The organism is Kocuria massiliensis, assembly GCF_900169715.1.
GTDB lineage: Bacteria > Actinomycetota > Actinomycetes > Actinomycetales > Micrococcaceae > Rothia > Rothia massiliensis.
In genome coordinates this window covers 172,830-229,909 of the sequence record NZ_LT835160.1, presented here as the reverse complement: position 1 = coordinate 229,909, position 57,080 = coordinate 172,830, and the positions used below count along the sequence as shown (strand labels likewise).

General features: G+C 61.7%; 55 protein-coding genes and 2 tRNA genes (2 of these 57 cut by a window edge). 37 read left to right on the top strand and 20 right to left on the bottom strand.

Annotation, left to right across the window (positions count from 1 at the left end; translation table 11 throughout):
- The 13 genes from B9Y51_RS02575 to ilvA all read left to right on the top strand — a co-directional run.
- A protein-coding gene (locus B9Y51_RS02575; protein ID WP_085528685.1) for a hypothetical protein crosses the window boundary here: on the top strand, nt 1-856 show its 3' portion. 782 nt of this gene lie to the left of the window's left edge; the window shows 856 of its 1,638 coding nt (coding positions 783-1,638); the start codon falls outside the window, past its left edge; its stop codon occupies nt 854-856.
- Nucleotides 857-895: 39 nt separating this feature from the next.
- Nucleotides 896-2,140 carry an adenosine deaminase gene (locus tag B9Y51_RS02570; protein ID WP_048679602.1) on the top strand — a complete coding sequence of 415 codons (1,245 nt, stop codon included), beginning with the start codon at nt 896-898 and terminating at the stop codon, nt 2,138-2,140.
- Nucleotides 2,140-2,982 (top strand): MazG nucleotide pyrophosphohydrolase domain-containing protein, encoded by an 843-nt coding sequence (locus tag B9Y51_RS02565; RefSeq protein WP_245826031.1) that lies wholly within the window; start codon nt 2,140-2,142, stop codon nt 2,980-2,982. The genes B9Y51_RS02570 and B9Y51_RS02565 overlap by 1 nt, the downstream gene beginning before the upstream one ends.
- A gap of 147 nt (nt 2,983-3,129) precedes the next feature.
- Nucleotides 3,130-4,419 (top strand): phosphopyruvate hydratase, encoded by a 1,290-nt coding sequence (eno, locus tag B9Y51_RS02560; protein ID WP_085528684.1) that lies wholly within the window; start codon nt 3,130-3,132, stop codon nt 4,417-4,419.
- A 114-nt stretch (nt 4,420-4,533) separates the two neighbouring features.
- Nucleotides 4,534-5,181, top strand: a complete 648-nt coding sequence (locus tag B9Y51_RS02555; protein WP_048679594.1) for an FtsB family cell division protein — start codon at nt 4,534-4,536, stop codon at nt 5,179-5,181.
- 37 nt (nt 5,182-5,218) lie between these two features.
- Nucleotides 5,219-5,821: a DUF501 domain-containing protein gene (locus B9Y51_RS02550; protein WP_048679592.1), complete on the top strand. Its 603-nt coding sequence runs from the start codon at nt 5,219-5,221 to the stop codon at nt 5,819-5,821.
- Between the two features lie 15 nt (nt 5,822-5,836).
- Nucleotides 5,837-6,805, top strand: coding sequence for a Ppx/GppA phosphatase family protein (locus B9Y51_RS02545; protein ID WP_085528683.1), 969 nt, complete (start codon nt 5,837-5,839; stop codon nt 6,803-6,805).
- Between the two features lie 6 nt (nt 6,806-6,811).
- Nucleotides 6,812-8,254, top strand: coding sequence for a S8 family serine peptidase (locus B9Y51_RS02540; RefSeq protein WP_085528682.1), 1,443 nt, complete (start codon nt 6,812-6,814; stop codon nt 8,252-8,254).
- 101 nt (nt 8,255-8,355) lie between these two features.
- Nucleotides 8,356-9,741, top strand: a complete 1,386-nt coding sequence (locus tag B9Y51_RS02535) for an NAD(P)/FAD-dependent oxidoreductase (protein ID WP_048679586.1) — start codon at nt 8,356-8,358, stop codon at nt 9,739-9,741.
- 84 nt (nt 9,742-9,825) lie between these two features.
- A tRNA-Leu gene (locus B9Y51_RS02530) sits at nt 9,826-9,899 on the top strand.
- 160 nt (nt 9,900-10,059) lie between these two features.
- The gene (locus B9Y51_RS02525) at nt 10,060-10,953 is read left to right on the top strand and encodes a Bax inhibitor-1/YccA family protein (RefSeq protein ID WP_085528681.1); all 894 of its coding nucleotides are present in this window, start codon (nt 10,060-10,062) and stop codon (nt 10,951-10,953) included.
- A gap of 100 nt (nt 10,954-11,053) precedes the next feature.
- Entirely contained in the window at nt 11,054-12,355 is a 1,302-nt protein-coding gene (locus B9Y51_RS02520; protein ID WP_082156682.1) for an AI-2E family transporter, read from the top strand.
- 93 nt (nt 12,356-12,448) lie between these two features.
- Nucleotides 12,449-13,699 carry a threonine ammonia-lyase gene (ilvA, locus tag B9Y51_RS02515; RefSeq protein WP_048679580.1) on the top strand — a complete coding sequence of 417 codons (1,251 nt, stop codon included), beginning with the start codon at nt 12,449-12,451 and terminating at the stop codon, nt 13,697-13,699.
- Nucleotides 13,700-13,791: 92 nt separating this feature from the next.
- Here ilvA and greA read toward each other — a convergent pair whose 3' ends face one another.
- Both greA and B9Y51_RS02505 read right to left on the bottom strand, forming a co-directional pair.
- Nucleotides 13,792-14,292, bottom strand: a complete 501-nt coding sequence (gene greA / locus B9Y51_RS02510) for a transcription elongation factor GreA (protein ID WP_048679578.1) — start codon at nt 14,290-14,292, stop codon at nt 13,792-13,794.
- Nucleotides 14,293-14,467: 175 nt separating this feature from the next.
- Complete coding sequence (locus tag B9Y51_RS02505) at nt 14,468-14,920, bottom strand: DUF4307 domain-containing protein (protein ID WP_082156681.1); 453 nt, start codon at nt 14,918-14,920, stop codon at nt 14,468-14,470.
- Between the two features lie 160 nt (nt 14,921-15,080).
- On the opposite strand from B9Y51_RS02505, the gene mca reads away from it, so the two are divergent.
- Together mca and B9Y51_RS02495 are read left to right on the top strand one after the other, a co-directional pair.
- The gene (mca, locus tag B9Y51_RS02500) at nt 15,081-15,998 is read left to right on the top strand and encodes a mycothiol conjugate amidase Mca (RefSeq protein ID WP_245826054.1); all 918 of its coding nucleotides are present in this window, start codon (nt 15,081-15,083) and stop codon (nt 15,996-15,998) included.
- Complete coding sequence (locus B9Y51_RS02495; RefSeq protein WP_085528679.1) at nt 15,995-16,333, top strand: hypothetical protein; 339 nt, start codon at nt 15,995-15,997, stop codon at nt 16,331-16,333. Before mca ends, B9Y51_RS02495 begins: the two co-directional genes overlap by 4 nt.
- 3 nt (nt 16,334-16,336) lie before the next feature.
- On the opposite strand, the gene trhA is transcribed toward B9Y51_RS02495, so the two are convergent.
- Entirely contained in the window at nt 16,337-17,152 is an 816-nt protein-coding gene (gene trhA / locus B9Y51_RS02490; RefSeq protein WP_085528678.1) for a PAQR family membrane homeostasis protein TrhA, read from the bottom strand.
- A gap of 182 nt (nt 17,153-17,334) precedes the next feature.
- Here trhA and B9Y51_RS02485 point away from each other — a divergent pair, with 182 nt between their 5' ends.
- The 3 genes from B9Y51_RS02485 (at nt 17,335) to B9Y51_RS02475 (ending at nt 19,172) form a co-directional block, all read left to right on the top strand.
- A complete protein-coding gene (locus B9Y51_RS02485; RefSeq protein ID WP_085528677.1) occupies nt 17,335-18,096 on the top strand; it encodes an isoprenyl transferase in 762 nt (253 codons plus the stop codon).
- Between the two features lie 9 nt (nt 18,097-18,105).
- Nucleotides 18,106-18,624 (top strand): prepilin peptidase, encoded by a 519-nt coding sequence (locus tag B9Y51_RS02480; protein WP_143467963.1) that lies wholly within the window; start codon nt 18,106-18,108, stop codon nt 18,622-18,624.
- A gap of 62 nt (nt 18,625-18,686) precedes the next feature.
- The gene (locus B9Y51_RS02475) at nt 18,687-19,172 is read left to right on the top strand and encodes an NUDIX hydrolase (RefSeq protein WP_085528675.1); all 486 of its coding nucleotides are present in this window, start codon (nt 18,687-18,689) and stop codon (nt 19,170-19,172) included.
- Here the strand turns inward: B9Y51_RS02475 and B9Y51_RS02470 are convergent.
- The gene (locus B9Y51_RS02470; RefSeq protein ID WP_177345058.1) at nt 19,103-19,762 is read right to left on the bottom strand and encodes a hypothetical protein; all 660 of its coding nucleotides are present in this window, start codon (nt 19,760-19,762) and stop codon (nt 19,103-19,105) included. The two genes, B9Y51_RS02475 and B9Y51_RS02470, sit on opposite strands and share 70 nt — an antisense overlap.
- Before the next feature lie 66 nt (nt 19,763-19,828).
- On the opposite strand from B9Y51_RS02470, the gene B9Y51_RS02465 reads away from it, so the two are divergent.
- A complete protein-coding gene (locus B9Y51_RS02465; protein WP_085528674.1) occupies nt 19,829-20,431 on the top strand; it encodes a TetR/AcrR family transcriptional regulator in 603 nt (200 codons plus the stop codon).
- A gap of 98 nt (nt 20,432-20,529) precedes the next feature.
- On the opposite strand, the gene B9Y51_RS02460 is transcribed toward B9Y51_RS02465, so the two are convergent.
- The 7 genes from B9Y51_RS02460 to B9Y51_RS02435 form a co-directional block, all read right to left on the bottom strand.
- Complete coding sequence (locus B9Y51_RS02460; protein WP_048679568.1) at nt 20,530-22,275, bottom strand: pyruvate dehydrogenase; 1,746 nt, start codon at nt 22,273-22,275, stop codon at nt 20,530-20,532.
- Between the two features lie 179 nt (nt 22,276-22,454).
- Nucleotides 22,455-24,296 carry an MDR family MFS transporter gene (locus tag B9Y51_RS02455; RefSeq protein ID WP_245826053.1) on the bottom strand — a complete coding sequence of 614 codons (1,842 nt, stop codon included), beginning with the start codon at nt 24,294-24,296 and terminating at the stop codon, nt 22,455-22,457.
- A 56-nt stretch (nt 24,297-24,352) separates the two neighbouring features.
- Entirely contained in the window at nt 24,353-25,030 is a 678-nt protein-coding gene (locus B9Y51_RS02450) for a TetR/AcrR family transcriptional regulator (RefSeq protein WP_238651154.1), read from the bottom strand.
- 122 nt (nt 25,031-25,152) lie between these two features.
- Nucleotides 25,153-25,317, bottom strand: a complete 165-nt coding sequence (locus B9Y51_RS11145) for a hypothetical protein (RefSeq protein ID WP_153245885.1) — start codon at nt 25,315-25,317, stop codon at nt 25,153-25,155.
- A gap of 233 nt (nt 25,318-25,550) precedes the next feature.
- Complete coding sequence (locus B9Y51_RS02445) at nt 25,551-26,957, bottom strand: class II fumarate hydratase (protein ID WP_048679561.1); 1,407 nt, start codon at nt 26,955-26,957, stop codon at nt 25,551-25,553.
- A 37-nt stretch (nt 26,958-26,994) separates the two neighbouring features.
- Nucleotides 26,995-27,633, bottom strand: coding sequence for a carbonic anhydrase (locus tag B9Y51_RS02440; protein WP_085528672.1), 639 nt, complete (start codon nt 27,631-27,633; stop codon nt 26,995-26,997).
- 71 nt (nt 27,634-27,704) lie between these two features.
- On the bottom strand, nt 27,705-28,409 hold the full coding sequence (locus B9Y51_RS02435; RefSeq protein ID WP_158088238.1) for a DUF4245 domain-containing protein: 705 nt from the start codon (nt 28,407-28,409) through the stop codon (nt 27,705-27,707).
- Nucleotides 28,410-28,639: 230 nt separating this feature from the next.
- On the opposite strand from B9Y51_RS02435, the gene glpX reads away from it, so the two are divergent.
- Nucleotides 28,640-29,659, top strand: coding sequence for a class II fructose-bisphosphatase (gene glpX, locus B9Y51_RS02430; protein WP_048680042.1), 1,020 nt, complete (start codon nt 28,640-28,642; stop codon nt 29,657-29,659).
- Nucleotides 29,660-29,884: 225 nt separating this feature from the next.
- Nucleotides 29,885-31,639 (top strand): ABC transporter ATP-binding protein, encoded by a 1,755-nt coding sequence (locus tag B9Y51_RS02425; RefSeq protein WP_085528670.1) that lies wholly within the window; start codon nt 29,885-29,887, stop codon nt 31,637-31,639.
- Nucleotides 31,640-31,652: 13 nt separating this feature from the next.
- Here B9Y51_RS02425 and B9Y51_RS02420 read toward each other — a convergent pair whose 3' ends face one another.
- The 4 genes from B9Y51_RS02420 to B9Y51_RS02405 form a co-directional block, all read right to left on the bottom strand.
- Nucleotides 31,653-32,657, bottom strand: coding sequence for a lipid II:glycine glycyltransferase FemX (locus B9Y51_RS02420; RefSeq protein WP_085528669.1), 1,005 nt, complete (start codon nt 32,655-32,657; stop codon nt 31,653-31,655).
- A 17-nt stretch (nt 32,658-32,674) separates the two neighbouring features.
- A complete protein-coding gene (locus B9Y51_RS02415) occupies nt 32,675-34,303 on the bottom strand; it encodes an LCP family protein (RefSeq protein WP_085528668.1) in 1,629 nt (542 codons plus the stop codon).
- 83 nt (nt 34,304-34,386) lie between these two features.
- Complete coding sequence (gene purE / locus B9Y51_RS02410; RefSeq protein ID WP_085528667.1) at nt 34,387-34,998, bottom strand: 5-(carboxyamino)imidazole ribonucleotide mutase; 612 nt, start codon at nt 34,996-34,998, stop codon at nt 34,387-34,389.
- A gap of 62 nt (nt 34,999-35,060) precedes the next feature.
- A complete protein-coding gene (locus B9Y51_RS02405; RefSeq protein ID WP_245826052.1) occupies nt 35,061-36,203 on the bottom strand; it encodes a 5-(carboxyamino)imidazole ribonucleotide synthase in 1,143 nt (380 codons plus the stop codon).
- Nucleotides 36,204-36,468: 265 nt separating this feature from the next.
- On the opposite strand from B9Y51_RS02405, the gene B9Y51_RS02400 reads away from it, so the two are divergent.
- Nucleotides 36,469-37,110, top strand: coding sequence for a GtrA family protein (locus tag B9Y51_RS02400; RefSeq protein WP_065424226.1), 642 nt, complete (start codon nt 36,469-36,471; stop codon nt 37,108-37,110).
- A 65-nt stretch (nt 37,111-37,175) separates the two neighbouring features.
- Here the strand turns inward: B9Y51_RS02400 and B9Y51_RS02395 are convergent, their stop codons facing one another.
- Nucleotides 37,176-37,955: a TIGR03089 family protein gene (locus B9Y51_RS02395; protein WP_085528664.1), complete on the bottom strand. Its 780-nt coding sequence runs from the start codon at nt 37,953-37,955 to the stop codon at nt 37,176-37,178.
- 180 nt (nt 37,956-38,135) lie between these two features.
- On the opposite strand from B9Y51_RS02395, the gene B9Y51_RS11390 reads away from it, so the two are divergent.
- From B9Y51_RS11390 to B9Y51_RS02375, 4 genes are all read left to right on the top strand, one after another.
- The gene (locus tag B9Y51_RS11390; RefSeq protein ID WP_048679541.1) at nt 38,136-38,663 is read left to right on the top strand and encodes a WhiB family transcriptional regulator; all 528 of its coding nucleotides are present in this window, start codon (nt 38,136-38,138) and stop codon (nt 38,661-38,663) included.
- Nucleotides 38,664-38,711: 48 nt separating this feature from the next.
- Entirely contained in the window at nt 38,712-39,047 is a 336-nt protein-coding gene (locus B9Y51_RS02385) for a DUF3499 family protein (RefSeq protein WP_085528663.1), read from the top strand.
- A gap of 85 nt (nt 39,048-39,132) precedes the next feature.
- Nucleotides 39,133-40,422 carry a L,D-transpeptidase gene (locus B9Y51_RS02380; protein ID WP_082156676.1) on the top strand — a complete coding sequence of 430 codons (1,290 nt, stop codon included), beginning with the start codon at nt 39,133-39,135 and terminating at the stop codon, nt 40,420-40,422.
- Between the two features lie 89 nt (nt 40,423-40,511).
- Complete coding sequence (locus B9Y51_RS02375) at nt 40,512-41,525, top strand: TIGR01906 family membrane protein (protein WP_143467961.1); 1,014 nt, start codon at nt 40,512-40,514, stop codon at nt 41,523-41,525.
- A gap of 52 nt (nt 41,526-41,577) precedes the next feature.
- Here the strand turns inward: B9Y51_RS02375 and B9Y51_RS02370 are convergent, their stop codons facing one another.
- Both B9Y51_RS02370 and B9Y51_RS02365 read right to left on the bottom strand, forming a co-directional pair.
- Nucleotides 41,578-42,174, bottom strand: a complete 597-nt coding sequence (locus B9Y51_RS02370) for an arsenate reductase/protein-tyrosine-phosphatase family protein (RefSeq protein WP_085528662.1) — start codon at nt 42,172-42,174, stop codon at nt 41,578-41,580.
- Nucleotides 42,175-42,220: 46 nt separating this feature from the next.
- Complete coding sequence (locus B9Y51_RS02365) at nt 42,221-43,882, bottom strand: dolichyl-phosphate-mannose--protein mannosyltransferase (protein ID WP_085528661.1); 1,662 nt, start codon at nt 43,880-43,882, stop codon at nt 42,221-42,223.
- Between the two features lie 215 nt (nt 43,883-44,097).
- Between B9Y51_RS02365 and B9Y51_RS02360 the strand changes: the two genes are divergently transcribed.
- Genes B9Y51_RS02360 through rsmA form a run of 4 tightly spaced genes read left to right on the top strand, consistent with a single transcriptional unit; the run spans nt 44,098 to nt 48,098 of the window.
- Nucleotides 44,098-45,108, top strand: coding sequence for a CgeB family protein (locus tag B9Y51_RS02360; RefSeq protein WP_085528660.1), 1,011 nt, complete (start codon nt 44,098-44,100; stop codon nt 45,106-45,108).
- 41 nt (nt 45,109-45,149) lie between these two features.
- Nucleotides 45,150-46,067 (top strand): 16S rRNA (cytidine(1402)-2'-O)-methyltransferase, encoded by a 918-nt coding sequence (rsmI, locus tag B9Y51_RS02355; protein ID WP_085528659.1) that lies wholly within the window; start codon nt 45,150-45,152, stop codon nt 46,065-46,067.
- Complete coding sequence (locus B9Y51_RS02350; protein ID WP_085528658.1) at nt 46,067-47,164, top strand: TatD family hydrolase; 1,098 nt, start codon at nt 46,067-46,069, stop codon at nt 47,162-47,164. Before rsmI ends, B9Y51_RS02350 begins: the two co-directional genes overlap by 1 nt.
- Nucleotides 47,165-47,177: 13 nt before the next feature.
- Entirely contained in the window at nt 47,178-48,098 is a 921-nt protein-coding gene (rsmA, locus tag B9Y51_RS02345; protein WP_245826051.1) for a 16S rRNA (adenine(1518)-N(6)/adenine(1519)-N(6))-dimethyltransferase RsmA, read from the top strand.
- Here rsmA and B9Y51_RS02340 read toward each other — a convergent pair.
- Both B9Y51_RS02340 and B9Y51_RS02335 read right to left on the bottom strand, forming a co-directional pair.
- Nucleotides 48,095-48,736 (bottom strand): hypothetical protein, encoded by a 642-nt coding sequence (locus B9Y51_RS02340; RefSeq protein WP_085528656.1) that lies wholly within the window; start codon nt 48,734-48,736, stop codon nt 48,095-48,097. The two genes, rsmA and B9Y51_RS02340, sit on opposite strands and share 4 nt — an antisense overlap.
- Nucleotides 48,737-48,934: 198 nt before the next feature.
- The gene (locus B9Y51_RS02335) at nt 48,935-50,749 is read right to left on the bottom strand and encodes an ABC-F family ATP-binding cassette domain-containing protein (RefSeq protein WP_245826029.1); all 1,815 of its coding nucleotides are present in this window, start codon (nt 50,747-50,749) and stop codon (nt 48,935-48,937) included.
- Nucleotides 50,750-50,837: 88 nt separating this feature from the next.
- Here B9Y51_RS02335 and B9Y51_RS02330 point away from each other — a divergent pair.
- From B9Y51_RS02330 to B9Y51_RS02300, 7 genes are all read left to right on the top strand, one after another.
- Nucleotides 50,838-50,908 (top strand) — tRNA-Gln (locus B9Y51_RS02330).
- Between the two features lie 8 nt (nt 50,909-50,916).
- Complete coding sequence (glmU, locus tag B9Y51_RS02325) at nt 50,917-52,440, top strand: bifunctional UDP-N-acetylglucosamine diphosphorylase/glucosamine-1-phosphate N-acetyltransferase GlmU (RefSeq protein WP_085528655.1); 1,524 nt, start codon at nt 50,917-50,919, stop codon at nt 52,438-52,440.
- Nucleotides 52,441-52,443: 3 nt separating this feature from the next.
- Nucleotides 52,444-53,430 (top strand): ribose-phosphate diphosphokinase, encoded by a 987-nt coding sequence (locus B9Y51_RS02320; RefSeq protein ID WP_085528654.1) that lies wholly within the window; start codon nt 52,444-52,446, stop codon nt 53,428-53,430.
- Between the two features lie 118 nt (nt 53,431-53,548).
- Nucleotides 53,549-54,511 carry a glycosyltransferase gene (locus B9Y51_RS11505; protein ID WP_085528653.1) on the top strand — a complete coding sequence of 321 codons (963 nt, stop codon included), beginning with the start codon at nt 53,549-53,551 and terminating at the stop codon, nt 54,509-54,511.
- Nucleotides 54,508-55,578 (top strand): hypothetical protein, encoded by a 1,071-nt coding sequence (locus tag B9Y51_RS02310; protein WP_085528652.1) that lies wholly within the window; start codon nt 54,508-54,510, stop codon nt 55,576-55,578. The genes B9Y51_RS11505 and B9Y51_RS02310 overlap by 4 nt, the downstream gene beginning before the upstream one ends.
- A gap of 6 nt (nt 55,579-55,584) precedes the next feature.
- Nucleotides 55,585-56,325 carry an acylneuraminate cytidylyltransferase family protein gene (locus tag B9Y51_RS02305; RefSeq protein ID WP_085528651.1) on the top strand — a complete coding sequence of 247 codons (741 nt, stop codon included), beginning with the start codon at nt 55,585-55,587 and terminating at the stop codon, nt 56,323-56,325.
- Nucleotides 56,322-57,080 carry the 5' portion of an N-acetylneuraminate synthase family protein gene (locus B9Y51_RS02300; RefSeq protein WP_085528650.1) on the top strand. The gene runs 1,485 nt beyond the window's last position, so only the first 759 of its 2,244 coding nucleotides appear in the window; it begins with the start codon at nt 56,322-56,324; its stop codon lies beyond the right edge, outside the window. Before B9Y51_RS02305 ends, B9Y51_RS02300 begins: the two co-directional genes overlap by 4 nt.

The window sequence follows — 57,080 nt, the reverse complement described above, 5'->3', positions numbered from 1 at the left end:
CGATGCCAAGGCCCCAGTAACGGAGAAGCCTGCCGTTCAGGGCACCCCGGACGCCGCAAACGATTCCTCAAAGGGCGGCTCCAAAGCTGCCGCTACCGGCGCCGTCGTCGGCGGGGCAACGGGTGCCGCTGCGGGTGTAGCCGCCGGAGCAGCCGCGAAGGGCACGAAAGAAACCGACGCCACATCCTCGAAGGGTTCGCAGGAGGTTCCCTCGGTCGTCGACGACGGTCAGTGGGATGGCGAGTCAGATCGCCCCGAGACGGCCTCCGCGTCGTCGGTTGCCGCAGACCTACCGGACTCCGTTCCTTCGACGGCGGACCAGACCGACGTTTCGCCGTCGTACTCGAGCTCGGCTCAGCCTGCGCCGCAGAAGCCCTCGACCACTCAGCTTGCACCCGGCAACCTGGTGTTGACCGAAGCGGATGTTCTGCAGCGCATGCGTGAGGCCCAGAAGAAGCTCTTCGGGCCGGAGGGTTCGTCTCGCGACGTCTCGACGGTTCTGATCCGCGTCCGTGCTCTGGGCTCCTATTACGATGCCCTGACCCACGTGCGCCGGAACGGTTTCTGGGATCAGCGGAAGACCTTCGACATCGTCCCGGAGGAAGCCCTCCACATCTTGGAGCTCAAGTCCGATTCGTATCAGGAAGGCTTCGGCTCACCCATCGCGATGATGTTCCGTTTCACCCCTGGTGTGCCTCCGCAGGTGTCCTTCTCCTACGAGGACGAGGAAAGCTTCGTCAAGTACAAGGACCGGTTGCCGGCCCAGCAGTACATCGAGGAGCTTCGGATGTTCCCGCGTACGGGCGCCAACATTCCCGAACACATGACGGACGCTCTGACCCAGTGGAGCCTCTAGTCAGGTCATGCCAGCAATGAGTCGAAGGAACGCTTCGCGATGAGTGCGCAGGTGGTCACGCCGCTGTTCGATATCTCCTACGACGTCGGCTGGATTGCGGCCTTGCCAAAGGTTTGCCTGCACGACCATCTCGACGGCGCATTGCGCCCTCAAACCATTGTTGAGCTCGCGGCGGAGGCGGGGCACGAGTTGCCCGCCACCGACCCCGCGGCCCTCGAGCGGTGGTTTGTGGAGTCGGCGAATTCCCGATCTCTCGAGCGGTATCTGGCCACCTTCGAACACACCGTGGCCGTACTCCAGAGCGCCTCAGCACTCACTCGGGTGGCTCGGGAATATGTGCTCGACGCCGCCGCAGACGGAATCGTTTATGGCGAGGTTCGTTGGGCTCCTGAGCAGCATCTCGGCGACGGCCTGGACATCGATTCCGCCATCGCTGCGGTGGCCCGAGGGCTTGCCCTGGGTGAGGAGGCAGCGGCCGAACGCGGTGCGACGATCACCGTGCGGCAGATATTGTGCGCGATGCGGCATACCGACCGCTCCCTCGAGATTGCTCAGGCGGCCGTGCGGAATCGTCGTCGCGGGGTCGTAGGATTCGACCTCGCTGGACCGGAGCTGGGCTTTCCGCCGAGCAAGCATCGGGAAGCCCTCGAGTACTGCGCACAGCATTTCCTGCCGGTCACCCTGCACGCGGGAGAGGCCGACGGCGTCGAATCGATCCGCCAGGCCGTGGTCGAGGGACGGGCCCTCCGGATTGGCCATGGCGTACGCATTCTGGAAGACGTCGTTCGGCGTCAGCGGGACGGTGAACTTGCGGATAACGTCTCCCGCCTTCCGACAAGTCACGACATTTCTCTGGTGCCTGCTTCGTCCTTGTACCGGATGGGTGAGGTCGCCGCCTGGGTTCGCGACCGACACATCGCGTTGGAAATGTGCCCCTGTTCGAATCTGCAGACGGACGCCGCGCCGCGGGTCGGAGAGGTGGGGAAACCTCAGCCGACCGAGCCAACGGCCGACCACTGGGCGAGAACCTACCGAGAACATCCGATTGAACTGCTCCGAAGCCTGGAATTTGCGGTCACCGTGAACCCGGATAACCGGTTGATGTCACGAACCTCAATGACCCACGAATTCCTCAAGCTCGCCGAAGAATTCGGGTACGAGCGCGAAGACTTCCTCGAAATCACTCTCAATGCGGCCAACGCAACGTTCCTTCCGCTCGAGGAACAAGATGAGATCGTCGAACGTGTGATGGCAGGATACTCGGACGCGCCGGTGGTGGGCTAGTGAATCAGCCAGCAACCGCAGTGGCGGCGGAGGAGTTTTCCCGCCTGATAGACATCATGGATCGCCTCCGTGCGCCCGGAGGGTGTCCCTGGGACAGGGAACAGACGCACGAATCTCTGGTTCGCTACCTCATCGAAGAGTCTTATGAGGTCGTGGAAGCCATCGAGTCCACCGATGGCGTGGACTTCTCGTTGCTGCGAGAAGAACTCGGTGACGTATTGCTTCAGGTCGTGTTCCACGCGCGTGTGGCTCAAGAGGCCGAGCGCGGTGGGTTCGGGATCGCCGACGTGGTGCGTGGACTCAACGAAAAACTCCTTCGGCGCCACCCTCACGTCTTCACCGGCCAAGCCTCTCCTGAGGGTGAGCCGGGAGCAGCCGAGTTGCCCGGTCGACGGGAAGGCTCGGGTGAATCGGGGGATACCGCTCCTCTCGGCAACGCTGAATTAGAGGATCTCACCCGTCGCTGGGACGAGATCAAGCGGGCGGAAAAGCCCGAGCGCCGCGATCCCTTTGATGGCATCCCGCCGGCGTTGCCGGCTCTGGCTCTCGCCGAAAAGACACTTAACAAGGCGGCCAAGGCGAGCCTCCCTCTCCCGGACGAACGTGGGCACTGGAGTGGATCAGAACGTGCCGACGGATCGTCGTCGGCCTCGGAAACCACCGCAGGCTCGCAGGTTTCCCCAGAATCCGTAGCGCCTGGCTCGAGCGAGGCCGAGGAAGAACTCCTTGGCCACGAATTATTGGGCCTGGTGGCCGCGGCACGACGTCGTGGTGTAGATCCGGAAAAGGCTCTGCGCCGCGCCGTCCGCGAATTTACCGATTCTTCACGTGGGATCACCTGAGTTTATGTGTGAACATGTGGGAAATCGGTATCATGGAATCCGAGATCAAGCCGATATCGTGGGAGTCATGGACGATTTCCCTCGACATTGTTGAAGCTCGATCAGGAACAGCCCATCCATCATTCACGATGCAAAAGGAGCATTCAGATGGCGATCATCATCGACGTTCACGCCCGTCAAATTCTTGATTCACGAGGCAATCCCACCGTCGAGGTTGAGGTTTTGCTTGAAGACGGCGGCTTTGGCCGCGCGGCCGTTCCCTCGGGAGCTTCCACCGGCGAATTCGAAGCTGTGGAGCGCCGCGATGGCGACTCTTCCGTTTACCTCGGCAAAGGCGTGCTCGATGCCGTCCGCGCCGTGATTGACGAGATCTCCGAGGTCGTCATCGGCCTCGACGCGACCGATCAGCGCATCATCGACGAGGCGATGCTTGAACTCGACGGCACCGACAATAAGGGCAAGCTCGGCGCCAACGCGATCCTGGGTGTTTCCCTGGCCGTTGCCCGCGCCGCCGCTGAGTCTGCGGAATTGCCCCTGTACAAGTACTTGGGCGGGCCGAATGCCCACGTACTGCCCGTCCCGATGATGAACATCCTCAACGGTGGTTCGCACGCGGACTCGAATGTGGACATCCAGGAGTTCATGATCGCTCCGATCGGCGCGCCGACCTTCTCTGAAGCCCTGCGCTACGGTGCCGAGGTTTACCACAGCCTGAAGTCGGTCTTGAAGGATCGTGGCCTGGCCACCGGCCTGGGTGACGAGGGCGGATTCGCCCCGAACCTGGATTCCAACCGTGCCGCCTTGGACCTGATTCTCGACGCGATCAAGAAGGCCGGATACACCCCCGGCAAGGACATCGCCCTGGCCCTCGATGTCGCGTCCTCCGAGTTCTTCAACAAGGATGACAACACCTACAGCTTCGAGGGAACTCGCAAGACGGCACAGGAAATGTCCGCCTACTACGGTGAGCTTGTGGAGGCCTACCCGCTCGTTTCGATCGAGGATCCGCTCGACGAGGACGACTGGGAGGGTTACAAGACCATTACCGCCGAACTGGGCGACAAAGTTCAGATCGTGGGCGACGACCTCTTCGTGACCAACCCCGAGCGTCTCGGCAAGGGTATCGAGCTGGGCGCCGCCAACGCGTTGCTGGTCAAGGTCAACCAGATCGGTTCGCTGACCGAAACCTTTGACGCAATCACGATGGCTCAGACCAACGAGTTCCGTTGCATGGTCTCGCACCGTTCCGGAGAGACCGAGGACACCACGATTGCCGACATCGCCGTGGCGACCAACGCCGGCCAGATCAAGACCGGTGCCCCGGCTCGTTCCGAGCGTGTGGCGAAGTACAACCAGTTGCTCCGCATCGAGGAGGAACTCGGTCGCGCGGCAACGTACGCGGGCGCCGCTGCCTTCCCGCGGTTCACCGCGAAGTAATTTCTCGTCACTGGTAGACGACGCGACGCCCCGTCCCGGGTTCTCCGGGGCGGGGCGTCTTTCGGTAGAGTGAACTCACGTCCTTCAGCTTCCCCACCCGAGAGGTCATACGCCATGAAGAATCCCTTCTCCGCCGCGTCGACGTACCTCGGAGTGGGTCAGGCTAAGAAACGGCGGCCCCGCAAGCGTCGTCGCCGTGCTGACGAATCCGTAGACTCGAGGTCTGAAGAACTCCGCTCTCCTGCGGATGACTTCATGGGTTTCGGGACTCGGCAGCCCCGCCGCGTCGTCGAACGTGCCGATGTCGACGACGAGGGTCGCCCCCTAGAAAAGGGCCTCGGTGAGGAAAATTGGGGTGACGTCGATGAACCCCGTGAACCCGTTGCCGCCAGGAGCTTCTCCGGGCGCACTGTACTTCTGCTGCTCGTGGTTCTCGCGCTCGTCATTCCGCTGGCGCCGACCGTCCACCGATATTTCTCGCAGCAGGCCGAAATCGCCAGCCTCGAGCAAAATATCGACCAGCTCAAGTCGGAGCAATCGGACCTCAAGAAGCAAGAGAGCCAGTGGAACGACGACGACTACGTTCGGCAGCAGGCTCGCGAACGGCTGTTCTACGTGAACCCGGGGGAGACGCCCTATGTGGTCTCCGGGAAGGATCAAAGCAGCCAGCAGCCGAAGGATGATTCGGCCGAGGCGTCCTCGGAGATGCCTCCCTCGTGGGGCGTCAACCTGTGGTCTTCCTTGACCGAAGCCTCACACTAGCATCACCATCTGCTCGCATCTCCCGAGAAGGAAACCCGTGCCCCAGAATTTTCAGGACCACGAGCCTCATGGCTTTGGCGTGACGGCGACGACGCTCGCTCCTACACCGCGAGACCTTCAGGTCCTGTCGCGTCAGCTGGGACGTCCCGTCCGCGACGTCGTCGAAATCCCGGCACGCTGCGTGTGCGGCAACCCTCTCGTGGCGGCGACCGCGCCTCGGCTGGCGAACGGCAGCCCGTTCCCGACGGTCTTCTACCTGGCGCACCCCGTGATTACTCAAGCGGCCTCGAGGCTTGAGGCTGCCGGACTGATGTACGAGATGACCGACAGCATCGCCGAGAATCCAGAACTCGCCGCAGCTTATGGGGCTGCTCACCGGAATTACCTGGCCGAAAGGGAGCGCATTCGTGTTGCTTCAGGTACGGACCCGGTTCCGGAAATCGATGGAATCTCGGCCGGAGGCATGCCCGAACGGGTTAAGTGCCTCCACGCCGTCTTGGGTCACACGCTCTCCGTGGGAACTGGTATTAATCCCATGGGGGATCAAACTCTGCGCGCGATTGAGCAGTGGTGGACGCCCGATCAGTGCGCGTGCGACCCGTCGTGGCGCGAGGATACGACGACCGTTGAAGAGTCCTAGGGGGACGAAGAACTCATGCGCGTAGGCGCCATTGACTGTGGGACCAATTCGATCAGGTTGTTGATCGCCGAGATCGAGAAGCATCCGGCCGAGGGCACGCATCCGAAGATTCAGGACGTCGTACGGCAGATGCGCATTGTGCGGCTGGGCGAAGGAGTCGACGCTACGGGGTGGCTCTCCCAAGCAGCCCTGGACCGCACCTTTGAGGCGGCCGATGACTACGCGTCGTTGCTGAAGAAGCACAAGGTCAAGCACGTTCGAATGGTCGCTACGAGCGCCACGCGCGACGCTGGAAACCGGCAGGCCTTCATCCAGGGAATATCCGATCGTTTGGGCGGAGTCGTTCCCGAAGTTATTTCCGGCACGGAGGAAGCCGAGTTGTCTTTCTTGGGCGCGGCGGCAACCATCGACGCCGCAGGGTCGGGGCGATCGCTCGTCGTCGACGTCGGAGGCGGATCGACCGAGTTCGTGTTGGGTGACGAGAACGGCGTCGTCGCCTCCCGGTCGGTCAATATCGGAAGTGTGCGGCTGACGGAGCGCCACCTGAGCTCAAACCCTCCGGCCGAAGGGCAAATTCGCCGCCTCGTGCACGACGTCGATGCCGCGATCACCACGGTCCTCGACTCCGTTCCGGTGGGCACCGCCACGCGTCTCATCGGGGTTGCCGGCTCGGTCACGACCGTCACCGCCCAAGCACTCGGTCTAGAGTCCTACGACGCCGACCGCATTCATGGCCACGAGATGCCGATTACTGAGGTGGTTGCTGCGGCGCGCGAGCTGACCACGATGACCACCTCTCAGCGACGAGCCCTGGGCTTTATGCATGAAGGTCGCGCCGACGTCATTGGCGCCGGCGCCCAAATTTGGTCTCGGATCGCCGAGCGTGTGAGCGAGCTGACCGACGGACGCATCACGACGGCAATCACCAGCGAACACGATATTTTGGACGGCATCGCCCTCTCCGTTGCCGCGTCCAGAAAGTAGCGCGTCATGACGATGAAGCGCACGATCCGGGCCACCGGTGCGCTGATCGTCTCCGGGATCCTTGCCGTGGGCTTGGTGCCCGTAGCGACAGCGGAACCCAGCCCGGCACCTTCGGCCACGGCGGGTCCCTCCCACGGCGACGACGTGCGCAATCACGAGTACTGGCTCGACGAACTGGGTATCCGGGACGCGTGGAAGAAGTCCACCGGAAAAGGCGTCAAAGTTGCCGTGATCGATACGGGCGTGGACGCTCATCATCCGGACTTACAAGGCTCCGTCGAAAAGGGACACGACGTGTCCGGAGGCGGCAGCGCTGATGGATGGAAAGCCATCGGAGCTGAGCCTGAACACGGGACGCTGGTGGCGTCGATGATCGCTGGGCATGGGCATGCGGGCCGTGACGCTGACCAGGCGCCGAAGGGCGAACCGGGGCAGGGTGCTGGCGTCATCGGTGTGGCACCGGAAGCGTCGATCATCCCGATTTCCACGTGGTTGGGCACCGAGAATCCCGGTGGGGTGAGTGTCGACGATCAGATTCCGCGGGCCGTCAAACAGGCGGTGGACTCCGGGGCCCAAGTCATCAACCTGTCGATCGGGTCCTCAAAAACCACCTGGCCGGAATCCTGGGACTCGGCCTTTCAATACGCGCAAGACCACGACGTCGTGGTGGTGGCCTCGGCGGGAAACCGTGGATCCGGGGTGACCCAAGTGGGCGCTCCGTCGACCATCCCGGGCGTCGTCTCGGTCGGTGGGATCGACAGGTCGGGCCGTGCCTCGTGGGATTCGTCCTCGCAGGGGATCTCCATCGCCGTCGCGGCACCCAGCGAGGATCTCATCGGCGCTATGCCGAATAACCAGTACGGGCTGTGGTCGGGAACCTCCGGGTCGGCGCCGATGGTTTCGGGCGTCGTCGCACTGATGCGGCAGAAGTTTCCGGACGAATCCGCCTCTCAGATCATTCAGCGGCTCATTTCCACGGCGAAAGATCAAGGTGCTCCTGGACGTGACCCGGAGTATGGGTTTGGTGTGGTGGATCCGGCCGCCGCGTTGACCCGCGAGGAGGACGTCGGGGGCGTTCACGAGAACCCCCTTGGTTCCGTCGAAGCCTGGGCCAAGATTCACCGGCGGGCCGTGCCGACGGATGAGCCGAGTCAACCACCGGAAGCGGAGCACGCGGTGGGGGAGAAAATCGACCCGGTGGCCGCTCCTCAACCTCAGCCGACCTCGCAGGTCAAACTCTTGCTTCCCGTCATTCTGCTCGTGGCGGTGGCCGCATGGATGTGGCTGATCGCCGCGGGCACCGTAGCGCGATTGCGTCGGATCCTCGGGTCGCCGCCTCACCCGCCGCACCGCGCGATAGTGGAATACTGGGGGTGGGGCCGCAGACGGCGCAACTCCGACGGTGAATCGCAACGCCGGTCCACGGATTTTTGGGGACCACTGGCGTAATCCTGTGGATTGTCAGATAGCGGCGCCATCATTTCGGTGGCATCATGGGAAATCGAGATTGTCGAATCCCGCACGAAACCAAAGGGAGTAGCATTTTTACCATGTCTTTTAATCAAGTGGCGAACGATCGCCCTCGTGTCCTGATCGTCGGTGGCGGCTACGTGGGCTTCACCGTCGCCAAGCAGATTCAGTCTGCGATCAAGGCTTCCGGCGGCGTCGTGACCGTGGTCGACCCGAACCCTTACCTGACCTACCAGCCCTTCCTTCCCGAGGTTGCGGCCGGCCAGATCGAGGGCCGTCACGCCGTGGTGCCGCTGCGGCAGCATCTCAGCGGTTGTGAAATCCTCGGTGCCCGCGTGGAGAACATCGATCACCACGCCAAGACCGCTACGCTCCGTGCCAACGACGACGGCGACACCTACGAGTTGAAGTACGACCAGATCGTCGTCGCGGCCGGTTCCGTGACCCGTGCTTTCCCCATTCCGGGCCTGGCCGAAAACGCCATCGGCATGAAGACCATCGAAGAAGCCGTGCACGTGCGCAACTGGGTGCTGGATCGCATCGAGACCGCGTCGTTGCTAAAGGACGAGAACGCGCGTCGTCGCGCCCTGACCTTCGTGGTCGTGGGCGGCGGGTTCGCCGGTGTCGAGACGATCGCCGAGCTGGAAGATATGGCTCGTGACGCCGTTTCCCGGAACTCCCGCCTCCGCGTTTCCGACCTGCGCTTCGTCATGGTCGAGGCCATGGGCCGAATCATGCCGGAGGTCCCCGAGGACCGCGCCGAATCTGTGGTGGCGCACCTGCGCTCCCGCGGCATCGAGGTCTTGCTGAACACCTCTTTGGGTGAGGTCGACGGCGACACCTGCAAGCTCATCAACATGGCGGATAAGTCCCCGGCGGGCGAGGTCGAAACGCAGACCCTCATCTGGACCGCCGGTGTTATGGCCGCGCCGTTCCTCAAGAACTCGAGCCTTCCGATCGACGAACGCGGACGTGTTCGTGTGGGCGCCGACCTGCGCGTCACCGGCGACGACGGAGTGATCGAGGGCGCTTGGGCCGCTGGCGACAACGCCGCCGTCCCGGATCTCACGGGCAAGGGCCCCGGCGGATTCTGCGTCCCCAACGCTCAGCACGCTTCGCGCCAGGCACTGACCTTGGCCGCAAACTTGCTGGCAGCACGCAACGGTGGCGAGCTCAAGGATTACTACCACGAGAACATCGGCGCGGTTGCCGGTCTCGGTTCCTACAAGGGCGTCGCGAACATCAAGGGACGTTCGTTCGAAGGCCCCTTGGCATGGCTCATGCACCGTGGCTACCACGGCATGGCCATTCCGACCGTCGAGCGCACCACTCGCGTGGCGGCCAACTGGTTGCTCAGCCTGGTGTTCGGCCGCGATACCTCGCCGATCCGTAACGAGCGTGAACCGCGCTTGCCTTTCCAGGAAGCCACCAACACGGCACCCAAGGAAACCAAGGCGCACCTGTAATATCATCATGTGCCGTCCCGTCTCACGGCGGGACAGCGAGGACGCCACCCCGCATCATTGCTCACAATGATGCGGGGTGCTCTCGCCCCAGTAGCCCAATCGGCAGAGGCAGCGGACTTAAAATCCGTTCAGTGTGGGTTCGAGTCCCACCTGGGGCACCGTAGATTGTTCAATTTTCTCTGAGCGTACGCACACCGTAGACGCTCCCGTCCCGAGATTCCGGCCTGTAGACTTGAGGGAACACCGGTTCGTTCCGGCTCGCACACTTTGTCCTACGCGTGGCCGATGTGAACCACCGCTTGAGAATTGAGGAATCCCATGGGACGTGGAAATCCCCTGATCAGGCGCATGGATCAAGATGCGCAGCGCAACGACTACGCTCACGCCGGCCAGTACGCCGGTTACGGTCAGCAAACGGCCTACGGCCAACAGGGCCAGTACGGTCAGTCCGCAGGTTATGCCCAGCAGGGCGGCTACGGGCAGCAACAGTACGGACAGGGGCACGATGCGGCGTCCCTGAACCAGATGTACAACGCGCCGTCGGCCGGCCCGCAGGAAACTCAGCGCGCCACGATGGACGACGTCGTGGTCAAGACCCTCAGCATGCTCGGCCTGATCGCCGTTGGCGGAGCGGTCGGCTGGTTCCTTGGCATGATCGGCATAGTTTTCGGCATCATCGGCTTCGTTCTGGCGATGGTCGTCATCTTCAAGAAGAAGGTCTCGCCGGGCCTCATCATCGCGTATTCGGTGTGTGAAGGCGCTTTCCTCGGGGCATTGTCTAAGTCCTTCGAATCGCAATTCGGTGGAATCGTCTTGATGGCCGTGGTCTCCACGCTCGTCGTCTTCCTGGGAATGCTGGCCTTGTTTGCCAAGGGTGTGCGCATTTCGGGCAAGGTCGCCAAGGTCGTGGGCATCGGCATGATCGCCTACCTCGTCTTCATGGTAGGCAACATCGTGTACGGCGCCTTCACGGGTAGCTCGATGCGTGACTTCACCGTTTTCGGTATCCCGTTGGGCGTGATCATTGGCCTGCTCGCCGTGGTCATGGCGTGCGTGTGCCTGATCTCCGACTTCCAGCACATCGACGGCGCCCTCAAGGCCGGCATCCCGCAGCAGGAATCGTGGCGTCTGGCCTTTGGCCTGATCCTCACCGTCGTCTGGCTCTACGTGGAGATCCTCCGCCTCGCCAGCTACTTTATGCCGCGAAACTAGCTTTTACCCGAGCTCAGCCTCGGACTAAAGCGGGACCTCACCTTCGGGCGGGGTCCCGCTTTGTGTTGAGGCGCTTGGTATAGCCCCTATGATGAAACCTATGACTTCGACCTCTCGAGCGACCTCAGATTCTTCCCCTGAGTCCCACCTGGACCACGGCGGGGGATCGGCGGACCGTTTCCGCAATCCCGATATTCCGTATGGCCTGAACGTGGCGGCCGCGTGGTCCTGGCGGCTCATCGTCATTCTCACGATGGCCGGGGTGTTGGTGTACCTCAGCCGCTCCGTCAGCACCATCATCACGGCAGTCCTTGTGGCCGCCCTCATCGCGGGCCTCCTTTCCCCGTTTGTTCTGTGGCTTCGCCGCAGGAAGGTCGGCGCAGGCATCGCGACGGCGATCGTGGAGTTGGGTGCCATCATTGTGGTCTTGGGTTTGCTTGCCCTGGTGGGTCAGCAAATGGTCAAGGGCTTCTCCGAGCTTTCGGACCAGGTGGTCTCCGGCTACCACCAGCTCATGACGTGGCTGTCGGATGGCCCGTTGCAGCTCTCGGTGGATCAGGTCGACAACGCCATCAGCTCGGTGACCAAAGCCGCCAAGGATAATTCGAGCCAATTGCTGAGCGGCGCGGCGGCTGCGGGATCGACCGCTGGTGAGATCGGCACCGGGCTGCTCATCGCGCTCTTCACCTTGATCTTCTTCTTGCTGGAGGGAGAGCGTATCTGGCTCTTCTTGGTCAAGCTGATTCCTCGCAAGGCACAGAAAGCCGTTAACGGTGCCGGACGCCGAGGCTGGCATTCGCTGGTTTCCTACACGCGTGTCCAGGTGTTGGTGGCCTTCGTGGATGCCCTGGGTATTGGCATCGCCGCATTGATTCTCGGGGTGCCGCTGGCTTTCCCGCTGGGCGTGCTCGTTTTCCTCAGCTCGTTCATCCCCGTGATTGGTGCGCTGTTCTCCGGGGTCATCGCTGTGCTGCTGGCCTTGGTGGCCAATGGCCCGATCAACGCCTTGATCATGTTGATTGCGGTGCTCTTGGTTCAGCAGATCGAGTCGCATATTCTTCAGCCGCTCGTCATGGGCCGTGCGGTGTCTTTGCACCCGCTTGCCGTGGTCCTCGCGGTCGCCCTCGGGTCCACCGTCTTGGGCATCTTGGGCGCCCTCTTTGCTGTCCCGGTGCTCGCCGTCGTCAACACCGTGGTTCGCTACCTGGCTAACCGCGGATGGGAGCACGACGAGAACATTCGGACGACCCCGTTTGCCTATCAATGGGAAATTGAGAAGCGGGAGAAGAAGTCTGCCGCCCAGAAGGCTAAGGCGAAGCTCAAGGAAGCCAAAAAGTCGGTGACCGATTCCGATTCGGACTCGGAGAAGCCGACCGCATCTCATGGGTCGGACGCGTCCTAGCCGACCTCGACGACTCATCCCGAGTGACAGTAGATTGACCGTGAAGCCCTACCGACCTGGTGGGGCTTCACGCACAGAATGAAGGTTAAACCAGTGAATCCTTTGGAGAATCTCCCCGTCCAGATCGACGACGTCGAGCAGGCCGCCGCGCTCGTGGGAAGGATTATTGAACGGACGCCCATCGCCCACTCCCGGGCCATGGAACGCAAAATCGGGTCGCCGGTTCACTTCAAGTGCGAGAACCTCCAACGGTCCGGTTCATTCAAGGTTCGTGGTGCGTACAACCGTATTGCCCAACTCAGCGACGAGGAGAAAGCTCGTGGCGTCGTCGCCGCGTCCGCGGGCAACCACGCTCAAGGCGTGGCATTGGCCGCCTCCAAGCTCGGGATCGATGCGCGCATCTATATGCCTCAGGGCGCCGCTTTGCCGAAGATCGCCGCAACACAGGGCCATGGCGCTCGCGTGATCCTGCACGGAAACACGGTGGACGAAGCCCTCGCGGAAGCGCAGCGCTACGCCGAAGAGACCGGCGCGGTGTTCGTGCACCCGTTTGATAACAAGCACATCATTGCGGGCCAGGGGACATTGGGTCTGGAAATCATCGAGCAGGTTCCGGAGGTCGATACGATCATCACCGGCGTCGGTGGGGGAGGCCTGCTGGCGGGCGTCGCGATTGCCGCGAAGCACCACGAAGCGAAGACGGGCAAGAAGATCCGGGTGATCGGGGTGCAGGCCGAGCACGCCGCCGCCTATCCGCCGTCGCTGGCTGCGGATGCCTTGGTGCCCCTCAAGAAGGTCTCCACCATCGCGGACGGCATCGCGGTGGGGCGTCCGGGACAGTTGCCGTTCTCCATCATCAAGGAGCTGGTGGACGACGTCGTGACGGTCACCGAAGACGACCTCGCTCGAGCCCTGATCTTCCTCATCGAACGCAACAAGTTGGTCGTCGAGCCGGCCGGAGCCGTGGGTGTGGCGGCCCTGATGAATGGCAAGCTCAATGAAAAGTACGGAAATTTGGGCTCGACCGTCTGCCTGTTGTCCGGGGGAAATATTGACCCCATGCTCATGCTGAAGGTCATTCAGCGAGGTCTCTCGGCGGCCGGCCGGTACCTCACGGTCAAGATCATGCTCACCGACCACCCGGGCGAGCTACGCGATATTTCTCGGATCATCTCGGAATGCGACGCGAACGTCACGGGGGTCGATCACACCCGCGTGGGTGGTTCGCTCTCCATGGGAGACGTGTCGATCACCATCGATATGGAAACCAAGGGCGAAGAACACAGTAACGAAGTCCTACAGGCCCTGGAAGCCGAAGGGTTCAAGCCGATGGTCGTGGGCTGACTCACCAAACCCCACGGTTCTCTCTGAACTACGCGAAGGGGCCGGTTTTCGCTGTGTGCGAAAACCGGCCCCTTTGGTGACATTGAGGACGCTTAGTACGGCTTAGCCGAGAGCACCTTGAGGGAGATTTCTTTCCCGTTGGGTGCCTTGTAGCTGAGCTGGTCGCCCACCTTGTGGCCGGTGATGGCCTGTCCCATGGGGGACTTCTCGGAGAAGACCTGGATGTCCTGGTCTCCGGCAAGGGTCTCGGCGACTTCGCGGCTTCCCAGCAGGAAGGTGATCTTCTTGCCACCGATTTCCGCCTCGACGAGCATTCCGGACTCGACGATGCCGTTATCTTCGGGCTTGGCGCCTACCTCTGCATTCTCGAGCAGGTAGCGCAACTGGGCAATGCGGCCCTCGTTTTTGCCCTGCTCTTCCTTGGCCGCGTGGTAGCCACCGTTCTCACGGAGGTCGCCCTCTTCGCGGGCGGCTTCGATGCGGTCCACGATGTCCTGACGCTTAGGACCCTCGCGCTCCTCCAGCTCGGCTTGCAGGCGGTCGTACGCCTCCTGGGTCAGCCACGTGCCGTTCTCGGTGGTCTCTTCCGACATTTTGTCTCCTTGATGCGACGCTGCACCCGCGGGCCTTCCGCGGTGGTTCCAGCGGGAGGTCGGCCCTGCCCGCGACGTCTTGACAGATAGATAAAACCCGCCCGGGCATACCCGTGGCGGGAGAAGTCAAACTCCTACTATAGCGACCGCCTCGCGGAAGGGAAAGACAGTTTGCTTATCTTGTTGTCCAACAGGAATCGACGGTAGCTGTATGAGCTTGTGACGTGGTGCGAAGATTGACGCGGTGTGGCGAGGTTTTTTCGCGGAGTTGATCCTCGGGCACGTGGCCGATGGTGACTTCCTTCCAACCGACGATCGCGTGTTGGTCGTTCAAGGCCTGCACCGCGCACGTGACCGTATCTTCCGGTTCCTTGGTCAGGTCGAAATCCAAGGTGACGTCGGTCGCTCGGGAATCGTCGAAACTGACCTCTTTAAAGGTTGGCGCACGTGAGTTTCCATACGCGATCCAAGCGGCAAGGAGTACTCCCACGGCCACTAGCGCTCCCACAATGACCCACCAAGCTCGTCGCGAAAGGCGACGGTGGGGACGCGATGTGCCATAACGCTGGTCTAGAGTGGGTGTGGTCAATGTGGGGAAAACCTGTCCGTTGATCTGCGGGTCGACCACGTCGGTGAGACGTTCTCGGGAGAATCTGATGGACGGCCCTGAAGCACTCTCTACTGTATCGAAAAGAATGAGGTGTCCGTACGTGACAACCGCTCAGGAACCCGGCTCCGCCGCGGCGACAAACTCAAGCGCGCCCACGCTCGGGGACGACTACAGCGGATTGAGAATCCTCGCGGTACACGCGCACCCTGACGACGAGTCCAGCAAGGGCGCCGCCACCATGGCCGCCTACGCTCGGCGCGGTGCACGCGTGATGGTGGTTTCATGCACCGGCGGAGAACGAGGGTCGATTTTGAATCCGGCCGTCGAGGAGAATCCGCGAGCTCATTGGGACCTTCCGGGACTGCGTCGTCGTGAGATGGCCAATGCCCAAGCAGCTCTGGGCGTGGAACACCGGTGGTTGGGCTTCATGGATTCCGGACTGCCGGAAGGTGACCCGCTACCCCCATTGCCTTGGGGATGCTTCGCGACGACGCCGCTGGAACGTGCCGCGGCCCCACTCATTCGGGTGGTTCGTGAATTTCGGCCTCACGTGTTGCTCGCCTACGACGAGAACGGCGGCTATCCGCATCCGGACCACATCATGGCCCATAAAGTGGCCACGGAGGCCTGGGAAGCCTCGGGGGATCCTCGCCGCTACTTGGGCGAGGGCACGCCGTGGGAGCCCTCCAAGCTGTACTACGACATGGCGTTCAATACCGACCGCTTCCTGGCCCTGCACCACGCGTTAGAGGAGCGAGGCATGGACTCGCCCTATGCCGAGTTCATGGCGCGTTTGGCCGAATCGGAGCCAGAAGGCGCCCCGCCGGTTTCGCGGCACGAGACCACCACGCAGATTCCGTGCGGAGACTATTTCGAGGTTCGAGACGCCGCGTTAAAGTCGCACACCTCGCAGGTGGACCCCACCGGGTTCTTCTTCGCCGTGTCCACGGATTTTCAACGGGAAATTTGGCCGTATGAGGACTACGTCCTCGCGGCGAGCCGGGTCGAGTCGGCCCTTCCGGAACACAGCCTCGATGCCGGAATCGACCTGTCCGGCACAGTTTCAGGTGCTGGGGAAGGTGTATCAGGCCAATGATGGTGGCAGTCAATGTAGCGAATTTCCTCATGGCAGCGGATGAGTCGCCGAGCCTCAAACCAGGTTTGGACGCCAATCAGGTCTCGCCCGGGGTCATCGGCTTCCTCATCACGTTGCTCCTCGCGGTGCTCATCATTTTGGTGGGCTTGGACCACACGCGGCGTCAGCGACGCTTGAAAAATAGGTTCGATTACGCGATGGCGCGCGAGGAAGAGCGACGAGAAGCTGAACAAGCCGACGGTTCATCCGAGGATCTCGCGGATGCCGGACATGACTCCGTGCAGGCGCGCACGAACGTCAACGGAACTCCCGGCGTCGACCCGGAACGCCGCTGACCCTTAGCCGTACAGCGCAAACACGACGGCCGTGTAGTGGCAGGCGAAGCCAAAGATGGTGCACACGTGGAAGAGCTCGTGGAAGCCAAAGACCCGCGGTGAGAGCGCGGGTCGTTTAAGGGCGTAGAAAACGGCCCCGACGATGTAAAACACTCCGCCAGCGCAAATCAACAGCGTTGCCGTGGGGCTGACCGACCAGAAGTCGCCCAGGAAAAACAGCGCCATGAGCCCCATGACGACGTACAACGGTGTGTAGAGCATTCGAGGGGCACCGGTCCAGAACACCCGAAAGAGGATCAAGAGCACCGCGCAGGCCCAGATGCTCCAGAGCAGGATTGCCGTTTTGGGTTGGTCCAGCATGACCAGGGCCAACGGGGTATAGGTTCCCGCGATGATGAGCGAAATATTGGAGTGATCCAATCTTTTGAACGTCATCCGGGTCCGGCCCCGCCAATAGGCTCGGTGGTACATGCCTGAAACCCCGAACAAGATCACGCTCGTGGCACCGAAGACGGCGCATGCGGCGGACACCGCGCCTCCACCCGCCAAAACGATCAGCACAATGCCTGCCGCGAAGGCTACTGGGGCGAAAGACGCGTGGATCCAGCCACGCCAGAGCGGTTTCCGTTCGAGAATCTCGTGGAAACCCTGCGCGGCGCGGTTGGCGGCGTCTTCAATGTGGGACGAAGCGATGCGGGTCGCTTCGCGCGCACGTTCGCCCCACGGTGCCTCGGTCCCTTCGCGAGGCGCCGTCGAGTGGCTTCCGCCAGACGTTGGTCGATGCTCCTCAGAAGGAGAAGGCCGGCCCGATGAACTCATATGCTGATGCCCCTCTCGAACCCTTAACGTTCGAATCATTCTATTCCTGGCCCCTGGTGGTTTGCTCCGTGGCTGTGGAATCGGCATCGAACGTCGGCACGAACGGGTACGGTTAAGGAACGCGAACTCGCTGGAAGGTCCAGTGCGACAGGCTCCCAGCCTCGACGATCCGAAGGACAGCCATGAAGCTTTCAAAGCCTCTGTACAGCGTGTACGAGCGGAATCTCACGGCTTCCATCCCTGCGGATCGCCTGCCGCAGCACGTCGGCGTCATGGTGGACGGAAACCGGCGGTGGGCCGCTCTCATGGGGCAAACCACCAAGCATGGTCATCAGAAGGGCGCCGAACGGATCATCGAATTTCTCGGGTGGTGCCGGGAACTCAAGATCGGCGTCGTGACGTTGTACATGCTCTCCACAGAGAATCTCAAGCGTCCGGCCTCCGAATTGGGAGACCTCCTCGGTGTCATCCAAGACTTGCTGCGAGAGCTTGGAGAAAGCCAGATCGCTCGTCTGCAGCCCGTGGGCGCCTTGGACCTCTTGCCGGATGATCTCCCGTCGATATTGGAAGACGTCACCGAACAGACCGCCGAGGTCGAAGGCCTGCACGTGAACATTGCGGTGGGCTACGGAGGGCGTCAAGAGATCGTCGATGCGGTGAGGGAACTCCTGCGCGACGCCGCCGCAGAAGGCCAAAGCACCGAAGAAATCGCCGACCGTCTGACCTCGGAGGACATCTCAAGCTACCTCTATACGCGGGGACAGCCGGACCCCGACCTGGTGATTCGCACCTCCGGCGAACAGCGGCTCTCCGGATTCATGATGTGGCAGTCGGCCTACAGCGAGTTCTATTTCTGTGAAGCCTTGTGGCCGGATTTCCGGCGAGTGGATTTCCTCCGAGCGTTGAGGGACTTCGCGGGTCGGCAGCGTCGATTCGGGTCTTAAGGGCGTGCCGTGGGTGCCGTGCTGTGCTCGTGGTGGGAGGCGGGACCTGAGGGGAAACTCGCTGCGGTGTGCGTTCTCCCGTGCCTTCTGGCCTACATGACGTTGGGTGGCCGCCTCGCCTGGGTGGATGCGACCAGCCACCGTCTTCCTCGGAAGCTGACTCTGCCCCTGTATCCCATAGGAGTGTTCAGCCTGGGTACGGCCGCCGTGACGGCTTCGGAACCCCGCCGGGTTATCACCGCCCTGGCCGGAGCCATCCTGGCCTGGGGCGTTTTCGTGATCTCGCGGTGGCTCGGTGGAGGCGCTCTGGGGCGCGGCGACGTCGTCCTTGCGCCCATACTGGGCTGGGCCTGCGGATTTCTCTCGGTCCTGCACGCCGTGGCTTGGGTGGCATTCTCTTTTATCGCGGCCGGTCTATGGGCCGTGGCCCTCTTGGTGGCGGGTCGGGTGCGTCGCGATGCCTATCTACCCCTCGGGCCCTGGATGTTCCTGGCGGCGGGCGTGGTGTGGTGTATCGGAACTTCCTGAACGGCTTGTCCCAGCCCCGGTAGGGTGGTTGGAGTATCGACGCCGGCAAACGAGGAGTTCCCATGCCAACGCCCGAATTCGTGGTGCAGATTCGCGAGAAGATTGGCCACGACCTCCTCTGGATGCCCGGTGTCACGGCCGTCATTCTGGATGAAAATCAACGAATCCTCTTGTGCCGGCGGTCGGATAACGGTGCTTGGACCCCGATCACGGGGATCGTCGATCCGGGGGAGGAACCTGCCGTGACGGCGATCCGCGAGGCCGAGGAAGAGGCCGGTGTGGAAATTCGCGTCGAATTCTTGGCCTCGGTCAAGGCCAATCCGCCGCAGGCCTTCCCCAACGGCGACCACGCGCAATTTCTCGACCTGACCTTCCGATGCCGATACGTGGCCGGAACGGCTCGCGTCAACGACGAAGAATCCACGGACGTTCGGTGGTTCTCCCTCCAGGACCTTCCCGAGATGAGCGAGAGGATGCTCTACCGGATCCGCTCGGCGGTGGAGTGCTCCGGCCCCGCGGAATTCTCCGTGGATGGGCTGGAAGGCTGAGAGGACTCTCGCGGCGGATCGTCCAGCGCATGCTGTGAGGTCGCGGCTGGGGCTCGGCGAGGCCAGATCGTGTAGCTGACCGTGATGATGAGGTCGATCATCACCACGACGCCGATGGGGCGCAGGCCATCGGAGAGCGCTTTGGTCTGCTCCGGTTGACCAACCATCCACACCATTCCGGCAAGAATGCCGGCCGAGATGAGCGCCGCCACCCACACTTGCACCGTGCCCTTCCACTGCTCGCGGATATGTTCCCGGCCGTATAGCCGACGAGGCTTGGACTTGGTGGGGGAGTCGCCTTCGCGACCAAACCGCCGGGCGAATTTTCGGTCCGCCCAGGCCACGAGGGTGTGGCCGAAGGCCACGGAAATGCCGATGTAGTAAGCCGACAGAGTGTGTGCGAAGGAAGCTTGTCCGCCGCCCCGTAGGTCGGCGACCGTGACGGAGAGGAGAACCACGTCGACGAGCGGAGCTATCGCCAACAGTATGAGGCCTAAGCGGGGCCGCCTCAGCACGTAGCGGGCGGAAAGGCCTGCTAAGAGAAAGACCCAAAAACCAATCTCGCAGGCCACGATGGTTGCGACGATCACGGGAACTCCTTTGTGGTACGACTGTGCTAATTACGGATACTAGCACGGTTGTACTACCATGTGGGAGTGCCCAAAAAAATCGACAAAAATGCCCGCAAGGAGCAGCTCGCCGAAGCCGTGTGGGAGACCATCGTCGAGGACGGCGTCGCGGCGGTCTCCGTGCGGAACGTGGCAGACCGGGCGGGTGTCGCCGTCGGCTCGCTCCGTCACGTGTTCCCGACGCGCGCAGAATTGGTGGAATTCTCCGCGCGACTCATGTTGAAAGCGGCGACCGACAGGGCGCGGGCCATTCCTCGGGGAGACGATCCGAAAGAGCACGCGGAGAGGGTGCTCTCGGAATTTTTGCCGTTGGATTCTCAGCGTCGGGCGGAGCTAGAAGTAAACCTCGCCTTGATTGCCGAAGCGCCGGTGTTGCCCGAGCTGACACGTATTCGCAATGAAGCAACCCTCGCCTTGCGCGCCGCGTGCGTGATCCAGGTGGAGCGTCTCCAGGGTCGCGAAATGGGCTTCACGGCCGCCCTGAAGGGCGAGGGGGACCATCGTGCGGGGGCTCGGTTGCATGCCCTGATCGACGGGTTGGCGCTTCATATGTTGGTGGATCCGGAGCGTTCCGAGGAAACCCTCGTCATTCTGCGTCAGGAACTCGACCGGATCGCAGCGGCCAGGTAGCCCGACCTCCGGCGGAGATGTGCGGAGCGTGGGCGAAAAAAGCCCCGATCTTTCGTCGCGTGGACGAAAGATCGGGGCTACGGCAAGCCGCGAGAATTCTACCTCAGGGCATTAATGTTGCGCAGGTTGGAACGGGCCATCGAGACGGCTTCGCCCGCACCGCGGTTGAAGACGATCTTGGACATGGCCGTCGCGAATCCGAAGACCATGCTGTTGTCAATCTGCGGAGGAACCGAAAGGGCCAGCGGATCCGTGATGACCTCGATGACGCTCGGGCCCTTGTGGGACAGGGCGTCCTCGTAAGCCTTCTTGAGCTTCTTCGGGTCCGTGACGCGTTCCGCGTGGAAGCCCATGGCCTTGGCGACGTCGGCATAGTTGATGTCCGGAACATCCACTCCGAAGTCCTGCAACCCGTCGACCATCATCTCCATCTTGACCATGCCCAAGGTCGAGTTATTGAAGACGACGATGTTCAGCGGAAGCTGGTACATCGCGGCGGTTGCGAGCTCGCCCATGAGCATCGAGAGTCCGCCGTCGCCGGACATCGAGATGACCTGGCGATCCGGGTAGGCGACCTGAGCACCCACGGCCTGCGGCAAGGCATTCGCCATCGACCCGTGGAGGTAGGAACCGATCAGGCGACGGGTGCCCAACGGGTTGATGTACCGAGCGGACCAGACGTTGCACATGCCCGTGTCGGCGGTGAAGATGGCGTCCTTGTCGGCCACCTGGTCAAGCAGCGAAGCCGCGTATTCCGGGTGGATCGGCTTGTGCTTCTCCACGTTGCGCGTGTAGGCGCCGACGGCCTTGTTCATGATGGTGTCGTGGCGCTTGAGGAGCTTCTCCAGGAACTTGCGGTTGGACTTGCGCTGCACGAGCGGCAAGACCTTCTGCAGAGTCTCCAAGACGTTGCCCTCGATCTGGAGATCCACGTCGGTGCGGCGGCCCATGTGTTCAGGGGCCGTGTCGACCTGGATGGTCTTGGTGTCTGGCAAGAACTGGTCGTAGGGGAAGTCCGTGCCGAGCATGATCATGAGGTCGGCGTCGTGAATACCTTCGGCCGCCGCGCCGTAGCCCAACAGGCCCGTCATGCCGACGTCGAAGGGATTGTCGTACTGGATGAAATCCTTGCCGCGTAGCGAGTGGCCGATCGGCGCACCCACCTTGTCGGCCAATTCGATCACGGTGTCGTGTGCACCCTTGGCGCCGGCACCGACGAACAACGCGACCTTTTCGGCAGCGTTGATGGCCTCGGCGAACTCGGCGATGGTGGAGTCCTCGGGGACCTTGGGGGAACGGCGAAGCGTTCCGATCTTCGGGGCTTCCGCGCTGGAGTCTTCATCGGCCAAATCGCCGGGCAAGGTCACGACGGAAACTCCGGACTTGCCCACGGCGTAGCGAATCGCCGAGGCCAGCACGCGGGGAGCCTGATCCGTCGTCGAGATGAGTTCGTTGTAGACCGAGCACTCTTCGTACAGGCGTTCCGGATGAGTCTCCTGGAAATAGCCCTGGCCAATCTGCACGCTGGGAATCTGCGATGCGATGGCCAGAACCGGTGCCTTCGAGCGGTTGGCGTCGAAGAGACCGTTGATGAGGTGAAGGTTGCCGGGGCCACACGAGCCGGCGCACACGGCGAGCTCGCCGGTCAGCTGTGCTTCCGCTCCGGCGGCAAATGCCGCAGCTTCCTCGTGGCGGACATGCACCCAGTCAATGCCGCCCTTCTTAGCACCACCGGTTGCCCGGACCGCGTCGACGATGGGGTTGAGAGAGTCACCGACGATGCCGTAAATGCGATGAACACCGGCTTCGATCAGTTGTTGGACGATCTGTTCTGCGAGTTTCACAGTTCCTCGATTCCTTGTCGATCGGCTCGGGACCACGTGATCCCTATTCAGCTCATGTAACCAGGTCAGGCTGGAAGCTATTCCGCCCCGAGCCTTCATTTGATCGGGATCACGAAGGTTCGGGGCGAAATCTCATTTTGACCGCCTGACAAGGGCGAATTTAGTGACGTGGCCTATTGCTAGGAGTCTCTCACATCACGGTTCGAGGTGTCCGGCACGGCATCCACGGGGGAGTCCGAGACGTGGCGGCCGCGATGCGTAGCGGTCGTCGCGTCGTTGGATGCCCCCTCGCCGGGCTCGTCCTCCTGGTGGGCCGTTGCGTCGCCGTTCCGAGATGATTCGGAGCCGGAGGAATCCTCAGAGGAGGACACCACGCGCGTGGATCCGGTGATCGGGACGACCGGGAACTGGCCCGTATGCAGATTTTGATAAGCCTGCTCGGCCTCTTCGCCGTCGATGGCTTCTCCGCGAGCCACCATGCCGGAGACCGATCGAAGCGGAATCTCCTTGAGGAAGAGCGAGAGGATGAAGGCCAAGGCCATGAAGGGCAGCAGGTACCAGAAGACCGGAGCCAATGATTCGGCATAGGCCTTCACGACGCCGTCCTTCAAGAAATCCGGCATGTCGTTCAGCATGGACGGGGTCAGCGACGACGCGGCGTCGCCACCCACGCCACTGCCCTGCGCTGCCTTGGCGGCCTGGGGCGGGAGGGAACTGAACAGATCCGTCAGCTTTTCGGACAAATGCGAGGTGAACATCGCGCCGAAGATGGCCACGCCAACCGAGGAGCCCATCTCGCGGAAGTAGTTGTTCGCACTGGTTGCGGTGCCGAGCTGGGTGAACGGAACCGAGTTCTGCACCACCAGGACGACGACCTGCATGATGAGTCCCAGACCCACGCCAAAGGCGAAGAGCATCGTGCAGATGATCCACACGGCGGTGTCCGCCGAGAGGGAGGTCATCCAGACCATGACCGCTGCCGTGATCAGCGTCCCGAGAATCGGGTACATCTTGTACTTCCCCGTCTTGGAGATCAAGTTACCGGAGAGGATCGAGGTCAGCATGAGCCCCGCCATCATCGGCAGCATCAAAAGACCGGAGGCGGCCGCCGAGGTGCCGGTGGACATCTGCAAGAAGGTCGGGATGAAGGCCAGCGCGGCAAACATGCACATACCGAGGAAGAAGCCGATGGCCGTCGCGATGATAAAGATGCGGTTCTTGAACAGGGTCAGCGGAATCACGGGGTCGCTGGCCTTAGATTCAACCAGCACGAAGACGCAACCCGCCACCAGGGCGCCGGCGCCCCACATCCAGGTTTCCAGTGCACTCCAGCCGTGATCATTGGATCCACCGAAGTCGGTGAAGAAGATGAGGCACGTGGTGGTGATGGACAGGAAAATGACGCCCAGAATATCGATGCGATGTTGTGCCTTATGGGACGGCAACTTGAGGTAAATCAACGCCACGATCAAGGCAATGATGCCGAGGGGAACGTTGACGTAAAAGCACCACTGCCAGGTCAGGTGATCCACGAAGAATCCGCCGAGCAACGGGGCGATCACGGCGGACATGCCGAAAACGGACCCCATGACGCCCATGTAGCGACCGCGTTCCTTGGCCGGAATGATGTCACCGATGATCGCTTGGGCGAGGATCATGAGGCCACCGCCGCCCAGGCCCTGGATGGCGCGGAAAATCACGAAGAACCAGAAGCTCGTGGAGAACGAGATGACGAGTGAAGCGCCCGTGAAGATGGTCAGGGCGATGAGGAAGAGGTTTCGGCGGCCCAACGTGTCGCCGAACTTACCGTAGATCGGCATGACCAGGGTCGAGGCCAACAGGTAAGCGGTCGTCACCCAGGTTTGGTGCTCGACGCCGCCGAGGTCGCCAACGATGGTCGGCATGGCCGTCGAGACGATGGTCTGGTCCATCGACGCGAGGAACATGGCGACCAGAAGGGCCCCGAAAATGGTCCAAATCCGGCGCTTGGTCAGCAGGAATTTGCCGTTGGAATCGGTCAGCTGGTCCTTGCGCCGCGTCTTTCTGGACGCGGCGCGGTCCGTTTCGGTGGATTGAGTCACGATTTCTCCTGTGCGTTGTGCTGAATCGACGTTCCGAACGGCTGAAAAGCCACGTCCATGAGTTCGTCGTACGTGTGGATGAGTCGTTCCGAGCCGTATTCGAACGGTTCGGAGTCGGTAATTCCTTCGATGTAGTGGTGGCGGATGCTTTCGACCGTTTTGAGGGCCACGAGGCGCTGGCTCTCCGAGAGCCCAGGGTGGCGGCGTTTCAAAAGCTCGGAACGGTCTTGGAAATTGGCATCCGCTTTCTTGATGAAGTACTCGATGAGTTTGGGGTTGTCCTGAATGATGTGCCGAATGCGGCGCATCCGGGACGGTTGAAAGCCAACTAGTCGGGACTGCTCGACGTCGGCGTACATGCGTACCATTTCCAAAACCACGGAACATTCGGGTGTCGCGTAGGTTTCGTCCAGGTACTTTTGGCGATACTCCTCGGGAAGATCTTCGGAGTCGAAGTCGAACAGGGCATCTTCTTTGCTCGAAAAGTAATTGAAGAATGTGCGGCGAGAAATTCCCGCCTTCTCTGCTGCTTCATCGACCGTGAAACCGGTGTATCCGCGTTCCTCCGCGAGGTTCAAGCACGCCTCATGGATGGAATTGCGCGTCTCTAGTCTTTTGCGCTCCCGAAGACTTTCGGCGCAGGCGCGCGGAAGGTTAGTTTCACTATCGACCACACAGTGTATTTTTGCACTCAGGCCTCTGGTGTGCAATTGCTGGCACTGTGAGCTTGGGCATCTTGAGACACAAAAAGCCGCGCCGAAGAATCGGCGCGGCATACGTCGGGCGACGTCGCGGGCTACGCGGCCATCGGGATCGAAGGCAATGCTGTTGCTGTATACGTCAACGTGGACATTCCCATCGCCATGGTCATCTGATCCATGTCCGCGTCGCTGAACGAGAAGTCGTTCGTGTCGCGAGCTGCGTGGTGAGCAGTGTCCGTGGAGAACAAGCGGAAGATCATGATGTGGTCCTTTCGGTCGAGCCGTCAAGCAACGTCCTGCTTGATGTCTTCGACTGTACGGACCCCGCCGTTCCGGGGGAGCAGAGCTACATCTGAACTTGGGCAGAGCTGGCTCTACCCTTCACGTTCCACCGGTCTGGAGGCATGGAAGAGGGCCGACGCCGTCGTGGAATTGCGGGAAGTTCACGACGACGCCGACCCTCGAGACGTGCCGAAGCACGTGTTCGTGAAGCCTAGTGGTTACCGAGCATCTTGGTCACGTCGAGCGCTTCATCCAGCTGCTCTTCGGTCACCTCTCCGCGTTCCACATACCCCAAGGCGACGACGGCTTCGCGCACCGTCGTCTTGTGTGAGACGGAGTATTTGGCGATCTTGGCGGCAGCCTCGTAGCCGATGAGCTTATTCATGGGGGTCACGGTCGAGGGTGAGGCTTCGGCCAGGAAGCGCGCGCGCTCCTCGTTTGCCTCGAGACCCGTAATCATCTTGTCGGCCATGACACGGGACGAATTGCTCAGCAAGCGAATCGACTCGAGCAAGTTGGCAGCCATGACCGGAATGCCGACGTTGAGCTCGAAGGCGCCGTTGGTCGAGGAGAGTGCGACGGCGGTGTCGTTGCCAATGACCTGAGCGGCCACCTGAATGACGGCCTCACAGATGACCGGGTTGACCTTGCCGGGCATGATCGACGAACCGGGCTGAAGATCCGGGATGCGCAATTCGCCGAGGCCGGTATTGGGCCCGGACCCCATCCAGCGGATGTCGTTGCAGATCTTCATGAGCGAGTACGCGATGCCTCGCAGCTGGCCCGAGGCCTCGACCAATCCGTCGCGGTTGGCCTGCGCCTCAAAGTGATTCCGTGCCTCGGTAATCGGAAGGCCCGTTTCTTCGGCGAGCAACTCAATAACGCGGGCCGAGAAACCATCCGGGGTGTTGATGCCGGTCCCGACGGCCGTTCCGCCGAGCGGAACCTCCGCGACGCGGGGCAAAGCCGCGTCGATGCGCTCGATGCCATAACGAACCTGTGCGGCGTAACCGGAAAACTCCTGGCCGAGGGTCACGGGGGTCGCGTCCATGAGGTGGGTGCGACCCGACTTCACGACGTCGGAGAATTCCTGAGCCTTCTTTTCGAGGGAGGAGGCCAGGACATCGAGGGCCGGTTTGAGGTCGTTGATCAAGGCTCCCGTCACCGCCACGTGAACCGACGTCGGGAAGACGTCGTTGGAGGACTGCGACGCGTTGACGTGGTCGTTCGGGTGAACCTCGATGCCCTTGGACTTGAGCGCACGGCTTGCGAGGGTGGCCAGCACCTCATTGGTATTCATATTGGACGAGGTTCCGGAACCGGTCTGGAAGACGTCGATCGGGAATTCGCCGTCGTGCTGATGGGCGATGACCTCATCGGCGGCGTCGCGGATGGCCTGAGCACGATCGGCGTCCAAGACGCCGAGTTCCACGTTGGCCTGGGCTGCCGCTTTTTTGACGCGGGCCAGAGCGGCGATGTGGGCAGACTCCAGTGTCTTGCCCGAAATCGGAAAGTTTTCTACGGCGCGCTGAGTTTGGGCGCGGTACAGGGCTTCGGCCGGTACTCGGACCTCGCCCATCGTGTCGTGTTCAATGCGGAATTCTGTATTTTCAGCCATGGGTTCAGTTTAGGCAACTCATGGGCTGGTTTTCCGCTTATGCGTCCAAATCGTGCGAGGAATAGACGAGTTCCGCTTTTCCCTCGTGCAAGTGGTAGAACATCCCCACCACGGCGGTGCTTCCTTCGGCGACGGCTTGAGAAATGATTTTGGACTGGTCGATCATCCGTTCGGCGGTCTGCCGGGTATTCGTGCGGACCATGTCGTTGACGTTTACCTCGGCGTCGTCGGAGTTGCGCTCGGTCTCGATGACCGCGGGCATGATCTCTTCCACCAGGTTTCGCACGAACCCACCGGGCATGGTGCCGGATTCGTACGACTGCTTTGCCGCAGTGACCGCGCCGCATGAGTCGTGTCCCAGAACCACAATCAGGGGGACCCGGAGGTCCGTGATGCTGTATTCCAGGGAACCCATGGCCGCGTTTCCGAGCACCTGGCCGGCCGTCCGCACCACAAAGGTGTCACCGAGCCCGAGGTCGAAGATAATCTCCGCGGCCAGCCGAGAGTCCGAGCAGCCGAAGATCACGGCGAAGGGATTCTGCCCGCCGGTGAGCGATTCGCGGCGTGCCGCGTCCTGATTGGGGTGGTCGCTCGTTCCCGAGACGAACCGAGCGTTGCCCTCGGTCAGGCGTTGCCACGCTTGCTGGGGGGTGAGCTGCTGAGGTGAATTCGTCATCTGGAGAGCTTTCGACGGGGATGGGTGAGGCCTACGCTACGGATGGCCGTGCCCTTTGATGGTAGGGCAGGTCAGTTCTGGTCGGCCGTGTGAGATGCTGAAGAACTCGCCGATTGTGACGAATCCTTCACGGACGAGACGGCGTTTTCGGCCATGGTCGAGAATTCGTCCTTCGTGGCGTCTCCGGAGAGCACAACGGTGGTGCCCTGAATCGTCGCGACATAGGAGGTCCCGGCGGAATCGTTATCTTTACCGGGCTTGACGTGGGTTTCCCAATCCACGCCATGAATGTCTTGGTGGCCCGTCGCCGGGGCGCCATTCGTCTTCTGCGCCGTCCAGGTGGGATTGGCCTTATTGGTTTGAGAAATCGTGATGAACCCTTGAGAGGGTGTGACGAAGCCGGTCTCCCAGAAGGGAACGCCGTCCGTCGAACCCGAGTTCCAACGGGCGAAATTGGCATGCCAAGGTTCGTCCAAGTTTGGAGCGACCACCGGGTAGCCGGCCGCCTCGCTCGCTTCCTGGGCGGTTTTGGTCAGATCCACCTGGGGGCGATACGACTCTTTGTCGGGCCGAGGGACCAGCCAGAGAAACGGGAGCAGGATCAGCAGCAGGGCGATCATCGAGAAAACCATCGCGCGGACGGGCGTATTGATGCGCTTGGCTTGGGATTCCGTCAGTTGCGGCGTGACCGGAGTGTCCTCTCCGGCGGCGGATTGCGCAGTAGTGGCGGTGCCGTCGGTCTGCGGATCGGAATGCTCGGGACTGGATTGGCTCACTCGGCCCATTGTGCCGCAGGCTGTGGCGGCGTCCAAGCTGGGACACCGATATCCGGCGATCTCCCACGTGATACCGAGGATGAGTTCATTCAATGTGCCGCAAATCCGTGTCACATGAATCGGAGAGTCCCTGAGCCGCGGGACGGACCAGTAAGCTGGAATCGCACCCGGCGTGCGATGCACCGTCCGGGAGACCACGCGGCGAGCGACCAAATATGCGCTGGCCGCGGATGACAACTTCGAAGGCGAGGAACTCTGTGTCGGAAGTCAACGATCAGAATAACCAGGCCGATCGCAACCTTGCGCTCGAGCTGGTTCGAGTGACCGAGGCCGCGGCCATTGCGGGCGGCAACTGGGTAGGCGCAGGAGATAAGAATTCGGCAGACGGTGCCGCGGTCGACGCGATGCGCAAGATGCTCTCCACGGTCCACTTCAACGGAACCGTGGTCATTGGTGAGGGTGAGAAGGACGAAGCCCCCATGCTCTTCAACGGCGAGGAGCTGGGCGACGGCGACGGGCCTGCTCTCGACGTCGCGGTGGACCCCGTCGACGGAACGCGCTTGACCGCTTTGGGTATGAACAATGCGCTGTCGGTCATCGCCGTGGCCGATGGCGGATCTATGTTTGATCCGTCCGCCGTGTTCTACATGGAAAAGCTCGTGACCGGGCCTGAGGCTGCCGACCTGGTGGACCTCCGTCTGCCGGTCAAGCAAAATCTTCACCTGGTGGCCAAGGCCAAGCGGAAGCGCATTAACCAGCTGACCGTCTGCGTCCTGGATCGGCCCCGTCACGCCAAGTTGGTGGAGGAAATTCGGGCTACCGGCGCGCGAACCCGCATGATTCTCGACGGCGACGTCGCCGGCGCCATCGCCGCGTGTCGTCAGGGAACCGGCGTCGACGTCATGATCGGCACCGGTGGAACCCCCGAAGGCATCGTGGCCGCGTGTGCGATCAAGGCCACAGGCGGTGTGATCCAGGGACGATTGGCGCCGAAGGACGACGAAGAGAAGCAAAAGGCCCTCGACGCCGGCCATGATCTGGAGGCCGTGCTCACCACCGATGAGCTCGTGACCAGCGATAACTGCTTCTTCGCGGCCACCGGTGTGACCGACGGAGACCTCTTGCGCGGCGTCCGTTACTCGGGCCCGAGCATCACGACTCAGTCGATCGTGATGCGTTCCAAGTCGGGAACCGTTCGCATGGTCGAGGCAGAACACGTCGCCTCCAAGTGGGATAAGTATCAGCGGTAACTTCGTCCCCAAGGCCCGCCAACGGCCCGGAAATGCGGTGGCTCACGCCGCGCTTCCGGGCCGTTGCGGTAAGGTCTTGTGCTCGGTGACGCCGCCAATGTTCGGCGGGGTCGTCCTGGAGAGACTTCATAGGGGGATGTTGTGGCTCGAGGCAAGGGGAGCGGGCTGTCCGTGAGGGACGATTACCGCAGACTGCGAGTCGTATTTCGATTGGTTCCGTGGCGGATGCGCTCACGCATCGTCACGATGTTCATCGCCGCTTTTGCGGCATCATTGCTAGACATGGTTGCGGTTGCGGCGATGCTGCCCCTCACGCAGGTCATCGCGGCCGGGGACGGATTACCCGGCCTGATCTCCCAATACCTTGTGCCGATCCTCGGCACGGATGACCGCAAGACCATCTTGCTCGCTTTGGCCCTCGGTGTGGGCCTCGCTTTTCTCATCAAGAATGCGGCCATCATCGTGATCCGCCGCTGGACCATTCGAGAAATCGAATATGCGCGTTCGGCAACCGAGGCGGAAGTCCTGGAGCGATACCTCGATGCCCCGTACGCCCGGCACCGTCAGCGTTCGAAAGCAGGGATGCTGCAGATACTTACCCGCGGCATCGCTCAGGTCTTTGAGAGTGTTCTTCTGGGCTACATCACGATCGCCGTGGACGGGATGACGATCGTTCTCATCCTTCTCACGATTACCGTGATGTCGCCGGTGGCCGCCTTGGCCGCAGTGGTGATTTTTGGCGGCTCGGCCTTCTTGCTCGCTCGCGTGCTCAAACCGTACTCCCTCAAACACGCGCACTCGGCGTACCTGCGGGACATGGAGGCTTTTGGATACCTCAATCCCGCGATCGAGGGTTTTCGCGAGTCCCGAATCTTTCAGCGAGAGGAATACTTCGCCGAGTCGTTCCGGAAGAACCGAGTTGAGTACGCCGGTTACCAAAGTTTCCTCCGCGTGATGGGGGAGCTGCCCAAATACCTTCTGGAGGTCGTCATGATCTTCGGGATTTTGGTCGTGGCGATCCTGCTCTTCGTCATCCGAGACCAAAACACGGCCTTTGGGCTCCTGGCGGTTTTCGCGGCCGCCGCGATGCGTGTGGTCCCGGCCTTGAACCGCGTGGTGGCCACGGTGAATCAGGTGCGTGCCGGGGCGCCGTCGTTGGCGGATGTTGCGGCGGACATCGAGGAGCTGGAAGCGGACCAGGCCAGCAGCTCCTCACGGGACGAACAGATCGTGGAGGTTCCGGACGAGGACATCGTCGTGAAGGACCTGACCTTCAGCTATCCGGATTCCCCACGGCCTGTCTTGAAGGGCGTGAACGTGACGATTCCGCGAGGCCATACCGTCGCTTTGGTGGGCACCTCAGGCGCCGGGAAAACGACCTTCGCCGATATTCTGGCGGGGCTCTATGAGCCCACCGGCGGCACGGTGACGGTGGGCGGCGTCGACATCTCCACCCATCCGAGGTCCTGGTTGAGCAATGTCGCGATGGTCTCCCAGAAGGTTTACCTCTGGGACGCGAGCGTTCGAGACCTCATCACGTTCGGCGAGCCCCGAGACATGGTCGACGACGCGTGGCTCGATGAGGTCGTTCGCCAATCCCAGCTTGAACCGCTCCTCCGTGACCTGCCGGATGGACTCGATTCGATGGTGGGAGACGCCGGTGCTCGGCTCTCGGGCGGTCAGACGCAACGCATTGGCATCGCCAGGGCGTTGTATCGGAAACCGCGAGTCCTCATTCTGGACGAGGCGACTAGCGCCCTGGACAACGAAACCGAGCACGAGATCACCGAAACCATCGAGGCGCTCCGGGGGCACATGACGGTCATCGTGATCGCCCACCGACTCTCGACCGTCAAGAATGTGGACGAGATTCTGTTCTTCGCTCGGGGACAGCTCCAGGGTCGGGGGTCGATGTCGCAACTGAAGGACACCGAACCGGAATTCGCTCGCCTGGTGGCCCTCGGGGACCTCGGCGTCTAGGGGCGTCGCGCCGTCAGCTCCGGGTAACGAGGGAGCGCACCGCGCCAACCGCACGTGAGGCGAGCCTCTTGGCGCGGGGAAGGCCCTTGTCCCGGAGCGCGTAGGCGGCCCGGAAGGCCCGGTAGGCGGGGAGGCTGACGGGCAGATCCCAAGTTCCCGGCGTCGTCACGGCGTAGCCGCCAAAGGACTTCTTGAAGCCGGTGAATCCGGCCCACGGATGGTCCGGCTCGTTGTCGGGGGCAATTCCGAACATGTCGAAGCGCTTCAAGCCTTTGGCCTTGGCATCGAGCATCATGGTGGAAACGAGCGGGTTATTGGCGCTCAAGCGACGGTGCTCGAAAGACATCGAGGCGTGCGCATAGGTTCGGGTATCTTCCGAGTCGTACACCATGGCGGCACCGATGGGCTCTCCCTCGACGCGGATCAGATAGACCGATGCTGCGCCCAGCGGGAAGAGAGACTTCGCCGCTTGGGTGAGGTAGGCGTCCTGCTGGCGATTGAATCCCACGCGCTCGGCGGTTTGATGGAGGTATTTCAGCAAGACCGCGACGTCGGCGGGGTCGTGAGACTCTTCGAAGGTCACGCCCTTTTTGTGGATATTCCGGTGAAGGTTCCGGTTGGTGGATTTCATCCCCTGGAGCAGAGCGTCCTCGTCCTGTGTGAGGTCAACCATCCACGTGTGGCTGGGCTGAATTTGGCGTTGTGCCAAGAACATGCCGCGGTTGGTGAGGTCATCCACCGGATCTACTCCCTTCGGGAACATCTCCGGGGAGGCCGGCTCAACGCGCACGAAGAGGCACTTCTTGCGGGCCGCGAGCCTCTTGAGGTCGTCCAGTGCCCGAGTGAAGGCCTGAGCCGATTCCGCGACGGGGCCATAGGGGCAGTAAAGATATTTGCCCGCTCGACCGCCTTCAACGATCGCGAGGTAGGAATATCCCTCACCGGTGTGCTGGATGACGTCGTGTCCGAGGTCGCGCTGAAAGGTGGCCCATGCTTCTGACTGCAGAATCGTGCTCATTCTCTCCATCCTAAGACCTAGGGGACCGAACAGGTGCCGTTCTCGGTGAGCTCGGCCGTGAGCTGGACGTCGACCGAAGGGGCCGTGGCCTTGGCGGTATCAGTCTGTGCGGCCGCGACGCCGAGCGGTTGCAGGAGCGACATCGGGGAGACGGCGGACACCGGGGCCACTCCCGCACCGGACCCAGCGGCCTGGGGGCTGTTGCCCGCGTTGGTGTCCGGGGTTTTCCCGTCCTTCGAGTCGCTGATGACCTTGGAAACGGAGGAGTGGAACTGGTCGAAGTCTGGGTAGGTCGGGAAGGAATCTGGGAAATAGGGCGGCGCCATGCCGTACTGGATCAACGAGTGATCCTTCGACTTGATGCCAAGATCGACGAAGCTCGACAGCTGCTTTTCCGGGATGTCGGTTTCGATGATCTTCTGCCCAGCATTCGAAATGTCCTGGAACCGAGTCAGCACCGTGGCTGGATCGAGTTGTTTGAGCATCGCGGATTGGACGCACCTCTGGCGGGCCTCGCGGTCATAATCAGAGGCACCTTCGCGGGAGCGTCCGTACCACAGCGCATGGTAGCCATCCAGGTGCTGTTCGCCCGGTTCGATGTATCCGTCGATGGGATTCTTTTCGCCGGTGATCTCGTTGTGGCCACCACCGATCGGGACCCGACCTCCGACCTTGATGTCGATGCCGCCCATGGCATCAATGAGGTTGGCGAAACCGTCCATGTCCACCAGGACGTAGGCCTGGATCGGCAAACCGGTGATTCCCTCGGCCGCGTCCTTCATGGCCTCGGCACCGGGATCTGCAGCATTGGGGTAGAGGTCCTTGTGGTTATTGGCGACGTCGGGGTACAGAGCATTCAGAATGCATTCGTCACCGCAGTTGAAGCCGTCCGGGTACACCTTCCACAGGGGTGAGTCCTTGGAGAACTGGGCGTTCTGAGTATTGCGAGGCAACGAGATGGTGACGGCTTGGCCAGTCTTGGCGTCCACGCTGAAGACCGTCATGGAATCCGGGCGCCGCCCGACGCGGTCGCTACCGGCATCTCCGCCCATCAGCAGGAAGTTGTACCGGCCGTCGACGGGCTTGACCTTGCCACCCGAGGCAAAGATATTGCTGACGGCACCGCGTCCTACTCCCACCAGGTAGGCGGAATATCCCACGCCACCGGCGGTCACGAATAATAAGACCACGAAGCCGATGATGACGGCCGGCCGCATCCCCTTGGCGAGGAGTACAGGACGGATCAGCCGGAGGGTGTCGAAAAAGAGGAAGGCCCAAAAAAGCGCGAGCGCAATGAGGACGATGACCAACACCATCGACATGAATTGACCGGTGAACAGCTCAATGACCCACGCACAGTGGATCAGGGTCACCAGCAACAGCAGAATGATCAGCGCCCAGACGGTGAGCGTGACGGTCAGGCCGATGCGCCCGAGCTTGCGATGCCCCGCGACCAACTGTGCGGATCCGGGGATCAGGGTGGTTAACACCAGCAACAACCAGGCGCGTTTGGTTCGCGTGACGGAACCTCCCGCACGTGGATTCCTCAGGGGATCCGTCATGCGGGTGCTACCGATGCCGTCATCGAGTCCGCGGGCGGCCTCGATGTGATCGGGATGGTCCTGGTTGCTGCGGGGAGTAGTCATGATCGAGCTCGATCCTACCGTCTGACGTGCGCATTTACCCGGAAATAGAGATAACCACGCGGGGAAGTCTGGTCCGTTTCAGCTTACGGAGCGTAGCCGCCTGTGGGCCCATCCGTGGCCGGTGTGGCGCTTATGGGTGAGACCGAACTTTCATCGGTGTCCTGCGCTTTGCGCGCCGCGACCTTCGCGCTCAGGGCGGCTCCCTTGTCTCTCGCGGCCTCCCCAAGGTTCTGGGCAAAGTTGGAAAGGTCCCGGCGAATTTCTTCGCCCTCGTGTGTCGAGGCTGCTCCAAGAATGCGCGCCGCCAGTAGCCCGGCGTTTCGTGCGCCATTGATGGACACCGTGGCGACCGGAACCCCCGCGGGCATCTGAACGATCGACAACAGTGAATCCATGCCGTCCAGTGTCTTGAGCTGAACCGGCACACCGATCACGGGCAATACGGTCACCGACGCCAACATGCCGGGTAGGTGGGCGGCTCCTCCTGCGCCGGCGATGATGACGCGCAGGCCGCGAGCTTCGGCCTGCTTGCCGTACTCGATCATTTCCTCAGGCATCCGATGCGCCGAAACCACGCGTGCTTCGTAGGAGATGCCGAATTCGTCGAGAACGTCGGCCGCCGCTTCCAGGGTGGGCCAGTCCGAATCCGATCCCATGACGAGGCCAACCATCGGTGCTTCCTGCGTGGGGCTCATGTGTACTCCTTCGTGAGAGGGGAGGCTGGTTTGTCTCGACCGCCTCGTAAACGACGGTGGTGTTAGTCCAGTTCTGGAGTGGGATAGTCACGAATACCGTCCGCAGCGCCGCGAGCGATGGCTCGTAACTCCTCGACGTCGGCAATGTCGCCCGTGACGTTGACATGCCCGACCTTTCGGTCCGGCCGCACAGATTTTCCGTACGTGTGGATCTTGGCTCGGGGATACTCCGACATGACACTGGGGTAGGCCGCGAAGAGATTGGGGTTTGAACCGCCCAAGAAATTTTTCATGACGGTCGCGGGGGCCACTCGCTCGGTGGATCCAAGGGGGAGATCCAGAACAGCCCGAAGATGCTGCTCGAATTGGCTGGTCACCGAACCGTCTTGGGTCCAGTGCCCGGAATTGTGGGGGCGCATCGCCAATTCATTGACGAGGAATCCTTGACCGCGACCGGGCGTCTCGAAGAGTTCGGCGGCCATCACGCCGGTGACACCGAGCTCGTCGGCCAGGCGTTTTGCGGCGTCGGTCGCTGCGGCCGAGATGTCTTCGCTCAAGTTCGGGGCCGGGACGATCACTTCGTCACAGACCGAATTCACCTGAATGGATTCCGCGACATCCCAGGCCCGGATATGTCCACTTGGACGCCGAGCAACCAGTGCCGACAATTCGCGGGAAAAGTCGACCTTCTCTTCTGCGAGGAGGGCTGCCTCGTTCCAGCCGGCGTCTACTGCTCGTTGGAACCAGGAAGCAACCTCGTCCGAATCAACCTCGTGGGATTCGACGAGCATCACGCCTTTTCCGTCGTAGCCGCCACGCGGAGTCTTGAGTACCACCGGCCATCCGGCGGAATCACCGAATTCCCGCAACTCTTCGGGGGACGTGACGGCGGCCCACCGAGGATTTGGCAGGCCGAGCCTGTCCACGGCCCGGCGCATTTCGATCTTGTCTTGTGCATGAATCAAGGCGTTGGGTCCCGGGTGCACGGAAACGCCGTCGGCCAAAAGCGCCCTGAGATGTTCGGTCGGGACGTGTTCGTGATCGAACGTGACGACGTCGACGCCCTCGGCAAAGTCGCGGAGGGTCGTGAGGTCGGTGTAATCGCCGACGGGAGAGGTCGGGACGACGGCCGCAGCGCACGCTCCGGGGGATTCCGCGAGGACACGCAGCTCGATTCCGAGTTCGCTGGCAACGGGGGCCATCATGCGGGCGAGCTGCCCGCCGCCGATGACGCCGACAATGGGACCGGTACTAGGAAAGTTCACAGGTCCAGGCTACCTGGTGCGCCGGATCGAGGTGACGCATGAGTCATTTTCCTGCGCGGTAATTGACGACGCCGCAGGTAGACTCACCGTGAGCCGAGGGAGTCGCCGTCTGACGGTGGGCCCCGTACAACAACATGGTGGGTATTCCGAGCCTGGAAACCCGTCGGTGTTGTGGCCTTTTTGCCCCCAAACCTGTGGAGTCTGTGTGTCGCCCATTGCTGAGAAAGTCCGTGGACTGTGGGACCTATTCCTGAAGGAAGTCCTCAAGTTCGGGATTGTTGGCGCTTTGGCGTTCGTCGTCAACGCCGGAGTCACGCTACTTCTGATGAATACGGTCTTCGAGGCGGAAGGCCACGTCAAAGCGAAGTTTATTGCGGGCGTCGTCGCGACCCTTTTCTCGTGGATCGTCAATCGGCTCTGGACCTTCCGCGACAAGCGCCAGGAGAATAAACTCCGCGAGGCTATCCAGTTTGCCGTCGTGAACCTCATCGGCATCGGCGTGGAGTCCGGGTGCGTGCTGTTCACCTTCTATGTCTTGGGCATGACCTCGAAGGAAGCATCCTTCATTTCGGGCACGATCATCGGCACCATCTTGGGGACAATCGTGCGGTACTTCGCTTACCGTTTCTGGGTGTACGGGGACGAGTCCAAGTCAAAGGCAGCGGTATCCGAAGACAACCTGACCCGGGAAGAGCGTGTGGGGCGTTTCGTGACCGAAGCGACCGAAATCGTCACCGGTTCGTTGGATGCACGAGAAGTCTCGCGCCGCTCTCGAGGGGCGGGTCACGGACGTCCCGAGGACTCGGAGCGCGGAACCCATCACGACGCCGGCCGCTACGACTCTTAAAGCCTCGCACCTGCACGCGGGGTGGTCGCCCTCGTGGACTCCGCCTGCACGTGCCCGGCGTGGACCTATCGAGGCCCTGGCACCGAACGAGTGGCGCGCTCGTCGCGGGTGATGGACTCCATGCGCTCCTCGTTCGAGGCCACGGAGCCGTCTACCAGAACGAGAGTGTGACCACTTGCCATGACGCCGCAACACCAGGCGAGGAAGTCTGCCGTCAGGTTCTCTGTGGGGGCGGTCAGAGCGATCCCTTGTTCGCGCACGTCGTGAAGATCGTCGGCCCAATGTGCAGCTCGCTGGAGCCAGCTGCGAAGGGTCCATTCCGACTCCTTCGCCTCGTCTGAGGAGTCGCTCACCACGTGGGACGACGGCACGGAATCCAGGGGATCAAAAACATCCCCAAAGCTCCGAATCTCGGCGCAATAGTCGACGGAACCCTCCGGGAAATCCTGCGCGTCGCCGTCGTACGCCATGGCGAGTGCGGAGCGTCCCATATAGATCGCGACCTCGGCCCGTTCGGCGGCCGAATCGTGGTCGAATCCGAGCCAGAACGCCGAATCTTCCCGAGTGCTCAAGCGGCACCCAGCGCGCAGTGCGCCCAAGGCCGCCGCGATGGACCGCCAATGCGGGGGAGCATGGAGGGTCAGCACGTCTCCGTGGGCGGCATCGAGCTCATCGACGAAAAGATTCGCGGATTTGGCAATCCAATTCTCCAAAACCTTGCCCGAGAGTTCGACCCGCTCACCGTTGAGTCCGTACCACACGATGGCCGGTTGGGATGAGGAAGCGAGCGCACGCGAAAAGGTTTCAAGATTGGCCCAGCTTGAGGCGGTGGCGAATTGGCTCATGAACCGAGTCTAACTGGGGTTGAGACGCACGTGACACGCCGAATAACGTGCAAATTGGCGTGAATGCTTGACATTTGAATCACATTGCCGCTTGACGTGAGGTGATTACACGGATGTAATTATGAGTGGAATTTTCCACGAAACCGATGCGCATCTTGGGGGCGCAAGGAAAGGACGAGCATGGGCGAAGCAGTGCGGCACCGAAGCACATCACCCACTTCCGAGGGGAGGACGGGTGTTCGCCAGACCGTTCCGGCCGACTGGTACGTCGATCCCGCGGACCCGCAGGGCGCTCACCCTCATTCGGCACAGAGCCTGGAAGACCAGGCGACCGCACTACTGGCCGTGGCTGACGATACCTCGAAACGTTCCGAAGTATCGAGTGAAACTTCCGAAAACCATCGCGTCGATCTGTTTTCCTCCGACCCTGACGTCCTCAAAATGTGGCAGGCGGCCGCCGGTCAGTACGGCACGGACGACGACGAGGGCGAACTGGCGTGGCAAGCCGATGCCTTGTGCGCCCAAACAGATCCTGAAGCATTCTTCCCGGAAAAGGGAGGCTCAACGCGAGATGCTAAGCGCGTGTGCTCCGAGTGCCCGGTGAGCCAGGCATGCCTGGACTATGCGCTGGCTCGGGACGAGCGCTTCGGCATTTGGGGCGGCCTGTCCGAACGCGAACGTCGCCGGTTGCGTAAGCGCGCCAGCTAACGTTGATTCATCCCGCTCCCAGGTGGGGCGGGTAGCATCTGGATTCCCATGACTGAGAACTTTCGTATGTGCTCGCGCATGATGTGTCAGCGCGAGGCAACTTACACCTTGACGTACGCCTACTCCGAGTCCACGGTGGTGATCGGGCCGCTAGCGACTCGTGTTGAGCCCCACGCCTATGACATGTGCGCGACGCACGCGATGCGTCTGACGGCCCCCCGGGGATGGGATATTGTGCGGTTAGACATCGACGATTCTCCTCAATCGTCGATGGGGGACGAAGCTCACCCCTCCGTCGGTTCGACGATGGGTGAGGACCATCCGGATATTCCGGATAACGTGAGGACGCTCCACTTTATGCGCGGGCTGGATCCGCGCGCCTAAAAATCATTCAGGACGACCGTGCAAGGGAACGCGGTCGCCCCACTATTCCGAGCCTCGGAAGGAAACCACAATTTTGGCTGACTCTATGTCGAGAAACCGTCACGAACAGGGTGTTCAGGGGTTTGATGGAAACCCCGCAGAGGGCGGAGCGACGAATCGGATGATGAGCCGTCGCAAGGCCGTCGCTGGCGGTGCTCTGGGAATCTTCTCGGCGGCATTCCTCTCGGCGTGTTCGAATGACTCCGGTAACTCCGGTTCGTCACAAAGCGCCTCGTCCTCTTCCTCCTCGGGATCGGCGTCTGCCAAGCCCTTCGAGCCGAAGGTGACGGTCACGCCGGCTGCGGATGCCCAAGAAGTTAATCCCGTGGCCCCGGTGACCGTGACCACTCAGCAGGGCAAAATGTCCAAGGTGTCCGTCGAGGGCGGGAACGACCCCGTGAAGGGCAACATCTCCGAGGACGGACTGACGTGGACCTCCGAAGGCCCTCTGGATTTCGACACCTCGTACACGGTCAAGTACACCGTCACCGAGGGCAAATCCTCGAAGGACGGGGAGAGCACCTTTACGACCGTCGTGGCGGCCAACGAAGCCGATGCCAAGATCAATGTTCAACAGGGCAAGACGTACGGCACGGGCCAGGTCATCGAATTCAATTTTTCTGAACCGGTGGTTAACCGCGCAGAGATCGAAAAGGCGATCACCGTGACGGGCGGTGGCATGGGACCCGGTCGGTTCCGGTGGTACAAGGACACCATGGTCCGTTACCGACCGGAGGACCTGTGGGCGCCCAATTCGGAGATCACCATCGAGGCGAACCTTCTGGGCAAGGACCTTGGCAACGGCCAAATCGGAAACCAGAATTACCAGGTCACGTTCAAGACCGGCGACAAGCACTATGCCTACGTGGATAACAACACCAAGAAGATGACGATGTACGTCAACGACCGCAAGGTGCGCGAGGCATTGGTGACCTTGGGCGACCCGGAGTGGCCGTCGGTAACGGGCAAGCTCGTCATCATGGAGCAGTCCAAGAAATACAAGTTTGACGCGTCAACCCTCGGCATCAAGAAGGGTGACCCGCACTGGTATGAGACCTTCGAGGCGACGAACACGAACCGCCTGACGAGCAGCGGTGCCTTCGTTCACCAAGCGGAGCCGTCCGCGTACGCGTACGTGGGCGTCGCGAATATCTCTCACGGGTGCATTGGCCTGTTGCCGGATGACGCGGAATACTTCTTCGACACGTTCATGGTTGGCGACGTCGTGGAAACGGAAAATACCGGCTATGGCCAAGCCGACCCGGATAACGGGTATGGTGACTGGAATATCCCATGGGAGCACTACACGGACACGAAGTGGAAGGGTAACTGGTAAACCCATAACCAGTACGCCACTCTGGTCTTTCAAAGGGGCCGTGATGTCCCGTGGGGGAACCCGTGGTCGCATACCGAGTGAGGAGAAGTATGTCCGTCCCATCCCGTCCCGATGATCACGAGGCTCCATGGGCGGATTCTCCCCGCCAGGAGTGGGACTCTTTGGTGCCGGCCGTTGCCCCGCAGGAGCGGCAGCAGCGTGACGACCGGCCTCGCGGCGGGGCGAGTGTACGGAATCCCGCCGCCGAGGATGTGGCGACAGCAGGAGCCACCCCTTCTTCTGACTCTGGCACCACCGGACGGCGCTCTGAATCCGAAACAAGTTCTCGGGACGGGGAGCGGGGGAGCCGTCGGGTCACGGCGAGGGAGGACGCTCTCGAAGATCGTCCCAGGGCCCTCGGGCTCCGGCGTTGCCTGATGACCGTGGCGGTTCCGCTCGTGACACTGATGCTGGGTATCCGGCTCGTGGCCACCCCGGCGTTCCTGTGGTTTGAATATCACCGCCCCGGTTTTCCCACAGACTCCTTCGGGTTCACCACCGATGACCGGATGACCTTCGGCTCCTACGGACTGAATTACATCCTGAACTTTGCTCCCTCGCGCTACCTGAGCGACGTCGTCACTCCGCGCGGCGAAACCGTGTTCCTGCCGACCGAAGTTCAGCACATGACGGACGTCAAGCACGTCATGTTGTGGTCGATGCTGGCCGTCGGGGTCGTGGCGTTGGTGGCGCTCCTGAGCTCGATGGGATTGCGGCGTCGTGCCCCCGGAGCGATCCGTAAGGGTTTATTCCTGGGGGCCTGGATCACCCTCGTGCTCCTGGTGGTCCTCGCCGTCCTGGCGCTCCTTGGGTGGGAGGCCTTTTTCACCACGTTCCACGAGATCTTCTTCTCCGGAGGAAACTGGGCCTTCCGCGAATCGGACAGCTTGATTCGGTTGTATCCCGAAACATTCTGGGTGGATTCCGCCGTGGTGGTCGCCGGCGTGGCCGTTCTGATCTGTGCCATTCTTCTGATCCTGACGTGGCCCACCGCGGGACGTCGTCAACGTGCGTTGAAGCGTATCCACGAACGACAAGAGCTTCGGGACCGACTCAGCGCGTGAGGCACATCGAGGCCGCGCTGTAACCCCACCGCGCACGAACGCCGCGCCAATATCAGTTCCGGGTCAGTGAGACCCACTGCTCCACAACGGGAAGAAGCTGGTCGAGGGCCGCCTCAATCTCGGTCATCGCAACACGTGCGGCGACCTCTCCCTTGCGGAAAGGGTCAGAGATGCCGTCGTCTGGCTGGGCCTTGGAAGAATACGTCCGCAGCCACGCGGCGGGGTCCACTGGGGCCGATGCGGGATCAAAGCCAGCCGCAAGTTCACGTGCCGCGTGCTTGAGCAAAAACGTGGTGCCGACGGCGCCTGGCCATTCATCGAGGATCCACTGCCGATGATGGGTCTCCATGACCAACACGATGTCGGCGTGGCGCACCATGTCACCCACGAGCTGTTGGCCCCGATGGCCGTCGAAGGGAACTCCTCGGCGCTCCAATTCGGCGCCCATCTCCGGGGCAACCGGCGACCCGACCACGGCGGCCGTTCCGGCGCTCGCGAATTCGAGTTGAGGACTGGATTCGCACCGGTGCCGGGCGATGAGTTCTGAGGATGCAGAACGCGCGATATTTCCTGTGCAAACGAACAGAACGCCGAAGGGTGTGGGCCGCCGACGTGTGTGGCCAACCTTTCGGCTCACGCGACTGTTCACAAGTTTCTCCTCTGAGGTGCGAGGTGGCGATCATGCCACGGTTTCATCAGATCCAGGCGTCGAACCACATGCGCCAGCGCCAGTGATCGTAAGGGATAGTTTGCCCCGTCCAGATCGGCCAGAAGAAATTGGAAATCAAGAGGGCCGCGATCACGAAGACGCCGACGACGATGATCCCGAGCCGGCGCCGTCGGACCGAATCTCCGGGGCGGCCCAAGCCCAGCCCGAGAACCGCCGTCAAACCGAGAATCAGCCACGGTAGGAAAGAGAGCGCGTAGAAATAGAACGTGGTGCGTTCAGGGTAAGCGAACCAGGGGAGATAGCCCACCGCGAAGACCAAGAAGATCGCACCCATGCGCCAGTCGCGCTTGATGATCCACCAGATCAGGACGAAGATCATGGCCGCCGCCGAAGACCACCAGATCAACGGGTTCCCGACGTTCAGGATCGCAGCGGAGCAGTGATCGGTCATGCAGCCTGATTGGCCCGCGTCGTAGGACTGATAGTAGTACGAGGTGGGGCGGCCCAGGATTAGCCACTGCCAGGCCGGCGACATATAGGTGTGCGGCGTATCCAGGTGGGTGTGGAAGGAATATGCCTCCACGTGGTACTCCCACAGGCTCCGCAATGGCGCCGGAAGCCAGCGGACGCCTTCCCCGGGGTGCTGGTCGGCCCAATGGCGGTTGAAGGCATCGGAGGAAGCGAACCACCCGATCCAGGTGACCAGATACGTGCCCAGGCCAATGACGACGACCGAAATGAACGCGGCCCAGGCGTCCTTGATCAGGGCACCGGTAAACCAGCTTCGCGTGCCGACGACTCGGCGGGCCGTGATGTCCCACAGCACCGTCAGAATGCCAAAGATCGCGACGAAGAACAGCGAATTCCACTTGACGGCAACGGCCGCTCCGCAGGCCACGCCCGCCGCCACGCGCCACCACCGAAGGCCCAGCCAGGGGCCAAACGAGAGAACCGATGAGTGGGGGACTCCGCCGTCGGCAGCTAGCGAAATGCGGCGGGCAAGGCGGCGTCGGCTCGATATTCGGTCGGCCACGAGCAGGGCAAAGGCCAACACCAGCCAAAACATTTGGAAAATATCCAACAGCGCCAAACGGGACTGCACGATGTGGAGACCGTCAATCGCCATGAGGAAACCGGCGATGGACGAGAGGGTGATGGAACGGAACATCATCCAGGCCAGCCACATGAGGATGGCGATGGAAAGAGTGCCGAAGACGGCGGCCGAGAATCGCCAGCCCAGAGGGTTGTTGTCGCCAAAGAGGAACATTCCGAGGGCAATCATCCACTTGCCCAAGGGAGGGTGCACCACATACTCGGGATGGTCGGAAGGCTGTACGGGGTTGCCCGCGAGGAAAGAGTCGTTGGCGTTCTCGGGCCACTGACGCTCGTAGCCGAAATGGAACAACGAGTACGCGTCCTTGGCGTAATAGGTTTCGTCAAAGGCCATCGCCTGGGGGTGGGCAATGTCCACGAACCGCAGCAAGGCGGCCACCACCATGACGACGGCGGGCCCGATCCACCAGAATCGGGGCAGGTACGCCGGGGTCACGCGCAAACGCTCCTGCAGAGCATCCACGCTGAAATGTTCCGGTAGGAATCGCGGAGCCGTCTTGGAACGCCCCGTGGAACGGGACGTGCGGCCGGTACGCGTGGTCGAGTCGTCAACGTGGGTTCTCACCCACCCCATGCTACGGGAGTGCAGCTGTTGGCCGACGCTATGTCGCCTGTGGAAAGCCTTAGACGGTCAGGGCGCGGGAGCCTCAAGAATCTCGATATAGTAAAAGGCCGATCGCCCGGTTGTAGTTCGCGGGTTCACGGGCCCCTAACCTACGGAGGGCCGTTGTTCGTCACAGAATCTTCGGGGGTAGATTCCCCGGTACGTATGAGTCGGGAGGACTTTTCGTGAAGGCTTCGCACCGTCTGCTCATCTTGAGCCCTGCCTTTCATGATTACGATGTCGCGTTTGCCGCTGCCTTCGAAGAACTGGGTTTCCAGACGCACACCCATCTCTATGATCGATTTGCCAGCCTTTCCCAGAAGGTCAAAAACAAGGTGCGCTTCGAGCTTCCGGAACGCCTTGGCCGGGATACCACTCAACGTCGAGAGGAATACGCCAACGCGGGAATTTTGACGACCCTGCGCGAGGTCAAGCCGGACCTCGTGCTGGTGATCAAGGGCGACGTCTTGCACCCCGACGTGTGGCAGGAACTGGAAACCCGGAAAATCCCGGTGGTCTTGTGGCTCTGGGACGAGGTGCGGCGAACGCGGTGGAAGCCCGAACGGCTTCGTGAGATTCCGCAGGTCGCCAGCTATTCCGCCTTGGATGTTGAGGCTTTTCGAGAGAGCGGGATTTCCGCGACCTACGTTCCCATGGGGTTCGACCATCTTCTCGAGTTCCCGACCTTGCCCTTTGCCCCCGAAATCACCCACATCGGAGCCCGGTACCCCAAAAGGCAAGCGATGATTGAGGGCCTGTATGGCCGGGGATTCCGGGTCAAAACCTATGGCCGTGATTGGTCCCATGATGTGCGAGATCGGCTCAGAACCTGGGGTGGCGATCGCCCCGACGTGCCCTCCGGGAGGGACCTGGACCGGGCCCACGCCTACGCGACCATGCGCGATAGCCTCGCGACGCTCAACATCCACGGTGACCAAGACGGTTTCACGATGCGTACCTTCGAAGCCGCCGGTGCGGGGGCCGTTCAGCTTTGCGATCGTGCCGACGTCGCCGAGGCCTACGAGCCTGGACGGGAGATTTTGACCTTTTCCTCTGTGGACGAAGCTCGGGAACACATCTCCAAGATTCAGGCCGATCCACGGTGGGCGGACTCCGTCCGGACCGAAGCGCGGCGTCGTACGTTGGCCGAACACACTCTGGTCCATCGGGCCAGGGCCATCCAGGAACTCTGGTAGGAATGGTTCGGCCGGCCGCGCCCATTGGCTAGGCTGGGTGGGTGAACTCGACAACGGAAATACCTGACCACGCTACGGATGCGGCGTCCGAGGGACAGCTGGTTCTCGCCGCCACCCCGATTGGCAATCTTCGAGACGCCAGCGAACGGCTCAAGGAGTATTTGTCGAGCGCCGACGTCATCGCCGTGGAGGACACCCGGCGCTTGCGAACACTAGCCTCGGGCCTTGGTGTGACCGTGTCCGGACGCGTCGTCACGAATCACGACCACAACGAGTCCCGCCGGGCCCAAGAGCTGACGGCGGACATTGCCGAAGGTAAAACGGTTCTGCTGATGTCCGATGCCGGCATGCCGACGGTTTCCGACCCCGGATTTCGCGTGGTCGAGCAGGCGGTTGCGGCCGGTCTGACCGTCACCTGCGCTCCTGGCCCCTCTGCGGTTCTTGCAGCACTCGCCGTCTCGGGGCTACCGACCGACCGTTTTACGTTTGAGGGCTTCATTCCCCGGAAGGCCTCCGAACGCAAATCCCGACTCGCGCAATTGGCGACTGAACCTCGCACCATGGTTTTCTACGAAGCACCTCATCGCCTGGACGCCATGCTGGGGGCCCTCGTGGAGTCTTTCGGAGACGAGCGGCGAGCGTCGGTTTCCCGAGAACTGACCAAACTCCACGAAGAGACCCTTCGCGGCACCCTAGGGGAACTCTTCATGTGGGCAGACCAGCATCAGGTTCGCGGAGAAATCGCCGTCGTGGTTGCGGGCGCCCCCGAACCGGAAGCGGCACGGCCCGAGGCCCTCGTGGATGACGTCGAGGATTTAGTCGCCGCGGGTTCACGGTTGAAGGCGGCGGTGAACGACGTCGCCGCCCAACACCAGGTCGGCAAGAGAGATCTGTACGAAGCCGTATTGGCGCGGCGGTCCGATCAGGACGACACTCACGAGGGAGGAACGCTCCGCTGATGTGTACGAACCACGAAACTCACTGGCGCCACCTGTCACCCGACGCTCAAAAGCTCTTATCCACGCTCTGGCCGGAGCCTCGCGACCGCCCACACCAGGCACCAGGAACCACGCCTCCGGCGTATCAGGCTGAGCGTTATGTTGGCGTGGCTGAGGAAGAGTCGGGGGAGGGCACTCGACGGCGCGGAATCTCGGGAGAGGACGGCCGCTCACGGAACCTGGTGTTTCCTCCCGCGCCAGAACCTCTACCCGTAGCTATCGTGGACGATCACACCCACATGGATTTGCTGGATGGAGAGGTGGACGTCTCGGCTCGCGATGCCTTGGACACGGGTGAGGCCGCCGGTATTGGTGCGATTGTTCAGGTCGGTTGTGACCTCGAATCCTCGGCCTACGCGGTGACGGCCGCTGAGACGGATCAGCGTGTGCTCGCCGCTGTGGCGATTCATCCGAATGAGGCTCCAGGGCTAGCCGCTTCCGGAAAGCTCGATGCCGCCATGGACGCGCTCGCCGACATGGCGTCGTCCTCCTCACGCGTCCGCGCCATTGGAGAGACCGGACTGGACTATTTCCGGACGGAGCCGGATGGTCGGGAGGCCCAGCAAGACAGTTTTCGCCGTCACATTCGCCTGGCCAAAGAGCTGGGTCTGGCCCTGCAAATCCACGACCGCGACGCCCACGACGACGTCGTCGCCATTCTGCGAGAAGAAGGCGCCCCGGAGCGCACGGTCTTCCATTGCTACTCCGGTGGGCCCGAGCTGGCCGAAGTGTGCAACGACGAGGGTTGGTATATGTCCTTCGCGGGAACCGTGACCTTCAAGAATTCCCACGCCGTTCAGGAATCCCTGGACATGGCTCGCCCAGACCTCATTCTCGCCGAGACCGATGCCCCGTTCCTGACGCCGCACCCGTACCGAGGACGGCCCAATGCCTCGTATATGACCAACTACACGGTTCGGTACATGGCGCAGAGGCGGGACCAGGACCTCGCTGAGCTCTGCCTCCAGATTCGCGAGAACGCCCTCAGCGTCTATGGCTCGTGGGGCTTCGGTGAGTTCAGCCGTGATGCCACGGGTCGCTCGGTGGATGGTCTGTAGAATTCGGGACGTGATGGAACAACCGCTTTTGGGAGCCGCAGAGATCCGAGATCTCGCCGAGCGCGCCGGCATCCGCCCCACGAAAACACTCGGTCAGAACTTTGTGATCGACCCCAACACGATCCGACGCATCATCTCCACCGCGAAGGTTCGGCCGGAAGAAACGGTGCTGGAAGTGGGTCCCGGGTTAGGTTCCCTGACGTTGGGTCTCTTGGATGCTGCCGATCGTGTGGTTGCCGTCGAGATCGACCCGCCACTCGCGAAACAACTGCCAGAGACCGCCCAGCGCTTCCGCCCCGACAAGGCAGATCGACTCGACGTCGTGCTCTCGGATGCCATGCGAGTCCAGCAGCTTCCCCACGAGCCGACGGCCTTGGTGGCGAACCTCCCGTATAACGTGGCCGTGCCCGTACTGCTCCACCTCCTGGAGCAGTTTCCGTCGCTGACGCATGGACTCGTGATGGTTCAGGACGAGGTGGCCGATCGGCTTGCGGCTGCTCCTGGAAGCAAGACGTACGGAGTGCCTTCCGTTAAAGCGTCGTGGTTTGCCGAAATCGCTAAGGCGGGGGTGATCGGTACCAACGTGTTCTGGCCGGCGCCCAAGATTCGTTCTGGGCTCGTATCTTTCACCCGTCGTCCGGAACCGCTCGCCGAGGTGGATCGGTCGGTGCTCTTCGACGTCATCGATGCCGCGTTTGCCCAGAGGCGCAAGACCCTACGAGCCGCACTCGCCGGCTGGGCCGGTTCGTCGCAACGCTCCGGCCACATACTCGAAGCCGCAGGGGTAGACCCCGCATTGCGGGGGGAACGGTTGGATGTGCATCAATTCATCCGCATAGCGCAGGCCGCCGAAAAGGATCGGGGAGAAAAGCTGGAGCTTGACGAAAGCGTGGCAACCCCTCGCGGATCATCGCTAGGGGATAAACCTTCCTAGTAGATTCCGTTGGGGCTGACGGCTCCTTGGTTGGCGTCGCGAACGACGCTGGAGTCGATCGGCACCGTCTGAGGACTGACGATGGTGCCGCCGGACACGCTCCGAATGATGATCTTGTTGGTAATCCTGCCTTTGCTTGACGCTCCGTCGCGAAAAGTGAAAAGAACGTTGACGGCGCCGGAGCCCCTCTTGGCTACGGGCAGCTGCGTGTTTTCCGGAATAGTCCAGGTAATCGTGGTGGTGAAGGTCGAGGAATTGTAGCTACCTCGGGACACCGAACCGAAGCTGCTACCGAAGGTCATGGAACGCTCGTCCGTGGCATTGGGATTCAGCCCGACGACATCGATGACCATCGTGATGGGTGCCTGCGTGGTGATGGGAGTGTCCGAGGCAGGGACGCCCAAATTCAAGTAGGCGCTGTTGAAGTAACCGTCTGAACCGCCACCACCGTCGAAGAGCACAGCCAAATCTGGGTTCGTTGGGGAGGCTGCGTAGGCGGGGATTGCGGCGGTTGTGGCAACCAAAGGCGCCGACCAAGCCGCACCCTTGGCGATGTCTCGACGGGATAATTGCGTATGTTCCATGAGTGGCTCCTGAACTTGGTCGATAGAGACGATCCATCGTTCGGAAACGTCCACGCCTCGATTCTTCGAAATGGCGGCCTGCCGTCTGGAGGGCGCGGAGGCGCACCAATGGGTGACAGGGATCGTCCACATTTAGTGGTTCTTTTGGACAAATCCTGAGATAAGACGTTGCCCACGCTAACGGTCAAAGTTCCTACCGTCTAGGGGAAACGGAGCTTGTCTCGGCTACTGATACGCCTGAGTACAGAAACGCTATCCGGTAATCTCCGAAAGTTCGAGCCAGCGCATTTCCAACTCGTCGATCTGGTCCTGGATGTCCTGTGCCTGACGTCCAAAGGCGGCCAGACCTTCATAGTCGGATTGGTCATGGGCGGCCATCTCCTCGTGCAAGGCGCGCCGAGATTCACTCAGCCGATTCAACTTGCGATCGATGGCCTTGATTTCCTTTTGGGCCTCGCGAATCTCTGCGCCGGAATATCGCGAAGCGGGACTGTCCTGAGCGACGGCGGGTGACGGTTCTGTGGCGTTGCGGGCCCGTGCTTCCGACTCTTCCTGCAACTGGAGGTACTGATCCACACCGCCTGGAACATGCCTGAAATGGCCGTCCATCACGGCGTACTGCTGATCGGTGACGCGTTCCATGAGGTAACGGTCGTGGGAGACCACCAGGAGCGTGCCCGGCCAGGTGTCGAGGAGATCCTCCATGGCCGCGAGCATGTCGGTGTCGAGGTCATTCGACGGCTCGTCCAGAATCAAAACGTTGGGCTCATCCAACAAAATGAGGAGCAATTGCAGACGTCGTCGCTGGCCACCCGAGAGGTCTCTAACCGGCGTGGACAGCTGAGCGTTCGTGAATCCGAGGCGCTCCAACAACTGCCCCGGCGTCATCTCCTTGCCGTCGGCCATGTAGCTACTGCGCTTCCGACCGATCACGTCAGAAACGCGGTCGTTTTCGATGTCCTTCAACTCGTCCAATTGTTGGGTCAGCGTCGCAACACGCACCGTGGAGCCGGTCTTCACGCGGCCGGTGCTCGGCGTGACCTCGCCGGTGACCAGGCCCAATAACGTCGACTTTCCAGCGCCATTGACGCCGAGAATCCCCGTACGTTCCCCGGGCGCAATCCGCCACGTGACGCTCTGGAGGACCTTCTTTTCGCCGCCGTGGGGTAGCGGGTAACTCACGGACACATCCTCGAGATCCACGACGTCTTTCCCTAGCCGGGTCACGGCCATTTGAGAGAGGGCCACAGTGTCTCGGACCGGAGGAACATCGTTGATGAGTTCGTTGGCGGCGTCGATGCGGAACTTGGGTTTTGATGTGCGTGCCGGAGCGCCGCGGCGGAGCCACGCCAGCTCTTTGCGCATCAGGTTCTGCCTCTTGGCTTCGGCGGCCGCGGCCTGTCGATCACGTTCCACGCGTTGCAGGATGTACGCGGCGTAGCCTCCCTCGAAGGGTTCCACGACGCCGTCGTGAACCTCCCACGTTTGGGTGCAGATTTCGTCCAAGAACCACCGGTCGTGGGTCACCGTCAGAAGTCCGCCCTGATTCTTGGGCCATCGCTGATTGAGGTGACGAGCCAGCCAGGTAATCGCTCCGACGTCGAGGTGGTTGGTGGGCTCATCCAACATGAGCACGTCCCAATCGCCGATGAGCAACTGGGCCAAGGCGACGCGGCGTCGCTGGCCGCCGGAGAGGGAGTTGACGGGTGCGGTCCAGTCGAGGTCCTGGACCAGGCCGGAAATAATGTCGCGGATCTTAGGATCGGAGGCCCATTCGTATTCGGGAGTATCACCCACCATGGCGAAGCCCACAGTGTGATCATCGTCGAGTACATCCGACTGATCCAAGTAGCCCACTCGGACTCCGGAACGCACCGTCACGCGTCCATCATCAGGATGGATGCGTTGCGCCAGAAGGGATAGAAGCGTGGACTTACCGTCGCCGTTCCGCCCTACGATTCCAATGCGATCGCCTTCGGAGACCCCCACGGTCACGCCTTCGAAGACGGTGCGAGTGGGGAACTGAATATGAAGCGATTCGCCGCCGAGTAGATGTGCCACGTCCATAGCCTACGTGTTTGCCGTCTGCGCGCAGAACCACGCAAATGCTTTGATACGATGAGTAACCGTCCGGGGCTGATGGCCCATGTGACAATCCGCCTTGGTGTAATGGCAGCACAGCGGCCTTTGGAGCCGTTAGTCTAGGTTCGAGTCCTAGAGGCGGAGCGACATTGATGCCCTCCGCATCGACATCATCCATTTCGAGGAGTCTCACTCTCTTGACCTTCGGCACTCAGGAATCACCCTCCGCAGTTATCGTGTTGGCGGCCGGAGCTGGGACTCGCATGAAGTCCTCGCTCCCTAAGGTCATGCACCCCATCGGTGGGCGTTCGATGGTTCAGCACGCGATCGCGACGGCGCGGGAACTGTCACCCGAGCACCTCGCCGTCGTCGTGCGGCACCAGCGGGATCTCGTGGTGCAGCACGTGACGGATTTCGACGATCAGGTGCGCATCGTTGATCAAGACGAGGTTCCCGGAACCGGCCGCGCCGTTGAAGTTGCCGTAGATGCCCTGGACGCGTTGGGTGGCGGCGACATCCAGGGAACCGTGATTGTGACGTACGGTGACGTTCCCCTTCTAACTTCCGCCACGATCAGCGACCTGACGCGCTATCACCGTGAGCAAGACAACGCCGTCACGGTCCTCACGACCAACCTCGAATCTCCCGGCGGGTACGGACGAATCATCCGCAATGAAGGCGGAGAGGTCACGGCGATTGTCGAAGCTAAGGACGCAACTCCTGAGCAGCTCGCCCTGACTGAGGTCAATTCAGGTATCTACGCCTTCGACGCCGCGGTCCTTCGTGAATCTCTTCGGTCGGTGACCACAGATAATGCCCAAGCGGAGAAGTATCTGACGGACGTACTCTCCATCGCGCGAGATAACGGCCACCGCACCTCGGCTTTGACGATCGAGGATCGCTGGGAGGTCGAGGGCGCCAACGACCGTGTCCAGCTGTCTCAGTTGGGCAAGATTCTCAACGAGCGCATCACGGAACGGCACATGCGCAACGGCGTGACGATCGTTGATCCCGCCACCACCTGGATCGATACCACCGTGACGATCGAGAACGATGTCACGATCCTGCCCGGCACTCACCTGCACGGAGACACGTCGATTGGGACGGGCGCAACCGTCGGGCCAGATTCCACACTCACCGACGTCCGCATCGAACAACATGCCACCGTCACACGCGTCCACGGCTCGGACTCCGTGATCGGGGAAGGCGCGACCGTCGGGCCGTTCACTTACTTGCGACCGGGAACCGTCTTGGGCGGAAAAGGCAAGATTGGCGCCTTCTGCGAGACGAAGAACGCGGAGATTGGGCAGGGAACCAAAGTTCCGCATCTTTCTTACCTAGGCGACGTCGAGATCGGTGAGAACTCGAATATCGGTGCGGCTTCCATTTTTGTCAATTACGACGGCGTGAATAAGCACCGTAGCGTCATCGGTTCTCATGTACGCATGGGGTCCGACAACATGTACGTCGCTCCGGTCACCGTAGGCGACGGCGCCTATTCAGGCGCGGGAACGGTGATCCGCAAGGACGTCCCCGCCGGGGCGCTCGCCATTAATGAGGCTCCCCAGCGCAATATCGAAGGCTGGGTCGAAAAGAAACGATCGGGAACGGCGGCCGCTGAGGCTGCACGTCGTGTTCGTGAACGGACTGCCGACGAAAGCATCGAGGAAGGCTAACCCATGACCCAGACCATGACGAATCCGGGTGAGAAGAAGATGGTCCTGGTGACGGGACGTGCTCACCCCGAGCTGGCCGAGGCGGTGGCCGAGGAACTGGAGTGCGATCTCCTTCCCACCTCGGCATACGACTTCGCCAACGGCGAGACGTACGTGCGTTTCGAAGGTTCCGTGCGCGGAGCGGATTGCTTTGTGATGCAGTCCCATCCCATGCCTATCAACCAGTGGCTGATGGAACAGCTCATCATGATCGATGCACTCAAGCGGGCGTCCGCGCGTCGTATCACCGTCATCGCGCCGTTCTATCCCTATGCCCGGCAAGACAAAAAGCACAAGGGTCGCGAGCCGATCTCCGCACGCTTGATTGCGGACCTCTATAAGACCGCCGGTGCCGACCGCATCATGAGCGTCGACCTGCATACCTCGCAAATCCAGGGCTTCTTTGATGGCCCTGTGGATCACTTGATGGCCATCCCGCTGTTGGCCGGTTACGTGAAGTCTCGCGGTTTCGATCTCGACAATGTCACGGTTGTTTCTCCGGATACCGGACGTGTGCGTGTGGCGGAACAATGGTCCGAGTTGTTGGGCGGCGCACCACTCGCGTTCGTTCACAAGACACGCGACATTTCCGTCCCGAACCAGGCCGTCTCCAAGACGGTGGTCGGCGACATCGAGGGACGTTCCTGCGTGCTCATCGACGATATGATCGACACCGGTGGAACGATTTCCGGGGCCGTGAACGTTTTGCAAGACGCCGGCGCTAAGGACGTCATCATCGCCGCTACCCACCCCGTATTCTCGGGTCCGGCGTGCGAGCGCTTGTCCCAATCGGGGGCGTCCGAGGTCATCGTGACCAACACTCTTCCCGTTCCGGAAGAGCATCAATTCGAAAACCTGACGGTCCTCTCGATCGCTCCGCTGATTGCCCGCGCGATCAAGGAAGTATTCGAGGACGGCTCGGTGACGAGCCTCTTCGGAGGAGTTGGATAATTAGGTCGTGAGGCATCCGTCGGATGGGGGTCCGATGGATGCCTTGGCATTGTTTTAGTGGGGGTAAAACAACCATGTCACTGACAACCGCGTACGTCCGGGACGCGGCTAGACCCTCGTGGGTGAGGGCCTCGTGAACGAAGTGTCGATCATCATTCCGCATTTCGGAGACTCTCGGCCCACCCTTTCTCTGGTGGATTCCATCCTGGCGGGGGAGAGGGAGTCTACGAAGGTTGAAGTCATCGTCGTCGACGATCACTCACCGGTGCCTCTTCCGGCCTTGCCAAAGCCGTGTCGCGTCATACGCCGTCCGGAAAACGGGGGTTTCGGGGCCGCCGTTAACACTGGCTTGAAAGTTGCCTCCTGTGAGGTCGCCCTGGTTCTCAACAGCGATCTGACCATTTCGCGCGATTTTGTACGAGCCTTTGTGCATGATGCGCAACGTTTTGGACGGGCCGTAGTCTCACCTCACGTAGTTAATGGACAAGGGCGTTCCCAGTGGGCTGGCCGGCACCGTCCGACCGTGAGGAGCCAGGCCGTGGAGTGGCTGGCACTCCCGGGGCCAATCCGTCGCACGCGGTGGTGGCATGAGGCCGTAGGGCATGACACTCGGTGCACGGCGGGTGCTATCAGGCCGGTCGATTGGGTCATGGGCGCGTGTATGGCGATCCCGGTGGAGCCGGTACGGAAGATCGGCGGTTTTGATGAGCAATTCTTTATGAATTGCGAAGAAGTGGACCTGCAACGACGGCTTCACGAAATCGGGGTCCCTTCTATCTTCTTGGGCACGCACACGGTGATCCACCGTGGCGGCGGTTCGTCCGCGTCAGACTTGCGTCGCCAATGGCTCGTCGCCTCTCGGTTCCGATATTCGCGCAAGTGGGGAGGCCATCGTCAGCTACGTCTGGCCCTGACGGCGTGCACTTACCTGAACTTTCTGATTAACAACTTCGCCTTGATCTGCGGGAGAAGGGAGCGCCCGCTAGACAAGTTCAGGGAAGAACGCGCCCTGGTTTCGTCTGACGGCACGTACTCCAAGGCCATCAAGGGCGTGCTTCGTGACGAAGGAGAACACTCATGACTCCCTTAGATCACCCCAAGGACTTGGCGGCGTGGCAAACATGGCAACGGCGTCGTCACCTCCTGCGTGAAGCCAAGGCTTCCGTGATTGCCGTGGCACGGCGTCGGGCCGCCGCACCGGAATTCATGACGATGCATACCCAGGCTGAGGCCCCAGCATTACTGCTCGCCCTCGACGCGACCACCCCCACGAAAATCGCTGCCCTGATCAAGCCGCTAGAGCAGCTGGTGGGCAGGGTCCCCGTGGGTGTCTTGGCGCCGGCTGAGGTCACGGAGCACCTGCCGGGCGGGGGTTGGACGGCTCGGCGGCTTCCGCGAACGGCTGAAGCCCTACGCGAGCAGGCGCAATCGGGCGGCACGTTGTCCGATGTATCCGGTGTCATGAGCACAGGACATTACCTACCGGTCGGAGGCGTCTTGAATGCATGGGCGCAAGATCGCGGCCTCGCCATTTGGGTTGTCCAACATGGCCTCCTCACACCCAAGGCTCCGCCGCTTCCCTCGGACGCGCGAGTTCTCGCATTTTCAGAAGCGGACGGTGGCTTCTGGGCCAGCGGGCGGGACGACGTCGAAGTGCACGCGGTCGGCTCTCAGCTCTTGTACGAATCGGCCCAACGTGCGCCGGTTACGAGCAGTAGGGGCGAGGCTCCGGTGTTCCTGGGGCAACTTCACGGGGTGGAGCTTGATCGGATGTCCCTCATTCAATCGACCTACCGTTTTTGCCGGGACGCGGGGGCGATCTACCGGCCGCATCCCGGGGAAAGGGACATTGCCTCTCGGACCGTTCACCAATGGTGGGAACGCGCGGGCATTCCCTTCGATCGGTCGGGACGAGCCTTGACGGATCTTCGCGCGCCGGTGGTGTCCACCTTCTCAACCGGCGTTCTCGAGGCTGCGGCTCGCGGCCTCGACGCCTGGGTGTACCACCGTCGTCCGCCGGCATGGCTAAACGAGTTCTGGCAACGTTACGACATGAGACCGTGGGGTGAAGAGCCGACTCCGCCTCCGGCTCAACCGGTCGAGGCACCGGCCCGACGTATCACGGACATCGTCTGCCAATCGAATTGAGAAGTGATGGACTCCACGAAGAACATCCTGTGTGTTATCCCCGTGAGGGGCGGCTCCAAAGGCATACCTCGCAAGAATCTGCTGCCGATTGCGGGCCGGCCACTGGTGGAATGGACCGTGATGCAGGCGCTTCAAGCGCAGCGCGATGTACACGGCGAGGTCGATTTCCGCGTCGTCGTTTCAACGGATGATCAGGAACTCGCCAAGGTCGCGAGGGAGGCCGGGGCCGAAGTTCCTTTCATGCGTCCGGCCGAACTCGCGGAAGACACCACCGCAACAGAGCCCGTCATTGAACATGCCATGGCGGAATATCGCGACCGTGGATTCGACCCCGATGCCGTGGTGTTGCTGCAAGCAACGTCGCCATTGCGATTGCCCGGCACCATTGCGCGGGCGGTCCGCGATTTCCTTGCCAGCGAGGCAGACTCGATGGTCGGCGTCATACCGCAGGGGCCTTTTATTTGGGCGGCCGGAGAAACCCCGCGAGCGGAATACGACGTGATGAATCGGCCGCGCCGTCAAGAGCTGACCCGCGAGACCTACCGCTACCGGGAAAACGGCTCCCTCTACGTCACCTCTGCCGGGATATATGACCGGCTCCATAACCGCCTCGGCGGAATGATCGAACTGTTCATCATGGATGAAATCGAGGGAGTGGATATCGATACGCCCATCGATTTCGCCGTCGCGGAAGCACAGCTTCGAGAAACCTACCCAGATCACTCCAGCGAAGGATTCAACCAGTGATTATCGAGCGCAATGTCACTCCCTATGTGGTGTTTTCGGAAGATTCGGTGCTCACCGCCCTGCAAAAGATTTCGGCCAATGGTCACCGAATCGTTTTTTGTGTGGATGCTTCGGGAATCCTCGAGGGTTCCCTGACCGACGGAGATTTCCGCCGATGGCTCCTGGCTCATCCCGACGCAGACCTCACCACGGCGTGCCTGCAGGTGGCCAATCGGCAACCGCGCACGTGTTCCCACACGAGCGAACCGGCCGAATTGAGGGGACTCTTCGGTCACGGAATCGAGCATCTACCGCTCATCGACGAGCGCGGTCATCTGATCGGGATTGCCCAAGACTCCTCAGATTCATTGAAAATCGGACGTCACACGATCAGTAAGGATCACCCGGCGTTCGTCATAGCCGAGATCGGCAATAACCACCAGGGCGATCCGGCCCTCGCCAAACGACTCGTCGATCTCGCCGTGGATTCGGGGGCCGACGCCGTAAAATTCCAGCTACGGGATATGGACGCTCTCTACCGTCAGTCCGGGGGCAAATCAGCTGGCGAGGACCTGGGCGCGCAATACACGCTGGACCTGCTGTCGAAGTTCTCCCTGTCCGTCGAGCAAATGTACGACGTCTTCGACCACTGTAAACAGCGCGATATCGATGTGCTGTGCACCCCGTGGGACGTTCCCTCTCTGGACGCGCTGGTGGAATACGGGATTCCGGGGCTTAAGGTCGCCTCGGCAGACTTGACCAACCACGAATTGCTA

Excerpts from the sequence above, each read along its gene's own strand:
- B9Y51_RS02570 (WP_048679602.1), top strand. The coding sequence starts at position 896 with ATGAGTGCGCAGGTGGTCACGCCGCTGTTCGATATCTCCTACGACGTC.
- eno (WP_085528684.1), top strand. The coding sequence starts at position 3,130 with ATGGCGATCATCATCGACGTTCACGCCCGTCAAATTCTTGATTCACGA.
- B9Y51_RS02555 (WP_048679594.1), top strand. The coding sequence starts at position 4,534 with ATGAAGAATCCCTTCTCCGCCGCGTCGACGTACCTCGGAGTGGGTCAG.
- B9Y51_RS02545 (WP_085528683.1), top strand. The coding sequence starts at position 5,837 with ATGCGCGTAGGCGCCATTGACTGTGGGACCAATTCGATCAGGTTGTTG.
- B9Y51_RS02540 (WP_085528682.1), top strand. The coding sequence starts at position 6,812 with ATGACGATGAAGCGCACGATCCGGGCCACCGGTGCGCTGATCGTCTCC.
- B9Y51_RS02535 (WP_048679586.1), top strand. The coding sequence starts at position 8,356 with ATGTCTTTTAATCAAGTGGCGAACGATCGCCCTCGTGTCCTGATCGTC.
- B9Y51_RS02525 (WP_085528681.1), top strand. The coding sequence starts at position 10,060 with ATGGGACGTGGAAATCCCCTGATCAGGCGCATGGATCAAGATGCGCAG.
- B9Y51_RS02520 (WP_082156682.1), top strand. The coding sequence starts at position 11,054 with ATGACTTCGACCTCTCGAGCGACCTCAGATTCTTCCCCTGAGTCCCAC.
- greA (WP_048679578.1), bottom strand. The coding sequence starts at position 14,292 with ATGTCGGAAGAGACCACCGAGAACGGCACGTGGCTGACCCAGGAGGCG.
- B9Y51_RS02495 (WP_085528679.1), top strand. The coding sequence starts at position 15,995 with ATGATGGTGGCAGTCAATGTAGCGAATTTCCTCATGGCAGCGGATGAG.
- trhA (WP_085528678.1), bottom strand. The coding sequence starts at position 17,152 with ATGAGTTCATCGGGCCGGCCTTCTCCTTCTGAGGAGCATCGACCAACG.
- B9Y51_RS02485 (WP_085528677.1), top strand. The coding sequence starts at position 17,335 with ATGAAGCTTTCAAAGCCTCTGTACAGCGTGTACGAGCGGAATCTCACG.
- B9Y51_RS02475 (WP_085528675.1), top strand. The coding sequence starts at position 18,687 with ATGCCAACGCCCGAATTCGTGGTGCAGATTCGCGAGAAGATTGGCCAC.
- B9Y51_RS11145 (WP_153245885.1), bottom strand. The coding sequence starts at position 25,317 with ATGATCTTCCGCTTGTTCTCCACGGACACTGCTCACCACGCAGCTCGC.
- B9Y51_RS02445 (WP_048679561.1), bottom strand. The coding sequence starts at position 26,957 with ATGGCTGAAAATACAGAATTCCGCATTGAACACGACACGATGGGCGAG.
- B9Y51_RS02440 (WP_085528672.1), bottom strand. The coding sequence starts at position 27,633 with ATGACGAATTCACCTCAGCAGCTCACCCCCCAGCAAGCGTGGCAACGC.
- glpX (WP_048680042.1), top strand. The coding sequence starts at position 28,640 with ATGACAACTTCGAAGGCGAGGAACTCTGTGTCGGAAGTCAACGATCAG.
- B9Y51_RS02425 (WP_085528670.1), top strand. The coding sequence starts at position 29,885 with ATGCGCTCACGCATCGTCACGATGTTCATCGCCGCTTTTGCGGCATCA.
- B9Y51_RS02420 (WP_085528669.1), bottom strand. The coding sequence starts at position 32,657 with ATGAGCACGATTCTGCAGTCAGAAGCATGGGCCACCTTTCAGCGCGAC.
- B9Y51_RS02415 (WP_085528668.1), bottom strand. The coding sequence starts at position 34,303 with ATGACTACTCCCCGCAGCAACCAGGACCATCCCGATCACATCGAGGCC.
- purE (WP_085528667.1), bottom strand. The coding sequence starts at position 34,998 with ATGAGCCCCACGCAGGAAGCACCGATGGTTGGCCTCGTCATGGGATCG.
- B9Y51_RS02405 (WP_245826052.1), bottom strand. The coding sequence starts at position 36,203 with ATGATGGCCCCCGTTGCCAGCGAACTCGGAATCGAGCTGCGTGTCCTC.
- B9Y51_RS02395 (WP_085528664.1), bottom strand. The coding sequence starts at position 37,955 with ATGAGCCAATTCGCCACCGCCTCAAGCTGGGCCAATCTTGAAACCTTT.
- B9Y51_RS11390 (WP_048679541.1), top strand. The coding sequence starts at position 38,136 with ATGGGCGAAGCAGTGCGGCACCGAAGCACATCACCCACTTCCGAGGGG.
- B9Y51_RS02385 (WP_085528663.1), top strand. The coding sequence starts at position 38,712 with ATGACTGAGAACTTTCGTATGTGCTCGCGCATGATGTGTCAGCGCGAG.
- B9Y51_RS02380 (WP_082156676.1), top strand. The coding sequence starts at position 39,133 with ATGTCGAGAAACCGTCACGAACAGGGTGTTCAGGGGTTTGATGGAAAC.
- B9Y51_RS02375 (WP_143467961.1), top strand. The coding sequence starts at position 40,512 with ATGTCCGTCCCATCCCGTCCCGATGATCACGAGGCTCCATGGGCGGAT.
- B9Y51_RS02365 (WP_085528661.1), bottom strand. The coding sequence starts at position 43,882 with ATGGGGTGGGTGAGAACCCACGTTGACGACTCGACCACGCGTACCGGC.
- B9Y51_RS02350 (WP_085528658.1), top strand. The coding sequence starts at position 46,067 with ATGTGTACGAACCACGAAACTCACTGGCGCCACCTGTCACCCGACGCT.
- rsmA (WP_245826051.1), top strand. The coding sequence starts at position 47,178 with ATGGAACAACCGCTTTTGGGAGCCGCAGAGATCCGAGATCTCGCCGAG.
- B9Y51_RS02335 (WP_245826029.1), bottom strand. The coding sequence starts at position 50,749 with ATGGACGTGGCACATCTACTCGGCGGCGAATCGCTTCATATTCAGTTC.
- glmU (WP_085528655.1), top strand. The coding sequence starts at position 50,917 with ATGCCCTCCGCATCGACATCATCCATTTCGAGGAGTCTCACTCTCTTG.
- B9Y51_RS02320 (WP_085528654.1), top strand. The coding sequence starts at position 52,444 with ATGACCCAGACCATGACGAATCCGGGTGAGAAGAAGATGGTCCTGGTG.
- B9Y51_RS02310 (WP_085528652.1), top strand. The coding sequence starts at position 54,508 with ATGACTCCCTTAGATCACCCCAAGGACTTGGCGGCGTGGCAAACATGG.
- B9Y51_RS02305 (WP_085528651.1), top strand. The coding sequence starts at position 55,585 with ATGGACTCCACGAAGAACATCCTGTGTGTTATCCCCGTGAGGGGCGGC.